Here is a 57,671-nt window from a genome sequence, read left to right as displayed (position 1 = left end):
GAATAACGAAAAGCAGTACGGCAAAGAAATCCGTGAGAAATATGGGAATGAAACAGTGGATGCATCCAATGCTAAGCTTATGAACATGACGGAGCAACAATATCAAGCGATGCAACAGCTAGAACAGCAAATGTTTGAACGTTTAGCAGAGGCAATGAAACTTGGAGATACAACAAGTGACATTGCGATGGAAGTTGCAGAGTTGCATAAACGCTGGCTCAACTTTACGTGGAAAGAGTATTCCAAAGAGGCACATGCAGGGCTGGCACAAATGTATATTGCTGATGAACGCTTTACAGCTTATTATGATGAGCGTGGTGAAACAGGAGCAGCGCAATTTTTGCATGACGCCATTATAGCTTATACAAGTAAGTAAATAGGTCTTCCTTATGCTGACATGTTTTAGAAATCGTAAAACAGGAAAAAATGAAAGCATGAGGAGGAGATTATTGTGGATCAACAGGTAATGCAACAATTAAAAAGACAACTAGAGCAAGAATTACAAGAAATAGAACAACGAATAGAAGAATCAGAGCGACCTCAAGCGACAGAATTATCGAATTATGATAATCATCCAGCTGATAATGCAAGTGATTTAACGGATCAGCTTACAGAAATGGCTATTGATGAGCATCGTGGTGATAATGCTGAAGAAATAAAAGAAGCTCTTCAAGCAATGGCAGACGGTACATATGGCAATTGTACAGTCTGTGGTAAAGAAATTCCGATTGGTCGCTTAAAGGCAATGCCGCAAGCTCTGACATGTGTGGAACATGCAGAAAAGAAAGAAGACAATTTACGACCAGTGGAAGAAGATGTTCTTTCTTCGACACCAAAATCAGATGATTTTATTGAGCTGGAGGAATTCGGCTCTTCTGATACACCACAGGATAAAATTTAGTAAGTTTTTCCTCGCAGAAGCAGTATAATAACTGTAGAGGTGAGGATATGAAGATTATTGATTTACATTGTGATGCGCTTTTAAAGTTAACTACTCTTGAAACGGCCAATTTTGCTGAGGATGTACGAATACATGCTAATCAAAAAAGATTGCAATTAGGGCAAGTAGAGGCGCAAGTGTTCGCTATCTTTATTGACCCAAAAATCCCACAAAGTTTACAATTTCTTGAGGTCATGCGCCAAATCGAAGCATTCCATACTCACGTATTACAAACAGAGGGCATGGTGCATATTACAGATTGGGCACAGTTAGATCAATTAGCTTCCCACGAAATTGGAGCCATTTTAAGCTTAGAGGGCTGTAGTGCCATTGGCGAAGATTTAACAAAACTGACAGCTGTACTGGATGCAGGGGTGAAGTTGGTAGGTTTAACATGGAATGAAGGAAATGCTGTGGCCCATGGTGCTGAACAGGATGCAACTCTTGGTTTAAAGCCATTTGGTAAAGAAGTTATACAATTATTAAATGAACGCGATATTATTATTGATGTGTCCCATCTAAATGAGCAAAGCTTTTGGGATGTCTTGCCGCTTGCAAAGCATATTATTGCAAGCCATAGTAATGCACGTGCACTATGTGATCACCCGCGTAACTTAACTGATGCCCAGGCAAAGGCACTTGTTGAGGCGGGAGGACATATCCATGTAGTTTATTTCCCACTCTTTATAGGCAAAGGTGCAACACTAGACCATTTAGTGGGGCATGTGGAGCATTTAGCTAAACTGGTAGGTGTGGAGCATATTGGATTAGGCTCCGATTTTGATGGGATTGATAGGACTGTCAGTGGCTTAGCCCATGCAGGAGAGGCACAAAATTTACTAGAGGCATTACGTACACGCTTTTCAGATGAAGAAGTGTATGGTATTGCAAGCCAAAATTTCCGACGCTATGTAAAAAAAGCAGCAACCCGTTAAGGCTGCCGCATCTTAATAAAAGAAATAATGAATTAATAAACCGATTCCTAATAGGAAGCCGAAGAATGTATTTGTTTGCGCTGTATATTTCATCGCAGGCATTACCTCTTTGGCTTCTTTTTTGTCTCGGAAAATTTGAATGGCACGTAATGGTTTTGGAATACTTAGGAAGATGATTAATGCCCAAAAAGTAATACCATCAACTGCTACAAGAGCAATCACCCATAAATAAGAGACGATAAAAAAGCCTGATAACACGGAAATTGCATTATCACGTCCTACCAAAATAGCTAAGGTTTTTCGTCCGCCTTCTGTATCGCCAACAATATCACGTATATTGTTCGATAGCATAATGGCACCGACTAAAATCATGCTTGGTACAGAGAGCAAGACAGCATCTAGTGTTACTGTAAGCGCTTGAATATAGAAGGCAATTAATACAATGCCCATCCCCATTACTGCGCCAGAAACAATTTCACCAAATGGCGAATAGGCGATTGGGTATGGTCCACCTGTATATAAAAAGCCAATAAGCATACAAACAAGTCCGACAACAGCTAACCACCAAGATGTTGAGGCACATATGTAAATGCCAAGAAGCATGGCAATAGCATAAAAGCTTAATGCAATCATCATAATTGTTTTTGGCTGTACACCATGACGGACAATCGTTCCGCCAATCCCGACGGAATGCTCGTTATCTAATCCTAATTTGTAATCATAATATTCATTGAACATATTCGTTGCTGCTTGTATAAGCATACTTGCAATGAGCATAGCAAAAAATAGTCCAAAATCAATTGTTTCTTTTTCAATTGCTAAGGCAATTGCTGTTCCTAGGAATACAGGAACAAATGAAGCGGTTAAAGTATGTGGACGTGTTAAATGCCACCACACTTTAAAACCCCTATCAGCTTCAATGACTTTGGTCATAAGGTCTTTCTCTCCTTCAAATGTTGTCGACTCTTCTTATTTTAAACGAAGATTGAGAAAATGGGTAGGTTCACAGCTTATTACATACTGTTTAATGAAAAAAAGTGATACAATAGAACATGCATTTATGAACTGAAAATAAAAAAGAACAATTAGCAACAGTACGAATAACGTGTTGCCAACTAAAATATGATGTGTTATTTAACCATCATTCATTATGTACATTGCAACAACGGAGGTAATTTTCATGCAACAGAAGTGGTACCAAGCCACAGAAGTAGAAGTGGACTCTTTGGGCCAAAGCCTTCATTTTTATATGGAAACAATTGAAGTAAGTCGTCTATCTGCACTGGCGTTCTATGCAGCTGGCGAGGAATGTTATAAAGGTGAACGATTTTATTGGCAAAATAGAGAAAAAACAATGACATTAGTTGGGCTAGGACATGCTCATACTATTCAAAACAACGCTAAAGAAAACCGCTTTGATGCAGTTGAAGCGGAATGGAAAAACATAACGAAAAACTGTCCAAAAGGTCAACAAGCGTTACAACCAATTTTGTTTGGCGGTTTTACATTTGATCCTCAAAATAATGTAGACGGGGAATGGACGGATTTCCCAGAGGCTTATTTTGCATTAGCAACGTTTCAACTGGTGATACGCGATGATAAAGCATACGTAAGTATTCACCTTTTGACACAAGACCAACAGGCTGAGGATCAGTTCGAAGCGCTAAGAAAAGAGCGCGATCATTTAATCCATGCAGCTCAGGTTAAAGAAGTGAAAACGTATACAAAACCTGAAATCATAAGTTATTTTGAACCATATAAAGAGCCTTATTTAGCCTCAATCGATCAAGTGACAGCATTAATTAAACAGAAAAAGGCAGATAAAGTGGTCATTGCACGATCACTTGCTTTGCAATTTAAAGAGTATGTATCCGCACCACAAGTACTTTCTCAAATTATTCATGAACAACCAGAAAGCTATTTATTTGGTTTAGAGCATAGACATTTATTATTTTTCGGAGCATCACCTGAACGACTTGTGAAGGTAGAAGATGGTCGAGCATTTTCTTCTTGTGTTGCTGGCTCAATTAAACGAGGTAAGACTGCAGAGGAAGATGAGGCTTTTGGACAAAGTTTATTAAATGACCCTAAAAATGGCGGAGAACATCAGTATGTTGTGGATATGATTGCGGAAACATTCCGTAAAAATTGTGTGGACATGACGGTGCCAGATAGACCACGCTTGTTAAAAATACGAGATATTCAACATCTGTATACGCCTGTTGAAGGTCAGTTAAATCAGGATGCAACAATCTTACAATTGACTAAATCATTACATCCAACACCCGCTTTAGGTGGTGTACCACGCAAAGAAGCATTGGCAGCCATCCGTAAATATGAGCCGATGAATCGGGGACTGTATGCTGCGCCAATAGGCTGGCTAGATGCAGAGGGTAACGGTGAGTTTGCAGTTGCCATACGTTCAGCAGCCTTACTAAATGATAAAGCTTATTTATATGCAGGCGGTGGAATCGTCGCAGATTCAGAGCCGCAATCTGAATATGAAGAAACATTAGTAAAATTCCGTCCAATGCTTCGTGCGCTAGGGGGACAATTACATGAGTGAACGAAAAATACTAACAGATTATGTTTATAAAATGGTCGCATCGCTAGTGCAAGCTGGTGTAGAGAATGTTGTCGTTAGTCCAGGCTCACGTTCAACACCGCTTGCTTATGCGGTTGCTTCTACTAAACAAGTAAAAATGTATCGGCAGGTAGACGAGCGCTCAGCAGCATTCTTTGCGCTAGGGCTTGCTAAGGCAACTACTAAGCCTGTGGTTCTTTTATGTACATCTGGTACAGCAGCAGCTAACTATTTTCCTGCGATTGTGGAGGCAAGCTATGCACGTGTACCATTAATCATTATAACAGCTGATCGCCCACATGAATTACGTGAGGTAGGCGCCCCACAGGCTATCAACCAACCCAATTTATATGGTTCACATGTAAAGTGGAGTGTTGATTTTCCGTTAGCAGATGGTGCTGAACCAACATTGCCTTTTATTGAGCGTCATCTTGCTCGTGCGGTAGCCATTGCCACGAGCGCACCTTTTGGACCAGTCCATATTAATGTACCTTTCCGTGAACCACTATTAATTGATTTACAGCAGGAGCTACCAGCAGTGACGTTTAAGCACAGCAGTATGGGACAATTAACCCCAACACGCGGGGATCAACAGGAACTATCCTCTATTATACAATCAACTAAAAGAGGTTTTATGATCATTGGTGAGTTAGCTCTTGGTACAGAATTATCCATAGTTTGGGAATTTGTACGTCAGCTGAAGTGGCCTGTCATTGTTGAAAGTTTATCGAATATGCGTACATCCGTACCAGAGGATTGTTTACCATTTATCGTGACAACCTATGATGCCATTATGAAGAGTGATGACTTCAAAGCACTGGTACAACCAGATACAGTAATCCGAATAGGGGCACAACCAGTTTCGAAGTTTATAATGCAATTTATTACAAAGTCACGCCCAAATGCGTATGTGATTATCGATGAAGACCCTATGTTTAGAGATGCTACAGGCGTATCTACGCATTTTATTCATGCGAATGTCAATCAGTGGCTAACAGAATTAGCTATCACTGAAACGGCTATCGAGGAAACATACTTAGCCGAATGGCAAAAAGCAAATCAGCTTGCTTCTATGTTTATTGAACAATACGCAGAGGTAGAAAAAGATGAAGGGGCTATAGTCAGTCGTTTACTCAAAATGATTCCTGACGGTAGTGATATTTTCGTTAGCAGTAGTATGCCAGTACGGGATATTGATACATTTTTATTGGCTACACCGAAAGATTTACGTGTTTTTGCCAATCGAGGAACGAACGGGATTGATGGTGTCGTATCAACAGCAATCGGTTTCAGTCAGGGAAATAATCGAGAAAGTTATTTACTGATTGGTGATTTAGCCTTTTTACATGATGTGAATGGACTCATTGCTTCCAGATATCAGGAATGTAACTTAACGATTATTGTGATGAATAATGATGGCGGTGGTATTTTTTCCTATTTACCACAGTCAACTGTTGAAGATCACTATGAGGATTTATTTGGCACACCAACAGCCCTTGAATTCCGTGACATTGCACATATGTATGATATGGACTATGTACGTGTGGAAACAATTTCTGAGCTTTCTGAGAAATTTTCAACATGTAAAAACCATTCTTTACGATTAGTTGAAATATTTACAGATAGAACCGAGAATGTGAATGCACATCGAGGTTTATGGAATCGAATTAATGCGGAGTTAAAAGCATGACAAAGTGGATGATTCGTGGTCTTGAAACCCATGTAGATATATGGAATGAAAACGGTGAATATACAGTCGTTGCCTTACATGGATTTACTGGTAGCTCAGCAACATGGCATAATCTAGCACAAGCTCTACCTTATGTGCGTGTTATTGCCGTTGATTTAATCGGACATGGTCAAACAGCTATTCCACAGCACGTACAGCGTTTTTCTATGGAGGAGCAATTACAGGATTTAGAAGAACTATTTTGCCAGCTTCATTTAGAGAAATTTACGCTGTTGGGCTATTCAATGGGTGGAAGAATCGCTTTATCTTATGCCATTTCGTATCCAGCTCGTATACATCAGCTCATTTTAGAAAGTGCATCTCCTGGCTTGCGAACAATGGAAGAGCAAAATGAACGTTGTAAGCGAGATGAAGCACTAGCGCAAAAAATAATGACGAATGGTGTACTGTCCTTTGTCAATGCTTGGGAAAGCATACCGCTTTTTGCTTCACAGCAACGTCTACCTAAAACTGTAAGAGAAAATATTCGAGAAGAGCGACTATCACAGAAAGAAGAGGGACTTGCTGGTAGCTTGAGAGGTATCGGGACAGGCGTTCAACCTTCAAATTGGGATAGATTGTCGCAACTAGAAATACCTGTCCTGTTAATTACAGGTTCATTGGATGAGAAATTTTGTAAAATTGCACTAGAAATGAAAGCGCTATTAAATACTGTTAAGCATTTAACAGTAAATGACGCTGGACATGCAATTCATGTGGAAAATCCCGCTGAGTTTGCTACAATAGTAGAGGAGTATTTAACGTAATATACGATTACGTTAGCGCCTCGCTAGAAACGAGACGAATTTAATGATATAGGAGGCAATTCAATGACACGTCAATGGACAACATTACATACTTATGAAGATATTAAGTATGAGTTCTATAACGGTATCGCAAAAATTACGATTAACCGTCCAGAAGTGCGTAATGCATTCCGCCCAAAAACGGTAATGGAAATGATTGACGCATTCTCACGTGCACGCGATGATAAAAATATCGGTGTTATTATTCTAACTGGTGAAGGTGAACATGCTTTCTGCTCAGGCGGAGACCAAAAAGTTCGCGGTCACGGTGGCTACGTAGGAGAAGATGAAATTCCACGTCTAAACGTTCTTGATTTACAACGTTTAATCCGTGTAATTCCAAAACCTGTAGTAGCAATGGTAGCTGGCTACGCAATTGGTGGAGGTCACGTTTTACATGTTGTCTGTGACTTAACAATTGCAGCTGACAATGCTCGCTTTGGACAAACTGGACCAAAAGTAGGTTCATTCGATGCTGGTTATGGCTCAGGCTATCTTGCTCGTATTATTGGTCATAAAAAGGCACGCGAAATTTGGTACCTATGCCGTCAGTACGATGCACAACAAGCACTTGATATGGGCTTAGTCAATACAGTTGTGCCTTATGCGCAATTGGAAGATGAGACAGTTCAATGGTGTGAAGAAATGCTTCAAATGTCACCAACTGCACTACGCTTCTTAAAAGCAGCGATGAATGCAGATACAGATGGTTTAGCAGGTCTTCAACAAATGGCTGGAGATGCTACACTTCTTTACTACACAACTGATGAAGCAAAAGAAGGCCGCGATGCATTCAAAGAAAAACGTCAACCAGATTTCGGTCAATTCCCAAGATTCCCTTGATTAGTAGGGGGTTTAAAGCTCGTATCTTTTGGAGATACGAGCTTTTTATATGTCTTAAACAGATTGAAGATAAAAATAGGGGATAGAAGTGTCTAAGAGGTGGATAAAACTCAATAGGTGAAGGATAGAGGTATTCATTAAAAAGCTAGATACTACATGGATAATAGACAAACTATATGGGAAAGCGTTAAGATGTAGGGTGATTGGAGTGACAAAGATGTATCCTAACTGGATTTTACAAAGAGCTTATTTAACACCTTTCCGCAAGGCACTTACTTTTAAAAAGCAAAGCTGGACTTTTCAAGAATTGAATGATGAATCGATAAAACGTGCTCGACAATTAGTGACACTCGGTATTCAACAGGGTGATCGAATTGCTATTATGGGGCCAAGTAAGCCTGAGCTTGTAATCATGATGTATGCCTGCATGCATCTGCAATGTGAAATGGTGATGCTTAATCGTAGACTATCACAGGATGAGCTGGCTTATCAGCTAGAGGATTCAGAGGCTGTAGCGGTATTAGTTGCCGATGAGGATGTAGAAAAGCTACCATTTGAAACAACCTATCATTTATTTTCAGCAATTGAAAAGGGTGCAGAGGGTGCAGTAGATATTGTCAAGGAATGGCCTCTTCATCAAACAACAACTATTATGTATACGTCAGGTACAACGGGCTTCCCAAAAGGGGTTCGCCAAACAGTTGGAAATCATCAGGCTAGTGCCACTGCCTCCGTTTTAAATATTGGGCTACAGGCTCAGGACGTTTGGCTATGCGCGGTCCCTTTATTCCATATTAGTGGATTCTCCATTTTAGTGCGTTCACTGCTATATGGAAATCAAATCTTTTTATATGAGCAATTTGATGTGGAATCTATCGCACAAAATATTATGGATGGGGATGTCACCCATATGTCTGTTGTAGCGGTGACCTTGGAACGAATTCTACATACGCTAGAGCAACGCAATGCGAAAGCGTCATCTTATTTTAAGTTAATGTTAGCTGGAGGTGGACCTGTTCCCGTGGATTATTTAGCGAGAGCACATGCGTTAAATTTAGCTGTCGCACAAACGTATGGGATGACAGAAACCTCCTCACAAACAGCCACATTGGCAAGTGAAGATGCTATGAGGAAAATTGGTTCTGCTGGAAAGCCTTTATTTTTTAATCAAATAATGATTGCTGAGCCAAATGCTAAAGGTGAAGGGGAAATTTGCATACGAGGTCCTCATGTCACACCTGGCTATATTGGACGTTTTGCACAAAAAAATGCAACGAAGGCTGGCTGGCTTCATACAGGTGATATTGGTTATGTGGATGAAGAGGGTTATTTATACGTCATTGATCGAAGGGCAGATTTAATCATTTCAGGGGGAGAAAATATTTATCCTGCAGAAATAGAAAATGTACTACTCACACACCCAGCTGTCAAAGAGGCGGGTGTATGCGGTATGCCTGATGAACAATGGGGTCAGGTACCCATTGCCTTTATCGTGTTAAATGAGCAGGTATCTGTTGAGCAACTAAAGGCCTTTTGTTTACAGAAACTTGCTAAATATAAAGTGCCTAAAGAAATGATTATTACAGACAGTCTTCCGCGCAATGGTGCGGATAAATTGTTGAGACGGAAATTATTACAATAAAAACTTCGTAAAAGAAGTCTTCTAAAAAGGAAGGCTTCTTTTTTATTTGAAACTTTTAGCATGAAATTAATCATTTATTAACATAATAAAAAAAGAGAGGCATAAACTATTTAGTAAAGGAGAATGACTCATATGAGGAAATATATATATAATGTTGTCATTATATTATTTGTTCTACAAATGAGTCATGTGCAAGTATTTGCAAACTATGAAAAAGAAGATGTAGCAACAGCTCATTCAATTGAAACACTACAATCTCTCATTAATAAAGAAGTTATGCATCTATCATCCGAATTCTCGATTCGTTATACTGGTGACTTAGCCGAGATAAAAGATGAACTAACAGAAATTACTAAAAATGCAATTGAAAACTCTTATATTTATACTAATATTTCAAGTTTCCAATGGAAGTACGAAGGTTATAGCAATAATATTGTCATTGCCTTTGCATTTACGTACCATCTATCACAAACAGAGGCGTTATTTGTCGAGCAAACTTTGGAAAATATTATTGCACCTATGCATGGATTAAGTGACATAGAAAAACTACAGGCTGCACATGATTTTATTGTATTGTCCGCGGAATACTCTAAGGAAACAGAAGGAAGTCAATATTCTCCATATACATTATTAACGGAGAATAAGGGCGTCTGTCAGGCATATGCTTTAGTGCTATATCGAATGTTAGAAATGCTGGGTTTTGAGGTACAATATGTACCAGGAAAAGTAGGAGAACAGCTACATGCCTGGGTATTAGTGAAACTTGATCATGCTTGGTATCATATTGATGTGACATGGGATGACCCTTTGCCTGATCGTAAAGGAGAAGTTCGCTATCAATATTTTTTAGTGTCGGATCGCCAATTAGCACAAGATCATACATGGGATTATGCAAGTTTCCCTGCTGCAACAAGCGAAAAATATATAGATTTACAGGAAGAAACAAAAAGACAAAGTTTAGCGTCACCTATACAACATCAATTGAATGAAATTATGGGGTTATCAATCATCGGAGAAAATCGGTTAGCCGTACAACCATTAGTGGAGCAGCCGATGAAGCTTGTTACTCAAAAAACAAATAAACAAGACAATTTAGTTCAGTTTAACTTTACTGAGTGGCCACCGATGCTAGTAGAAAGTAGTATAATGGCTTTTGTTGTCCTTCAGCCAAAAGCTAAGCATGTGACTAAGCAAAAAACAATGAAGTGGCTAGGGTCTTTTTATCGAACGGAAAAACGGATGCCACAAGAAAAATACGTCATAATAAAGGAGGTGTCCCAATAGAGGGGCACCTCCTTACTCATATTATTGAACGCTTAAAGCTTTTTCTAATGTTTGAATATTTTTTTGCATCAATGTGAAATAGGTTTCCTTATTTTTTTCATCATCAGCTGTTAATACGCTTAAATTATGCAAGACAAGAGATTCTGCACCAACTTCTTTTTGAATAATCTCTGCTAATTTGGAAGAGACATTTTGTTCAAATAAAATATAGTGAATGTGCAATTCATTTGCTTTGTCTACAATCTTTGTTAATTCCTTTTGAGATGGCTCATTTTGTGAATTCAAGCCAGCAATCGGCACTTGAGTTAAGCCGTATTGACCAGCAATATAGCCAAATGCAGCATGGGATACAAAGAATGTTTTATTTTGTGCTTTGTCAGTCATTGCTTCGAAATCTTGATCTAAATCCTGTAATTCTTTTACTAATGCATCATAATTTGTGTTAAAAGTTGCCTCCTGAGCTGGCATTTTTTCAACTAGTGTGTTTTTGATAGCCAGTGCTAAGTCTTGACTAATTGTAGGAGATAACCAAACATGCGGATCGATATCGCCATGCTCATGCTCATCATGTCCATGTTCTTCACCTTCATGTTCATGCTCTTCCTCGGTTGTACCGTGCTCATGCTCATCATGAGCGTCTGCTTCATGTTCTTCCTCTTCTGCATGAACATGTCCTGTGCTTACAGCTAATTTATCATCTGAAACGTCATCAGCAGTTGCCACCATTGTGACATCTTCGTTCGCTAGAGTTTTTTTAGCGTTTTCTACAAAGCCTTCAAGTCCTAAGCCAATATAGAAAAAGATATCAGCATCTGCTAATTTCATCATATCTTTTTGAGTTGGCTCGAAGGTGTGTTCATTCGCACCAGCTGGGTAAATTGAAGCTACTTCAACATAATCTCCACCAATGCGCTGTGCAAAATAGCTTAATGGATAAACCGTTGTATAAATACTTAATTTATCTTTTTCCTCAGTCTTTTGGGATGTGGACGATTTGTCTCCACAAGCGGCAGTAAATAAAGCAAGAACTGCGACTAACAATAATACAGATAGTTTTTTCATATAAGTAAGATACCTCTCTTAAATAGTAATCATTACGATTTGTTTTTTAGAACAGTTATTATGATAACGCACAACTTAAAAAAGTACAAGAAAAAAATGCCCTCCGAAATTAATTCTTTTTCGAAGGCCATTTTTCAGGCACAGGATCAAAGCCACCAGGATGAAATGGATGGCATTTGGATATACGTGTAATGGTTAAGAGGAAGCCTTTGAATGCACCGTGCTTTTGAAAAGCTTCGAGCCCATAAGAAGAACAGGTAGGATGAAAACGACAAGTAGGTGGCGTCATAGGTGAAATAAACTTTCTATAAAACTGGATGAGCCAAATAAAGGGGTATTTCATCGTTGCTCTTCCTTTTGCTGAGACGTATGTTGTTCAGGCTTTGGATCAATTGTTTGTGTAAAAATATTATTTTTTTTCTTCATAATGATAATGACAGAAACACCAAACATTAGCATCATCATCGCAATCATAATGATAATTGGTAAAGGTACGCCCATTTCTTTCACTCCAAATTCAGTAATGGTATTTAATTTTCCTCTTGATGATAGTTTTGCTTCGGTTTTTCATCAACAGTATGTTTAAAGGCATAGGCACGGTTTACACTGATAATTGTCGCAATGGTGATTAAAATAACGATGATAACTGCGACTATTAAGAGCGTAGTTAAACTCATAGTATTCACTCCGTTCTTTATTCATCATACCTATTATAAATTATCTGGTCCTATTAATTGTGAAGGAAGTTTGACATAAAAGCGAATAAAACCCCACCTATCACTCCATACTATGGAAAAAGGAGTGAATCGTAAAGATGGATCGTCAGCGCGTATATTTTTCACTTGCCAATAGAACGTATTATACCAACCCCTATGCAGGACCATGGAATTTCGAACTCAATGTAGATCGACAGGCATTAGATGTATTTGAGAGAATCTTTCAGCAAATGCAACTGTTAGAAATTTCGAATGCATGGCGTGCACAGTTACCGTATATACAGTATCACCAAGACAGAGAAAATGATGAAATAGATAAAAGATTAATGAAAATCTATGCACTTGTTCATGAATATGGAGATGATGATACGAAGGCATTCGTTGAGCAGCTTCCTTATTTCAACAAACGTGTCTAGCGAATAGGGGAAAAGGTCACTGAATCAGAAGTGACCTTTTCTTCTATTAACAAATGGCTTTTAAAATTGTAAAAACCGCTTCTCGAGGGACGATGATGGGGATAGTGAGTTGATCTTTAATCATGTTTTTCATTGTTGTGGAATAGCCCATACAATCAAGAATAAGCAAATCGGCTCCTTGCTCTTCTAATTGTTGTGCTTTTGACAATAAATGTTGGTTATCAAAGTGGTATGGGGAGCTTGCTGAAAAAGTTACATCGAACTGTGCTTTTTGCCATTTCTCTGCAACCGTTCGATGTTGTTCGGGTTCGGGGCCTATTAAACCAATGGCTAATTCTGTATGTAAGCCCTTCACTAAATTAGTCATCATACGATCAGGTAGTAAAAGATTTTTATAGGATAATTTATTCGTAAAATCTCCTGTACACATAAGTAGTATCCAAGTGAATTCATGTAGATCATCAATGCAGCTTTGAATATAAGGCATGAGCTTTTGTTTACTGAGCTTTACTTGTCGACCATTGGTAAGAAGTGTCACTAAAACATCTGAGTCCTCAAGAGAAGGCGAAAGTGTAGCAATTTCCTCTGAGGATAGTGAATCAAGTACACCGAATTCATGAACATGTAAACCTGCTTCTCTTAATTGCTGTATATCCTCAGCCATATCTTTACGAGGTGCCTGACCAATTGTTACAACGGCAATTTTCGAATGTTGCATTGCGCTCACTCCGCTTCGTAATATTTTTGTCCATTTACATAAGTTTGTAAAACCTTTGCTTCTGTTTCAAAAATAGGGTGCGACCAAACAACAAAATCAGCATCTTTGCCTTCCTCAAGGCTGCCAATGCGGTGATCAAGCTGTACAAGCTTAGCTGCATTGATCGTAATACTTTTGAGGGCTGTGTCTTCATCTAAACCATAACGAATCGCTTCTGTGGCACAATACTTTAAGTATTGAATTGGTACAAATGGATGATCTGTCATGATAGCAAATGGAATATTATGTTCTTTAAAAACGGCAGCAATTGCTGGTGTAGAATGACGCGTTTCGTATTTAGATGGCGTTAACATATAGGGCCCAAGCGTTGCATGGAATCCACTTTCTTTAACGGCATCCACAATGAGATAGCCTTCTGTGCAGTGCTCTAAATGAAGCTTCACATTAAATTCTTTGGCAATTCTAATTGCTGTCATAATGTCATCTGCTCTATGGCAGTGAAGGCGAAGTGGCATGTCGCCTCGAAGTACTTCAATAAACGGGCGTAACTCAGCATTTTCTTTAATTTGCTCAGTTTGTTGTTGTTCATTGAGTTGACTTGCACGTTGGAAACCATCTCGTAAAAGCTGTGCAATGGCCATACGAGTCATCGGCTTGCGCTTATACTGATTGCCAAAGACGTTTTTCGGATTTTCCCCTAGGGCCCCCTTTAAACCGCTCCGCTCTAATAAAACACGAGAGGAAAGGGTAGGTCCTGCTGTTTTAAGAATGCTCCAAATACCACCTATGACATTGGCACTACCTGGCCCAGTTTGCACAGTGGTTACGCCCCCTTCTAACGCATGTTGAAAGGAAAAGTGTCGGATATCTACACTGTCTAAAGCGTGCATAAGAGGTGTAAAGGGTTCGCTATATTCATTGGCATCATTAATGTCTTCAGTGACTTCAGCCCATGTTCCGACATGTGCATGAATATCAATTAATCCTGGTGTAACATAAGCTCCCTGTAGATCAACTAGCTCTGCTTGTGGGGGAAATTCTTTGGCTGGTCCAATATAGACAATACGCCCATCTTCGATCCATAACTGTTCACAAGTATCGTTCTGCTCATTGACTGTATGAAACTTTGCATGATGATAAATAATCATTGTGTAAACCCTTCTTCCCGTGCATAAACTTTTGTTCCTTTAATATAGGTTGCGACAACCTGGGCATCTAAATTTAATGGATGCTTATCCCAAATAACAAAATCAGCAAGAAGACCATCACGAATAGCACCTGTTTTATGGGCAATCCCTAGAAAATTTGCAGCCCCGGTTGTCAGAGCATATAGCACGTCCTGGCGTGCCATACCTTCTCTTACAGCTAAGCATCCTTCTAATGTTAGATGCGAGGTGCTACTAACAGGATGATCCGTACAAAAAACGAATGGAATATTGTTCTTATACAGTTGATGATACAGTTTGGGTGATAGTGCCATCATCTCATTGTGCTCAATATATCGAAATGTAGGACCAGCTATAACCGTATTAAAGGATGTTTCATGAAGGAATGTAATTTCAGTGCCATGGATAATATGAAAATCAAAAATTGACCCAAATTCTTGTTGAAGGCGGCTAATGAATTCAAGATCAACGGCTTTGTGCGCTCGAATAACGATTTTCGTAATGGACGGCTCCTGTTGCTGAATTTGTTGTAATGTTTCTCTTAAAATTTTGGCGATGCCCATACGAGTGAGTGGTTTTTTCTTTTCAGCGAAAAAAGTACTTTTTGCCTGATGTCCAATAGAGAAGGAATAAGCCACATCTTTTGAAATAACCATTTCATCAACCGTTGTATGTGTATGGTGAATAATAGCCGTTTTTGCACCTATCAAGCTTTTAGGAGAGGGAACAATATGAGATGCAGTCACCCCATGAGAAACAGCTTTTTGAAAAGCAGTATCAAATGGGTATATGCCATCAACTACAGAGTATTGCAAATGTGAGTCAAATTCATAGCTATCATCACCTTCCCAACGAATCCCTATTTCAGCTAGACCGATTTGTGAGCAGCTATCGATAAAACCTGGTGTAATATAGTAGCCATCTAAATCCAACTCTGTTTCAGGTGAATGAGTAGCGGGTTCAAAGTATTGCCCTTGCACTTGAAAAGATTGCTTATTAAAGCTACGAGTCTCAGAATTAAAAACAAGTCCATTTATATAGCGTGTCATCGGGTCAAATCTCTCCTTATGAAGAGAAAAGCGGAGACTGGTATCTCCACTTTTCAAGTTTAATTATTTAGTAATGGATACGTTTGTACCATTTGGATGCACAATTTGTACGGAGTTATCAGCAGAAACCTCAAAGCCCTGTACTTTTTTGTTTACACCTGCAACCGTTTGTGTTGCCTCTAATTCAATACGAGGAACATCCGCTAAAATCAGCTTTAATGCTTCTTGGTATAATTTTGCACGTTCTTCTTGCACTACTGTTTCTGATACGGCGCGTTCTAATAATTTATCCACTTCTGGATTGCTGTAGCCTTTACCATTTCCTAACGCACCAATTTGATTTGTGTGGAATAATTGATAAAGGAAGAAATAAGGATCTGGGTACCAAGTCCAGCCACCAATATTCATTGGCGCATTACCCTTTGCCACAGTATCACTGTAAGTACCCCATTCAAGCACTTTTATTTCCACATCAATATTTAAGTTCTTCTTTAACTGACTTTGGAAAATCGTTGCGTAAGGAACACGTGCTTCTGATACGAAAATCTCTGTCTTGAAGCCATCAGCGTAACCAGCCTCTGCTAGTAATTTTTTTGCTTCTTCTGGATTATATTTTGGTACCATATCAACTAACGATTTATCATATCCCCATGAACCAGGTGGTAATGGTAAATAAGAAACATCGCCGCCACCCCATTGGTTAACGCCAGAAATAATTTCCTCTACATTTGTTGCCATATAAATCGCTTCACGAACGCGTTTGTCAGCAGTTGGACCTACTTTGTTATTAAGATCAAGATAAACAATCGATAGACCTGGATTTGTTAAAAGCTCAAGGTTACTATCTTGGTTGATGATTTCTCGGTTTTGACCTTTAACGTCCATGGCAATATCAATATCACCAGAACGTAATGCGTTTGTCATCATATTTTGATCGGAGATAAACTTCATTGTTAAGTTATCGACATTTGGCTTATCGCCCCAGTAATTATCGTGACGAACTAATTTTACTTCTTGGTCTTTTTTCCATTCTGTTAGTTGGAATGGACCTGTACCAACAAAGTGTTCAGAAAAATTATCGCCCCATCCTTCAACTTCTTCTTTTGGAATAATAATATTCCCTGCATCCGTTAGCATAGCAAGTAGGGCAGCATTTGGTGTAGCTAAGTGAATCTCTACTTCATATTCCGATAACACTTTCACTTCTGTTACACCACTTAAACGATTCATAGCAGATTCTTTAGCAGAGCGTTCTAAAGAGTATTTCACATCTTCAGCTGTCATTTCACGGCCATCCTGATACTGACCTTTTTGGAATTTAACACCTTCGCGTAATTTGAATGTGTAGACTAACATATCCTCTGATACATTCCATTCAGTTGCTAACGAAGGGATGATATCAGATAGATCTTTGTTATAAACAACTAACGTATCACCCATTTGGCGCATCACCTGTGATTCATAAACCCCTGTATATTTGATAGGATCAAATGTTTTTGCATTGGCTGACAAACCAATATTTAATGTGCCTCCAGAAGTAGCTTCTCCCTCTTTTTCATCCGTTGTAGTACTTTTCTCAGTGTTTCCACCACAAGCAGCTAAAACACCAATTAGTAAAGTTAAAAAGAGTAGTAGTAAAGACTTTCTTACGTTTAATTTCTTCATATGCACTAGCCTCCTTAGTTTTTGTTTCACAATATGAACCGTTGATTCAAAAATGGTAGGTTCGAGATTAAAATTAGCACACTTGTAAATAGAAAGTAAATATAAAATTACAAAGATTCAGAAAAAAATATATTTACAAACAATTATTAAGTGGTGTACTATGTGTTTATTCACAATATGAACCACTGATTCTAATAATGAAAAGGAGGTCTTGCTAAGATGGGCTCATTTATTTTAAAAAGATTAGTTAACCTCATCCCGACACTGCTAGTAGTAGGAATTATCGTCTTTATTATTACGCGAATGATTCCTGGTGACCCGGCTTCAGTCATGCTTGGACCACAAGCGAGTGTAGAAGATGTAGAGAATTTAAGAGAAGAGCTAGGATTAAATAAATCCATGCCTTCGCAATTTATTTCATATGTAGGAGATCTAGCACAGTTAAATTTAGGATATTCCTATTCTTATAGTGAGTCTGTCATCGGACTTATTCTCGAAAGGTTCCCTAATACAGTGATATTGGCATTGGCAGCGCTGTTAATAGCAGTCGTGATTGGCATCCCAGCAGGAATATTTGCAGCGAGAAAGCAAAATACCATCATTGATTATGTTGTAATGCTTGTGTCATTAGTTGGTGTATCTATGCCAATTTTCTGGTTGGGCATCATGCTTGTCTTATTCTTTAGTGTTAACCTTGGTTGGTTCCCAGCAACTGGGATGGGGAATATCAGCGATGGCCTGTGGACCTATTTGAAGCATTTAATTTTGCCAGCATTTGCTTTAGCAACGATTCCAATGGCGACATTTGCACGGATTACCCGTTCAAGTATGTTAGAGGTTATTTCGCAAGATTATATTAAAACAGCTCGTTCTAAAGGTATTAAAGAATATTTAGTAATTGGTAAACATGCATTTAAGAATGCGCTAACACCGATTTTAACCGTGTTAGGAATGCAAATTTCTAATTTACTGGGCGGAGCGGTTTTAACAGAAACAATTTTTAGTTGGCCTGGGATGGGTCGATTAATTGTAGATGCCATTGATAAACGTGACTTTGTAGTCGTCCAAGGTACTGTTATTTTCATTGCGTTTATCTTTGTGCTTGTTAACTTAGTAGTCGATGTACTTTATAAAGTGGTTAATCCTAAGGTCAATTTAGAATCGGATGGGGGTAAAAAATAACAATGACTCAAGCAATCGTCCAAGAAACGAAAAAAAGAAATACGTTATTGCGCAAGTTGCTAAAAAATAAATTAGCGACAATTGGGTTAATCATTGTCACTTTAATGGGTATTGTTGCTATTTTTGCCCCATTAATTGCTACCCATCCACCGAATGAAATGATTGTCGGTAAATCGTTTTTACCGATGAATACAGAAGGACATTTATTAGGAACAGATAACTATGGCCGTGATCTGTTTAGTCGCTTAGTTTACGGTACACGAATCTCAATGATTGTTGGAATTGCGGCGGTGCTATTTGGTGCTGTTTTTGGCACACTGCTAGGCTTAGTGGCAGGGTATTTTGGTGGACGCATTGATTCCATTATTATGCGCACAATGGATGGTCTTTTCGCATTCCCATTTATATTACTAGCTATTACATTAATGACGGTATTAGGGCAAGGACTTGTCAATGTTATTGTTGCGATTGGTATTGCTAATATTCCAGGTTTCGCACGACTTGTTCGAGGACAGGTGTTAAGTGTAAAAGAGGAAGAATTCGTTGAAGTAACGCATTCTTTAGGTGCTACACATACGAGGATCATTTTTAGCCATATATTACCGAACTGTTTAGCCCCTTTAATTGTCTATGGAACGATGAGTACAGCTGGCGCTATTATTTCAGAAGCTGCCCTTAGCTTTTTAGGATTAGGCGTTCAACCACCGACAGCTTCATGGGGCAGTATTTTAAAAGATGGCAAAGACTTTTTAGTATTAAATCCCCAAATGGCAACATTTTCAGGCATTTGTATTTTATTAACAGTTCTTGGAATTAACCTATTAGGGGATGGATTACGAGATGCATTAGATCCGAAAATGAAAGTTTAATGGAAGGGGGTGGAGTCATGACTGAACGTTTACTAGATGTAGAAAACTTAACAGTAGAATTTAAAAGTGGCGGCTCTACAATGAAAGCTGTTAATGGAGTAAATTTACAATTAAATAAGAAGGAAACACTAGGTATTGTGGGAGAGTCAGGATCAGGAAAAAGTGTTACAGCCACTGCTCTCATGCGTTTAATTCCATCTCCGCCAGGAAAAATAACGAATGGAAAAATTCTATTTAATGGCCGCGATTTAATCGAAATTTCTGAAAAGGAAATGCGCAATGTGCGAGGCAATGACATCTCAATGATTTTCCAAGATCCAATTACAAGTTTGAATCCTGTCTTAACAGTGGGCAATCAAATTATTGAAGTCATCCAAGCACATGAAACAATATCGAAGAAAGATGCCGCTATCAAAGCCGTCGATATGTTAAAAATGGTTGGGATTCCTGAGCCAGAGAAACGATTAAAAATGTATCCTCACGAATTTTCAGGTGGAATGCGTCAGCGTGTCATGATTGCTATTGCCCTAGCTTGTAACCCGAAACTACTCATTGCTGATGAGCCAACAACTGCACTAGATGTAACTGTACAAGCTCAAATTCTTGATTTAATGAAAAAATTACAACAAGAACATGATACAGCCATCATTATGATTACGCACGATTTAGGTGTAGTTTGGGAGCTATGTGACAAAGTAAATGTTATGTATGCAGGTCGTACAGTAGAGTCTACTACAACAAGACAGCTCTATGAAAAACCTTTACATCCCTATACGTGGGGATTATTAGAGTCTCAAATTACAATGGGGACTCAAGAGCAACAAAGGCTGCCGGCTATTCCTGGTAGTCCACCAGATTTAACAATGCCACATAGTGGCTGTCACTTCTCAGCACGATGTCCTTTAGCGACAGATATTTGTCGTAGTACTGTGCCTGATTTAGTGGAAGTACAGGATAACCATTTTGTAGCCTGCCATTTACAAGCAAAAGATCAAATTGTCCCTAGGAAGGAGGGAATTTTTAATGCAACAGTACAATGAACTTGTCTTAAAGGTAAGTAATTTAAAAAAGCATTTTCCCATTAAAAGTTCAATTCCTTTTAAAAAACCAACACAATTTGTGAAGGCGGTAGATGGTGTAAGTTTTGAGTTATATAAAGGTGAGACACTGGGGATTGTGGGAGAGTCGGGGTGTGGTAAATCAACGGTTGCCCGTTTAATCAACCAGCTAATTTCACCAACAGAGGGAGTAGTTGAATTTAAGGGAACGGATTTAGCAAGCTTAAATTCAAAAGATATCCGCTCTGCTCGAAAATCCATCCAAATGGTTTTCCAAAATCCTTATGCATCACTCGATCCTCGTAAAACGATTGAATATCTTATTGCTGAGCCATTAGTGATCCATGGGATTGGTGATGAGGCATCCCGTAAAAAGCGAGTGGTTGAATTACTTGAAACAGTCGGATTAAGTGCATACCATGCAAAACGCCATCCACATGAATTTTCTGGTGGACAAAGACAACGTATAAATATTGCTCGGGCTCTTGCACTGAATCCAGATATTGTGGTGTGTGATGAACCTGTTTCAGCATTAGATGTCTCTGTACAGGCTCAGGTTATCAATCTATTAAAAGATTTACAGAAAGAATTCGGTTTAACCTATATTTTTATTTCACATGATTTGAATGTGGTGAACTACATGTGTGATCGTATTGCTGTCATGTATTTAGGGAAAATAGTGGAAATTGGCACATACAAGGAAATTTATAAGAACCCTCAGCATCCTTACACACAAGCCTTGTTATCGGCCATACCTAAGGAAAATCCTTTTGATAAAAAGGACCGTATTATTTTATCTGGCGATGTTCCAAGCCCGGTTAATCCCCCGAGTGGCTGTGCATTCCATAAGCGTTGTCGTTTTGCTACAGAAAAATGTGCAGAGGTCCAACCGACACTTGATACAGTATCAGCTACACATCAAGTATCGTGTCATTTATATAAGTCGATACAGCAAGAAGTATCATCAATTTAACGAAAGATAAAATTTATTGAAGCAGAAAAAGGAGCGGACTGATTATGTCATTGAAGCATGTTATTGAATTATACGAGGTAATGGATAGTATTTATGTAAACGGAGACACGATTAAGAAGTATTTACACAATATTGATTCCACAGCAGATGTCAAGGTAAAAACTATTCAAGGCGAAAGCGGCTCAACAGATTTTGTTCGCGTCCTCGTGAAAGGAAAGAATGGCAAATCCTCTGGCGGAAATGCACCTACATTAGGAATTATTGGACGATTAGGTGGTATCGGAGCACGCCCTGAAATGACAGGCTTTGTATCAGATGGAGACGGCGCACTGGCATGTCTGGCAGGAGCAGCAAAAGCTATTGATATGGCCTTAAAGGGTGATCAATTAGAGGGTGACGTTATATTCTCCACACATATTTGTCCAACAGCTCCAACCTTACCACATGAGCCAGTGCCATTTATGAACTCGCCAGTGGATATTAGTGTCATGAACGAAAATGAAGTAGAAGATACAATGGATGCTATTCTATCAATTGATACAACAAAAGGCAATCAAGTATGTAACCATAAAGGATTTGCGATAACGCCAACTGTCAAAGAAGGTTACATATTAAAAATTAGTGATGATTTATTGCACGTATATACACAATCTGCTGGCATTTCTCCAGTTGTCCTGCCAATCACGATGCAAGACATTACACCCTATGGTAATGGTTTATTCCATATCAATAGTATTTTACAACCAGCAGTTGCAACATCTAGCCCTGTTGTAGGTGTAGCGATTACAACTGAATCTGTTGTGGCAGGCTGTGCAACAGGTGCAACCCATGTCACAGATGTAGAAAATGTTGTGCGATTTGTGTTAGAGGTAGCAAAAACTTACGGTGCTAATAAATGCTCTTTCTTTGATGAAACACAATTTACACATATGAAAGGCTTATATGGTAGCATGAGTCATTTACAAACGAAAGGAAACGAGGTACACACACATGAATGATTTACAAGCACTTAAAGCTCAATTAGTAGAGGCAGTTGAAAATCATCAAGATGAATTGATAGCGTTTTGTTCAAAGCTCATTCAAATCCCAAGTGTCAATCCTCCAGGGGATACGACTGAAATAACAGCTTTTATCGAAAACTATTTAAATGATGTAGGCATTACTTATCAAAAATATGAAGCTGCTGATAAAATGTTTAATTTAGTAGCTTCTATTGGAAATGGGGAAGGAAAAGAACTCGTTTATTGTGGCCATACCGATGTTGTTCCTGTCGGTGATCTATCAAAATGGGATTTTGATCCATTTTCAGGAGAAGTGAAGGATGGCTGGATGCTTGGACGTGGGGCGAGTGATATGAAAGCCGGTTTAGCAGGTATTATTTTTGCAACAAAGTTATTAAAGAAACTGAACATTGAACTACCAGGGAAATTAACTTTGGCGATCGTACCAGATGAAGAAACTGGCGGTGAATTTGGTGTTCCTTGGCTGTTAGAGCGAGGCTATGTGCAGGGAGATGGTTGTTTAATCGCTGAGCCCTCTTCACCTTTAAACCCAACTATTGGACAAAAGGGCTCTTACTGGTTTGAATTAGAGGTGCGTGGGGAACCTGGTCATGGAAGCCTATCACCATTGGCTGGACGAAATGCCATTGTTGATGCAATCCGAGCTATACAAGAGATTCGTACACTATGGGATGTAGAAATCACAATTCCTGAAGAGGTACAGCCACTTATCGAGGTATCAAAAAAATACATGCGTGAAGTGGAGAAAGATCGCTTGAAATATCAAGAAGTTTTAGAGAAAATTACTGTAAATATTGGTACAATTGAGGGAGGTACGAAGTCAAACGTAATCCCAGATTACTGTAAGGTTCAGGTCGATTGTCGTTTACCATTTGGTATTACACAAGAAGAAGTAACAGAAATCTTGACAACTAAACTAGATGGCTTGGCTATTGATTATTCAATCCAACGTTTTGGCTTTAAAAGCGTAGCCAATTATACGCCTGCTGAAAATCCTGTATGCCAATCGATAGTGGAAAATATATCATATGTTACAGGGCAAGAGGCATATGGTGTCATGCAATGGGCAAGCAGTGACGCTCGTCATTTCAGACAATATGATATTCCTGTATTGCAATACGGCCCAGCTTATTTACCAAGTATTCATGGTTATAATGAAAAAGTGCGTGTTGAGGATATCGTACGCTGTGCAAAAGTTTATATAACTGCTGCTGTTGATTTCCTATATCAAAAGTAAGAGATTAGCTACTCTCTTACTTTTGATAAAGTGATATCAGGTGCTGACGGCTGCTAAATCTGTCGATTATTTCCCCCTTAAGAGAGAGATTTGCAGCCGTTTGTACAGATAAATAGTTCAGAAGGATGAGAGATATGCTAAAGACATTAAATTTATCAATTGCGGTTTTAAAAATGTTTACAAAGGAAAAGCCCACATGGGGTGGTCGAGAGTTAGCACTGGCGATGAACATGAATCATACAAATTTATATCGCATTCTTGAAACCTTCGAAAATAATGGGTTTATAACAAAAGATCCTATAACAAAAAAATATTCTCTTGGTATTGCATTATGGGAAATAGGTATGAATATGTATGATTCATTAAACATAGATCAGCTATGTATGCCAGTTCTTGAGAAATTAAAGGATGTCACTGGTGAAACAGCTATTTTTACCGTACTGAATGGACTGGAAGCGTTAACATTACTGAAAGCAGAGCCTGTAAATAAGGTGAAGTTTACAGTTTCAAGAGGAAGTAGATCGCCACTGTATGTAGGAGCATCTTACCGTTCAATGCTTGCTTTTTTAAATGAAGAGCAAATTGCAAAGGTCATAGATGAACCATTAACAGCTTATACAAATAATACGATGACAGATGCCACAGAAATAAGGGCAGAGCTAGAAAAAATTAGAACATGTGGCTATGCACTTAGTAACAGTGAGTATTCGGTCGATGTATTGGCGCTAGCAATGCCTATATTTAATAGTGAGGAACAGGTCGTAGCGTCTATTACCGTTTCTGGACCAATTTATCGTTTTACAGAGCAACGTGTTCCTGATTTTTTGGGACCTTTAACGGAAGCTAGAAATGAAATAGAAGGAATTATTCGTAGATATCATTTGAATTTTAATTAAGGAGCCCTATTATGCATCATTTACATGATATTGCACTAAATGTTTTAAAAGGCAATTTAAATGTTCAATCTTCTGAGTCACTATTAATTTTGACAGATAGCCACAAACAAGACATCGCGAAAATTTTTTATGAAGCTGGACTGTCAATTACTGCAAATACAATGTTCATGGTGATGCCCCTGTTAGAGAAATCTGGGCAGGAGCCAATCCATGCAGTTTCTGAGCTTATGGCAAATGCCGATGTTACACTGTGTATTACCTCCCACTCCCTAACACATACACTGGCTCGTAAACATGCCTGTGAAAAGGGTGGACGTGTAGCAACAATGCCAGGGGTAACATTGGAGATGCTGGAGCAAGGTGCCCTTCATGCAGATGCACAGGAGATCGAAGCTACGGTAGAAAAATATGTCCTTTTACTTAATACGACAAAAGATATTCGTATTGTCAAGGATGGTCATGAGCTGACGTTTAGTGTAGACGGCCGTTTCGGAATTCGGTCCACAGGGGTTATTCGTCAACCTGGTGAGTACGGGAATATTCCTTCAGGAGAATCGTATATTGCACCAATAGAAACATCTGCGAATGGAGAGATATTAGTAGATGGCTCTATTGCTAATATTGGTGTCTTAAAGGAGCCATTATTATTAAAAATAAAGAATGGTCGCTTAGAAGAAGCAATCGGTCCTGATGGTCCACGACTACTGGCATTACTTGGTGAAGGCAATGGTAGAGTCATTGCAGAGTTTGGCATCGGAGCCAATAAAAGTGCTATCCTATGTGGCAATGTATTAGAGGATGAGAAGGTGTATGGGACCATCCATATCGCTTTTGGCAGTAATGCGCCATTTGGTGGAGCCAATGCGTCAGATGTTCATATTGATTGTGTTGTGAAAAGTCCTATCGTCTATTTTGACGGTCAGCAAGTAATCTAAAGAAAAGCGTGTCTTCCTATGAAGCACGCTTTTTTTCATGCTTTACAAGACTGTAGCTTAGGGTTGCTTGTCATTGTAGGTTTACAATATAGTTAATATAGATAGGAATAGGAATGATGATTAAATTCCGTCCATAAAATAGAAGTAATGATAAAGAAAGTAACTTTTGTTTTGCAACAAGAAAGAACGTGAGGTTGAAGAGATGTTAACATTTACAGATTTACATGGCCTACAAGTAGATTTGAGTTTTACAAGAGGCGAATTTAAAGTAGAACCTAAACACGTCCTTGTCCTTTTAAAGCATGAAAATAAATGGTTATGTACTGTCCATAAACGACGTGGTGTAGAAGTGCCAGGAGGGAAATTAGAAGAAGGGGAAACCTTAGAGGAGGCGGCGATTCGAGAAGTTTTTGAAGAGACGGGTGTTCATGTGAAAAATCTTCAATGGTTTGCAGAGTATGCAGTGTATGATGAAATCGTTTTTTGTAAATCCGTTTTCACTGCACAATTTTTGGCGCAAGAGGATATAGAATTTGATTTAGAAACGTCAGGCATGCTTTGGTTAACTGATGAAGAATTTGCTCAGCATCCTAACTTGAGTTTTCACATGAAGGATGAGGGGATGAAGAAAATGCTGGAGGAGCTGAAACATCGTGACACACAATGGTGATATTATCGAAAAACGCCCCTATCCTTCACCAAATCCAGCTATCCGTTTAACGGAAATAACCTATCTTTCACAGGGCTTACGTATAAAAGGACTATTAGCAGAGCCAAAGACTGAAGGTACATATGATGGCTTTTTATATTTAAGAGGCGGCATGCAAAGCATAGGGATGGTAAGACCCTCTCGTATTGCACAATTTGCGGCGCAGGGCTTTATCGTATTTGCCCCATATTATCGTGGGAATCGTGGGGGAGAGGGGCGTGACGAGTTTGCAGGGGCAGACCGTTACGATGCGGTCTATGCCGTAGATGTACTCAAACAATTCTGCAATGACAATATCCATGTTTTTGGTTTTTCACGAGGTGGTATTATGGCTCTGTGGACAGCTATTTTAAGAAGGGATATTACTTCTGTTGTAACATGGGCAGGTGTTTCTGATGCAACGGCCACTTATTGGGAACGTACAGATATGCGCAGAATGATGAAGCGCGTTATTGGAGGAACACCTAATCGTGTGCCAGAAGCGTATGATGCAAGAACACCTCTTTTTGAGATAGAGCGTATAACAGCTCCCGTTCTTATCATTCATGGCTATCGTGATGAAAATGTGGATATTGAACATGCCAGACAATTGGCATTTTTTTTAGAGGAAGCAAATAAATCATTCGAAACTTGGTATGATCTTAACTATGCACATCAATATCCACCAGCAAAAAATCGTGAAACTGTCCGTGCTCTTTGCAAGTGGATGAAACAACAATAAAGCATAGAGAAAACAAAAAGACAAAGGGAACAATTTATTCGTTCCCTTTGTCTTTTATATAGACGTTATTTTAATGGACCACCAAGTGTAGTGATGGCTTCAGAAACGTTTGAGAATTTCTTGAAGTTTTCGTTGAATAAGCCTGCAAGCTCAGCAGCTTTTGCATCGTATGCAGCTTTATCTGCCCATGCTTCACGAGGGTTTAATACTTCTGAAGGTACACCTTCAACCGCTGTTGGAATGTGTAAACCAAACACAGCATCTTGTGTTGTTTCAACATCTGCTAATTTACCATCGATTGCTGCACGGACCATTGTACGTGTGTAAGATAGTTTCATACGGCTACCTGTGCCATATTCGCCACCAGTCCAACCAGTGTTTACTAAGTATACCTGTGCACCGTGCTCGTCAATTTTTTGTCCTAACATTTCTGCGTATACTGTTGCAGGAAGTGGAAGGAATGGAGACCCGAAGCAAGTAGAGAATACTGGTTCTGGCTCAGTCACACCACGTTCAGTTCCAGCAAGTTTAGAAGTGAACCCGCTTAGGAAGTGATACATCGCTTGTTCTTTTGTTAATTTACTGATTGGAGGTAACACGCCAAATGCATCAGCTGTTAGGAAGATGATTGTTTTTGGATGACCTGCAACAGAAGGATCAACGATATTTTCGATGTATTGGATTGGATAAGCTACACGTGTATTTTCTGTTAGTGAACCATCATCATAGTCACAAATACGAGTTTCTGGATCAACAGCTACGTTTTCTAATACAGAGCCGAAGCGGATTGCATTGTAGATTTCTGGTTCTTTTTCAGCAGAAAGGTTGATTGTTTTTGCATAGCAGCCACCCTCAATATTGAATACACCATTATCAGACCAACCGTGTTCATCGTCACCGATTAGCTTACGATCAGGATCAGCTGATAACGTCGTTTTACCAGTACCAGATAGACCGAAGAATAACGCTACATCGCCAGCTTCACCAACGTTTGCTGAGCAGTGCATTGAAAGAATACCTTGTTGTGGTAATAAGTAGTTCATGATACCAAAGATAGATTTTTTCATTTCACCAGCATATTCTGTACCACCAATTAAAATAATTTTCTTTTCAAGTGATACGATGATGAATGTTTCAGAAGCAGTACCATCAACCGCAGGATCTGCTTTAAAGTTAGGAGCTGAGATGACAGTGAAGTCAGCAACATGAGAAGCTAATTCATCTGCTGTTGGACGGATAAATAATTGATGAGCAAAAAGATTGTGCCATGCGTATTCATTGATAACTTGAATGCTTAATTGTGAGTCTTTGTCAGCACCTGCAAAGCCTTTGAATACGAATAACTCGTCACGTTCTTTTAAATATTTTATTACTTTTACATATAGGTTATCGAACACTTCAGAAGAAATCGGTTGGTTGACTTTACCCCAGTCAATTTGATCTTTTGTGCTTTCTTCTTCTACCGTATATTTATCTTTAGGTGAACGACCAGTGTATTTGCCAGTTTCTGCACGAACTGCGCCATCTACTGTTAACATTGCTTCACCACGAGATGTAGCTTTTTCTGCTAATTGTGGTACTGAAAGTTGAACATTAATGTTACCGCCGTTTAATAATTCCTTCAGTTCGTTTGCAATTTCTACTGAATTCATCGATTAAATACCATCCTTTTTTATAGTATTCCCTTGATTTAGAGGGATTTTTTCTTAATTTCAAAAATAGTATAACACAATTGCTTAAATAATCTATACTAATTAAGAAATTATTTTAGAGTTTTTACCACTTTTCAATAAACTGACAAAAAATAATGTTTTTCGAGTAGAATACCATCAATCCTACTGTAATTAGGCACGAAAATTGAGCCACACATATGTTACCACAAGTAGCTAGGTATGTTGTAGGGATTAATTTGCTTCTATTTACATCATCATCCAAGTATGAAAAGTTTTTGTGTAATAAGTTCTTTCCTTTCTATACAGTAATACATAAGAAAATATTTGACAACGTTCGACCTTTTCAGTAACATGAGATTGAACGGATACTCTTATCCCGAGCTGGTGGAGGGTCAGGCCCTGTGAAACCCGGCAACCTGCATGAACTATTTCACGACATGCGTTGGTGCCAACCTGATGCAAGGGAACATCCCTTGAACGATAAGAGTGAAAGGTTACGCAGTCATTATTCCTTTCCTCATGTAAAGTAACGTGAGAAAAGGATTTTTTTATTGCTAAAAATCAATGTAAAGGTAAGTATATGTAGTTCTTTCCTTATTATAATGACGGATCTTTCGAAATCCTCGTGTTAAAAGCAGCAGTAACGGCTTGAGAGTTCAATCCTTAGGAGCGGACTTGACATGGGTAATGAGTACCGTATTCATACACAACTACTTATTGTAAGAGTATTTAGGAGGAAAACCAAATGACAAACCGTCGACTGTTTACATCAGAGAGTGTAACAGAAGGACATCCAGATAAGATTTGTGACCAAATCTCGGATGCCATTTTAGATGCTATTTTAGCAGAAGATCCAAATGCACGTGTAGCGTGTGAAACAACTGTAACAACAGGATTAGTATTAGTAGCAGGAGAAATTACTACTTCTACTTATGTGGATATTAAAGGTATTGTTCGTGACACTGTAGCTGAAATTGGCTATACACGAGGTAAATATGGCTTTGATGCTGAGAACTTAGCGGTGCTTGTGGCAATTGGCGAACAATCACCTGATATTGCTCAAGGTGTTGATCAGGCATTAGAGGCACGTGAAGGCTCTATGACAGATGCTGATATAGAAGCGATTGGTGCTGGTGACCAAGGCTTAATGTTTGGCTATGCATGTAATGAAACACCAGAGCTAATGCCATTACCAATTAGCTTGGCACACAAATTAGCACGCCGTTTAACAGAAGTACGTAAATCAGGTGAACTTGCCTATTTACGTCCTGATGGTAAAACGCAAGTAACGATTGAATATGATGACAATAATGTACCGGTTCGCGTGGATACAATTGTTATTTCAACACAGCATGATGAAGAAGCAACACTTGAACAAATTCAAGCAGATTTAAAAGAATTTGTTATTGCACCAGTTGTACCGAGTGAATTATTAGATGCTAATACGAAATACTTCATCAATCCAACTGGCCGTTTTGTAATTGGTGGGCCAAAAGGTGATGCTGGATTAACAGGACGTAAAATCATTGTTGATACATACGGTGGTTATGCACGTCACGGTGGTGGTGCCTTCTCAGGTAAGGATGCAACCAAGGTAGACCGTTCGGCGGCATATGCAGCACGTTATGTAGCGAAAAACATTGTAGCAGCTGGATTAGCAGAGCGTGCTGAAGTGCAACTTGCCTATGCGATTGGCGTTGCTCAGCCTGTTTCCATTGCTGTCGATACATTTGGCACAGGTAGAGTGAAAGAAAGCGAGATCGTTGAATGGGTACGCGAGCTATTCGATTTACGCCCAGCAGGTATCATTAAAATGCTTGATCTTCGTCGTCCAATTTATAAACAAACTGCTGCGTATGGACATTTTGGTCGTACAGATTTAAATGTACCATGGGAGCAAATTGATAAAGCAGACGCGCTACGAGAAAAAGCACGTTTATAAACTATTGAACTAAAGTAATGAAGTCATTAGAAAATTATTCTGATGTATTAATAAGCAAAGGGGCAACATTGCTCCTTTTGTTTTTTTTACAAAAATACCTCGCTAGGATTCGTGAACATATTCGGTACACGAAAACGCGAGGGATTTTTTCGTTAGTATTGATTTTTTGTGTAGGTTATTTATTTCTGAAGTGATTTATAATATTGACCTTTTTCTGCGTATTCTCGTACGATGCGTTCCATATCCTCTTTATCTTCAGCATTTAATTCTCGGACAACTTTTGCTGGACGACCTAATGCTAAACTATTTGGAGGAATGACTTTACCAGGAGGTACTAGGCTTCCAGCTCCAATAAATGCACCTTCTCCAATCTCAGCTCCGTCTAAAATAATGGATCCCATACCGATTAAGGCATTTTTGCGAATTGTACAACTATGTAAAGTGACTTGGTGTCCAACTGTTACCTCATCTTCAATAATGAGCGGATATTTTGGGCTTTGGTGTAAACAGCAAAGATCCTGGATACTGACACGTTTACCAATAATCGTTGGGGAAACATCACCACGAATAACCGTATTAAACCAAATGGTTGTTTCGGCGCCAATTGTTACGTCGCCCGTAACAGTTGCGTAATCAGCAATGAAAACAGACGGATCGATCTTTGGCGTTTTATCTTTAAATGGATAAATCATGAAAATCGCCTCTTTTCTTTCTATAATGTAGTATTATCGTATCAAATACGCAACTTTATGGAAATATAAAATTAAAATGTGCTATTTATTTCGATATAATCAAAGTGTAATTATTTTTTAGGAGGACTATGTAATGTGGAAATGGGAAGCTGATGGACAAGCAAAAGCTGTGATTGCTATTCTTCATGGTGCTTATGAAAATCACCGTTGGTATGCATGGCTGATAGAGAAATTAAGATTAGAAGGCTTCCACATAGTCATGGGAGATTTACCGAATCATGGGGGTAATGCAAGGTTTGCTCGAGTCCATGATGAAGACTTCAAATTGTACAATAAGTATACAAGAAACCTGATTGAAAATGCTTTTTCATATAATTTACCAACCTTTGTAATAGGGCATGGACTAGGTGCAACATTAATCCTCCATACACTGCAAAAGAGACAATATGAATGTGCAGGCATTATTTTAACATCACCTTGGTTGCAACTAAAGCTATTACCAGGTAAATTAACAAATGCTTTAACAAGTCTAAGTGCGTTAACGGCCAATGTTAAATTGACACATGATATTACATTAGAGAAATTAACGCGTAGTGTTGAAGGCAGAGAAGAAATGAAAGATGATGTACCGCTCATGTCTGTAGTTTCTGTGAAATGGTATCGAGAACTTCAGCAGATGATGAAAAATTTAGTGATGCTGCCTAAAGGTGAAATGCCTAATATGCCTATGCTAATTATGACAGCTGAGAAGGATAAAATTACGGACACTCGCCAAACTCGAAATTGGCTTCATCAACAGGAATTCACGGAATTTCAGTTTAAAGAATGGGCAAATTGTTATCATAATTTATTTCATGAGGGAGAGCGCGAAGAGATTTTTATGTATATACGAGATTTTATTAATAATGCTCTTCGAAGAATTGGTTATATAATTAAATAGGTTTATACCCTTCCATTTACTAGGTTACTTACTTAAATATTGTTACTTAAAAATAATATTGTAATTTTCAGAAAAGTGTAATACTATAATGACTTAAAGTAAGGTAATTCAAATTGGAGGGGTAAAATGGATGTAATTGTAGAGAAGTTGAATGGTATTTTATGGGGACCATGGTTTATTTATGGCATCTTATTAATTGGGTTATTTTTCTCAATTATTACAAGGTTCCTACAAGTAAGGCACATTAAAGATATGTTTGTTTTAATGTTTAAAGGGGAGAAGTCAGAAAAGGGAATATCTTCATTCCAAGCAATGTCTATCGCATTATCAGGACGTGTAGGTACAGGTAATATTGCTGGTACTGCGACAGCGATTGGAATGGGAGGACCTGGTGCTGTCTTTTGGATGTGGGCAATCGCTTTCATAGGTGCGGCTACCGCGTATGTAGAGTCAACATTAGCTCAAATCTATAAAGAAGAGAAAGATACAGAATATCGTGGTGGACCGGCCTTTTACATAGAAAAAGGAATGGGCCAAAAATGGTTTGCAGTTATTTTTGCTGTGGCGGCTTTAATAGCAATGTTAATTTTGATGCCTGGTGTGCAGTCGAATGCCATCGCAGGTGCTGTTGAAAACGCTTTCGGTTTGGAAACATGGATCACAGGACTTATTATTGTTGTTTTATTAGGTGCTATTATCATCGGGGGTGTTAAATCAATCGCAAATGCTGCCCAGATTATTGTACCGTTTATGGCATTAGCCTATATCATTATGGCCATTATCATTATTTTTATGAATATTTCACAAGTACCAACGGTTATCGGATTAATTTTTTCTAGTGCATTTGGGGCTCAAGAAATTTTTGGAGGCATTATTGGTTCAGCGATTGCTTGGGGTGTTAAACGTGGAATTTACTCTAATGAGGCTGGTCAAGGAACTGGTGCTCACCCTGCGGCAGCTGCGGAAGTATCACATCCTGCTAAGCAAGGAATTGTACAAGCGGCGTCTGTTTATATTGATACATTATTAATTTGTTCTGCTACGGCATTTATGATTTTATTTACAGGTATGTACAATGTACAAGATGAAAAGGCAGCTGAGGGAGCAGATCCATTTATCCATATTGGAGAATTTAATAGTGGTGGATTAGCAGGCGATGAGCAAATGACTTTTGCTAAAAGTATTGAAGCAGGTGCAGCCTACACACAATATGCAGTTGACTCATCATTACCTGGCTTTGGTGCTCCATTTGTAGCCATTGCGTTATTCTTCTTTGCCTTTACAACAATCATGGCTTACTACTATATTGCAGAGACAAATGTCGCTTACTTATTTAGAGGTAGCACAGAAAAGGTATTCATTTGGATTGCGAAAATTGCCATTTTAGTTGCAGCCTTTTATGGTACAATCCGTACGTCTGGTCTAGCATGGGCAATGGGAGATGTAGGTCTTGGTTTGATGGTTTGGATTAACGTTATAGCTATTTTAATTATCATGAAACCAGCTATTGTCGCATTAAAAGATTACGAGAAACAGAAAAAAGAAGGAAAAGACCCAGTCTTTGATCCTCGTAAACTAGGAATTAAAGGTGCAGATTTCTGGGTTGACTATAATGAAAAACGCAATAACAAGTAGATAACGAGCAAGGCGATCAGCTAGTTTGATAGAAACTAGCTGATCGCCTTTTAGCATGTAATCATTGAATAGGATGTTCTTTCATTTTCTCTAATGCAATGACGAAGGGTGGATCATTTTGTTGATTCAGAAATGCATATTTTAAGACATGAACATATTTTTGTGGCAGTTGGCTTACATAATCAATGACCTTATCACGCTCTTCTTTTCCACCTGGATGACCATGATAAATAACAAGAACAATCAAACCGCCCACTTTTAAGAGCTTTAATATATTCTCAATGGCTTGGATTGTTGTATTAGGTCTTGTAATAATATCATGGTTGCTACCAGGTAAATAGCCGAGATTGAAGATTGCCGCAGTTACTGGCTTGTGTACAAACTGTGTAACTTCTTCATGCCCTTTATTTAAAACGAGTGCTCGATGTTCTAAACCATGATCTAAAAGTCGGAGGAGTGTCGCGTCAACCGCCTCTTTTTGGACATCAAAGGCATAAACTTGCCCTTCATCCCCAACAAGCTGTGCCAGAAACAATGTGTCATGGCCGTTTCCAGCAGTTGCATCAACAACTGTATCTCCCTCTTTTATATTATCTTTTAATAACTGCTGGGCATATTGTAAAACGCGTTGTAGTATCATTTCATAACCTCTGCCTTATACAACTTCCCTTGCCAACTACCACGACGTTCAAGCTCAGCATCAATGCCATTCAGTACTTCCCATTTATTTACACTCCACATGGGTCCAATCATTAAATCAATCGGTCCATCACCTGTAATACGATGAATGACCATCTCTGGTGGTAAAATTTCTAATTGGTCTGCTACTAGTTTTGTATATACATCTTGATCTAAAAATTCTAGCATACCTTTTTCATATTGCTTCACCATAGGCGTTCCTTTTAATAGATGAAGTAAGTGGATTTTAATGCCTTGGACATCTAATTGTGCAACTGCTCGTGCCGTTTCCATCATCATGTCATAGTCTTCGAGAGGCAATCCGTTAATGATATGTGAGCAAACACGAATGCCATGCTTACGCAATTTTTCAACGCCTTCCACATACGTTGCATAATCATGGGCACGATTAATAAGATTAGCCGTTTTCTCATGCACCGTTTGTAGACCGAGCTCAATCCATAAATACGTCCGCTCATTTAGCTCTGCTAAATATTCGACAACATCATCGGGTAAACAGTCAGGACGAGTAGCAATAGAAAGACCTACTACACCTTCTTGCGCTAAAGCTGCTTCAAATTTTTCTTTTAAAACTGGCAAAGGGGCATGTGTATTTGTGTAGGCTTGGAAATAGGCCATGTATTTGCCATCCTTCCATTTCTGGTGCATTTTGTCTCGGATTTCAGCAAATTGAACATCAATTGGATCTACCTTATTACCAGCAAAATCACCAGAACCTGCAGCACTGCAAAATGTACAGCCACCGAAAGCAACTGTGCCGTCGCGGTTAGGGCAATCAAATCCTGCATCTAATGCCACTTTAAATACTTTATGACCAAATTGGTCACGTAAATAGCGATTCCATGTATAGTATCTTTTCCCCTCTGAAGGAAAAGGAAAATTCGTCTCTGTCATTTATTTCACTCCTCTAACGCTCTATTCTATCATGTGCATTTCGTTCCGTCATGGGGTAAGGGTAATATCATGATTTGGATAAAGAAAAATGGAAAGGAACAAAACTAAATACGATTGAAAATAGGATAGAAGTCTTGTAAAAAAGGTAAAATTATTTTCCTTGTACTTTTAAGTATTTCAGCATACACTAACTATTTAGAGAAGCGAAATAATGGAGGTCATCCTATGCCAAAACGTGTTTGGTTTTTAATTATCGGAATGCTTGTGAACACAACAGGCAACTCTTTTTTATGGCCTTTGAATGCCATTTATATGCATGATTATTTAGGCAAATCTTTAGCTATGGCTGGTTTTGTCTTAATGCTGAATTCTGCTGCTGGAGTATTAGGTAATCTATTAGGTGGTTACTTATTTGATAGAATTGGTGGCTATAAAGCTATTATGCTTGGTATCCTTTTAACGATTGCTTCATTAATTGGCTTAACAATTTGGCATGGTTGGCCACATTATGTGTGGTTTTTAACGATACTAGGCTTTAGTGGGGGCATTGTTTTCCCAGGTATGTTTGCCTTAGCTGGGGCTGCCTGGCCAGAAGGTGGACGTAAGGCTTTTAATACTATCTATTTAGCACAAAATGTCGGTGTTGCCGTAGGTCCTGCCCTTGCCGGTATAGTGGCAGATTATCAATTTGACTATGTGTTTAAAGTGAATTTAGGTATGTATATTTTATTCTTTTTCATTGCCTTATTTACATTTAAGCGTTTGGAGGCGGGCAGTATTGCACCTAAAAATGTCTTGAGCGAAAGTAAGCGAATCGTAAACAAGGCACCTTTCTATGCTTTGTTAATAATTAGTGCATCCTCCGTTTTATGCTGGCTAGCATATTCTCAATGGAGTGCAACCATTTCATCTTATACACAAGATTTAGGATTGGGATTAAAGCAATATAGCTTACTTTGGACAATCAACGGTCTTCTAATTGTCATTGGGCAACCACTCATTGCACCGCTCGTAAAGCGGTGGGAACACAATTTAAAGCGTCAGTTAGTATTTGGTGTAACGCTGATTGCACTTTCCTTTGGTATTATTGCCTTTGCAAACGATTTTAAAATGTTTGGAGCAGCGATGCTTGTCTTAACATTTGGTGAAATGTTTTATACGCCTGCATTACCAACGATTGCTAATCAACTGGCACCAAAAGGTCGTCAAGGATTCTATCAAGGGATTATCAATAGTGCTGCTACTGGAGGACGGATGATTGGTCCACTATTTGGTGGTATTATGGTAGATCAATTTGGCATGATTCCTCTCGTTTTAACATTGGTGGTCATCGTACTATTGGCGATTATTCCATGTTTAACATACGATTATCCTTTAAAGAAGAACAAAATAGTAGCAGATTAATAATGTCGCACTGAAAAGAGCAAAAACGAGTGTTAAGCACTTGTTTTTGTTCTTTTTTTAATAGTAGATATTGAAAAAATGTTGTAACAGGATTACAATCATACATATTCAAATATTTGAATATGTAGTTATATGGAGGGATTTTTTATGGACGAGGGCTTACAACAGTTTAAAGCGGATTTTTTCAAAGCATTAGCACATCCGTTACGCATCAGAATACTTGAACTCCTTGTAGATGGACAGAAAAGTGTCAATGAGATTCAAGATTGCTTAGAGAAAGAGGGTTCTGCCGTTTCTCAGCAATTAAGTGTATTGCGTGCTAAAAATATTGTTTATGGCGTGAAGGAAGGAAAAAAAGTTTATTATTCTTTAAGTGACCCAATGATTGGTGCATTACTTGGGGTGGCAAAGGATATTTTTAATAACCATTTGGTTAATACCATTTCGAGATTAGAGGAAATGACAAGTAATGAAGGTGACGAAGAGAATAAGTAAATCAATGATGATGAAAAATTGGGCTTTGCTTATTATTTCGAAGGGAAGATTTATCTATGAAGTCACTGTTTACAGGACGCTTTGAAGGGTATTCAGTTCAACATGTAAAGAAGGATTTATTGTCAGGGGTTATTGTGGGAATCGTTGCTATTCCACTTGCCATGTCCTTTGCCATAGCATCGGGTGTGAAACCTGAATATGGGATTTATACGGCTTGCATTGCAGGTATTCTTATTTCTCTCTTTGGAGGTTCTAAATATCAAATAGGTGGGCCTACGGGGGCGTTTGTGCCAATTCTATTGGGGATTGTTCTTACCTATGGCTATGAAGATTTATTACTTGCGGGTTTAATGGCAGGGGTATTGCTTTGTGTCATGGGCTTTTTTAAGTTAGGGACTTTAATTAAGTTTATTCCACGTCCTGTAACAGTTGGTTTTACAGCAGGGATAGCAGTGATTATTTTTACAGGTCAAATCGCTAACTTTCTAGGGCTCACAAATGTTAAAAGGCATGAATATTTTATCGCCAACATACAGGAAATCATTAAGCAGCTTGGTACGACAAATACGTATAGTATTCTTACTGCTGTCGTATGCTTGGCGACAATAATGATAACTCCAAAGTTTTTTCCAAAGGTTCCAGGAGCATTAGCGGGTATCGTTGTTTCTACACTTATGGCAACTTTCTTCTTTTCAGGACAAGTTGCTACCATTGCAACGGCTTATGGTCAAATTCCTAATACATTACCTCATTTCGCCTTACCGAACATCACGCTCGAACGATTACAACAACTTATTGGCCCAGCGTTTGTCATTGCAATGCTAGGTGGTATTGAGTCTCTATTATCGGCAGTTGTGGCGGATGGGATGACAAATAGTAAGCATAACAGTAATCGTGAGTTAATCGGTCAGGGGATTGCTAATATTGTGACGCCTTTATTCGGTGGTATTCCAGCAACAGGCGCCATTGCACGTACAGCGACCAATATCAAAACAGGCGCAGTATCTCCTATGTCTGGTATCATTCATGGTGTGTTTGTTTTAATCACATTATTGTTATTAGCTCCATATGCATCTCATATTCCGTTAGCAAGCATGGCTCCGGTATTGATGGTCGTAGCTTGGAATATGAGTGAACGACATCATTTTTCACATATCGCAAAATTAAAATCAGGCGACTCACTGGTATTATTGATTACCTTTTTATTAACGGTATTCACTAGTCTTACATTAGCAGTTGAGGTAGGGCTTGTGCTGGCTGTGCTATTATTTGCAAAACGCATGAGTGAAAAGCTTGTTGTTACAAAAGTACTTCCAGATCATTCAAATAAAAGTGAAAAGGTACAGCCACATGTAGTGCATCAGCAGCATGATTGCCCGCAAATTAGTATGTACACAATTGAAGGGCCGTTGTTTTTTGGTGCTGCACAAATGTTTGAACAAACGATTGAAAGTACTTTGCATCAGCAACCAAGAGTTTTGATATTACGGATGGGGAAAGTGCCCTTTATGGATTCTACTGGAGAAGCATATTTTAGTAATATCATTGAAAATTATACAGCACAGGGCGGTACTATTTTGGTAACGGGTGTGCAAGGAGATTTAAAGGATGCTCTTCAGCACAATGGACTTTACGATAAAATAGGCGCGCAGCATTTTTTTCAGCATACTGGAGAAGCGATTACAAAAGCTTTCCATTATTTAAACGTCAATCAATGTATTGGTTGTCAGCACTTTGCTTTTCATGAATGTCAGGATTTATCAAAGTCTAAGGAAGAAAAGGATTTAATTGTTCAGTAATGGGTAAGCTGTAAACAAAGGCTTGTGCTTTTCAATACTTTCCATTAGAATAAATGCAATATCATGTAAAGACTGTGATGAGGAATAGTAGATTTGTGGTTCTTTTTAGAGAGCTAGCGGTTGGTGGGAGCTAGTAAGAATGCAAGTTGAACTCGCCTTCTGAGTCTGCCCGCGTGAAACAGCGTGTGTCGTTTCTTCCGCGTTAAGGAAGCTTGAGCCGAGTGTAATCACTAATTTGGGTGGTACCGCGGGAGTACAAATTCTCTCGTCCCTTCTATAAGAAAGGGGCGAGTTTTTTTATTTTTTAAATATTTTGTCAATTATGATGGAGAGCAGCACGATCAATCGAAGGAGGAAAAAAAATGAGTTTTAATCATGAACAAATTGAAAAAAAGTGGCAGCAATATTGGGCTGATAACAAAACATTTAAAACTGAAAATGAAACAGCGAAGCCTAAATTCTTTGCTTTAGATATGTTCCCTTATCCATCTGGCGCAGGACTACATGTAGGCCATCCAGAGGGATATACGGCAACTGATATTCTATCACGCTTTAAACGTATGCAAGGCTATAATGTACTTCATCCAATGGGCTGGGATGCTTTTGGTTTACCAGCTGAGCAATATGCACTTGATACAGGGAATGATCCAGCTGAATTTACAGCTAAAAATATTGCGACATTTAAACGTCAAATTCAAGAGCTAGGCTTCAGCTATGATTGGGATCGCGAAATTAACACAACTGATCCAGAGTATTATAAATGGACACAATGGATTTTTATCCAGCTTTATAAGAAAGGTTTAGCTTATGTGGATGAAGTAGCTGTTAACTGGTGTCCAGCACTTGGCACGGTATTAGCTAACGAAGAAGTAATTGATGGGAAATCAGAGCGTGGTGGTCATCCAGTAGAACGCAGACCAATGAAGCAGTGGATGCTTAAAATTACAGCCTATGCTGATCGTTTAATCGATGACTTAGAAGAAGTTGATTGGCCTGAATCTATTAAAGATATGCAACGCAATTGGATTGGCCGTTCAGAAGGGGCAGAAGTGACATTTGCCATTGACGGTTCTGATCAAAACTTCACAGTTTTCACAACACGTCCTGATACATTGTTTGGTGCTACATACTGTGTGCTTGCACCAGAGCATAAATTAGTGGAACAAATTACAACAGCTGACCAACGCCAAGCTGTTGAGGCTTATTTAGAGAAAGTTAAAATGAAATCCGACCTAGAGCGTACAGATTTAGCGAAAGAAAAAACAGGTGTATTTACAGGTGCTTATGCAGTGAATCCGATTAACGGTAAAAAAGTGCCGATTTGGATTGCTGACTATGTGTTAGTGTCTTATGGTACAGGTGCTATTATGGCGGTGCCAGCACATGATGAACGTGACTATGAATTCGCAACTGAATTTGGCTTAGACATCGTTCCTGTACTTGAAGGTGGAGACATTAGCAAAGAAGCATTTACAGGTGATGGTCAACATATTAACTCTGAATTCCTGAATGGCTTAAATAAAGCAGATGGCATTGCGAAAGCCATTGAATGGTTAGCGGAAAAAGGTGTAGGGGAGAAGAAAATTTCTTATCGTCTACGTGACTGGTTATTCTCCCGTCAGCGTTATTGGGGTGAACCAATTCCAATGATTCATTGGGAAGATGGCACGATTACGCCAGTTCCAGAATCAGAATTACCTTTAATGCTACCAAAAACAGATAATATCCGTCCATCAGGTACTGGTGAATCACCATTAGCAAATATTGAAGAATGGGTAAATGTTGTCGATCCAGAGACAGGTAAAAAAGGACGTCGTGAAACAAATACAATGCCGCAGTGGGCAGGTTCGAGCTGGTACTTCCTACGCTATATCGACCCTACAAATACAGAGGCGATTGCAGACCCAGAGTTACTAAAACGTTGGTTACCTGTTGATATTTATATTGGTGGTGCGGAGCATGCTGTATTACATTTACTATACGCTCGCTTCTGGCATAAAGTTCTCTATGATTTAGGTGTTGTTCATACAAAAGAGCCATTCCAAAAATTATTTAACCAGGGAATGATTCTAGGTGAAGGTAACGAGAAAATGTCTAAATCTAAGGGCAATGTTGTCAACCCGGATGAAATCATTACGTCACATGGTGCCGATACATTACGTTTATATGAAATGTTCATGGGCCCACTAGAGGCTTCTGTTGCATGGTCTACAAATGGTTTAGATGGAGCACGTCGCTTCTTAGACCGTATCTGGCGTCTATTTGTCAGTGAAGAAGATGGCGCAATTTCAGCAAAAATTCAAGTGTCTAACGAGCAATCACTTGAAAAATCATACCACCAAACAGTGAAAAAAGTGACAGAGGATTATGAAGGCATCCGCTTTAACACAGCTATTTCACAAATGATGGTCTTTATTAATGATTGCTATAAAGCTGATGTGATTCCAACGACTTATGCTGAAGGCTTTGTGAAAATGCTAGCTCCAATCGCTCCACATATTGCAGAAGAACTATGGCAACTATTAGGACACGATTCAACTCTTTCATATGAGCAATGGCCAACATATGATGAAGCAAAGCTTGTGGATGATGAAGTAGAAATTGCTGTACAAGTTGCTGGTAAAGTTCGTGCTAAGATCGTCGTAGCAAAAGATGCTTCAAAAGAGGATATTGAAAAAGTAGCACTTGCCGATGAAAAGGTTCAAGAATACATGGCAGGAAAGAGCTTAGTGAAAATCATCGTTATTCCAGGCAAACTTGTCAATATTGTCGTAAAATAAAGAGATAAAGTAAAAATGTACATTACTAAATTCAATTTTAGTAATGTACATTTTTTAATTTAGAGCTTAAGCAGTAAAATAAGGACTGCATCCATCTAACTGAGTGCAATTCAATAAATAGCTCCTGATACAATTAAATAATCAATCCCACAATAATAGCTGTTAGGATACTTACGAGTGTAGCACCGTACAACAACTTTAGTCCAAATCGAGCAACGACATTCCCTTGCCTTTCATTCAAACCTTTTACAGCTCCCGAAATAATCCCGATCGATGAAAAGTTGGCAAAAGATACGAGGAATACAGAAATAATACCTAATGTACGTTCACTCATGGACTCAGCAACATCGCCAAGGTTAATCATAGCAACAAATTCGTTTGTTACTAATTTGGTTGCCATAATACCGCCAGCAGCCACAGCATCTGCCCATGGGATACCCATTAGGAAAGCGATTGGCGCAAAGATATAGCCTAATATTTCTTGGAAAGATATACCGATAATCATATCGAATAATGAATTGATTAAATCCATTAATGCTACGAAACCAATAAGCATTGCCCCAACAATGATGGCTACTTTAAAGCCATCCATAATATATTCGCCAATCATTTGAAAGAACGCTTGCTTCTGTTCATCTTCAATTGTTAAGATATCTTCTTTTTCATCCACAGTATATGGATTAATGATGGAAACAATAATAAATCCACCAAACAGGTTTAATACAATGGCCGTAACAACATACTTTGGCTCAATCATCGTCATATAAGCTCCAACTACTGACATCGAAACAGTCGACATAGCAGAAGCGCATAATGTATACATACGTTGTGGTGCAATCTTATCTAATTGCTTTTTAACAGTTATGAACACTTCGGATTGACCTACCATAGCGGAAGCAACAGCATTATAGGATTCCAATTTCCCCATGCCACTTACTTTACTTAAAAATAAACCTACCCATTTCATCAGAAAAGGAAGAATTTTAAAATGCTGCAAGATCCCAATCAGAACAGATATAAAGACGATCGGTAATAAAACTGTTAAAAAGAAGGGTGATTCGCCTTCATTTGCTAAGCCACCAAAAACAAAGGATATACCTGCATTTGCATAGGACAATAAGTGATCAAACACTTTGGTGATTCCTTTGATTAGCACATAGCCGACCGTTGTATTAAGTAGTAAAGCTGCCAATAAAAATTGGATGATCAACATAATCACTATATATTTATATTTTATTTCTTTTTTGTTTTTACTCATTAATAAAGCTAAGGCAAAAACTAGTAACAATCCACAAAAGGATATTAAGTATCTCATAAGTTCCTCCATAAGTATCTGTGATATTTTGTCCTGATGTTCCAATTTCAGAAGAACAGCTAAAGATCTTAATTAGTCAGACGTCAGACAAACAATCTCACTATAACAGTTTTTTTGCTAGTTATTCAATAGATAAAAGAAAAAAAGTATGCAACATGGCATACAAATAAATTCACTCTTAAAAATGTAGGTTATTTCTTTAGGAGTTACTATTCATAAAAAATACCCTCTTATTGTGTGAGGATTTTTTCTTTTTATGACCTTCATGTTAACGAAACTTTTCGATTTTTTTTGAAACCAACCAAGTTCGGATTACGACTATAGGGTGAATGTTTGTAGGAGGTGTTTGGATGAGTGAGCATTTAGTGGCCATTATGGAAGAACACGGAGAATATTGCTTACGAGTGGCTTATCTTTATGTAAAGGATTGGGCGATGGCAGAAGAAATAGTCCAGGATGTCTTTTTTTCTTATTATCTGCAGCAGGATCGCTTTGAACAAAGAGCATCTCTAAAGACCTATTTAGTTAAAATAACTGTACATAAAAGTCATGATTATTTGCGAAGCTGGAAAAATAAACGCCATCAACTGTTGGAAAAATTGCATATTGGTGCAAGTAAACGAACACCAGAAACGATGCTATTAGCACAGGATGAACGGACAACATTAACAAATGCTTTATTTGAGTTACCTATTACTTATAGAGAAGTCGTCATCCTTTATTATTATCAGGAATTAAAGGTTAGAGAAATTGCAGATATTCTTACATGTGCAGAAAATACAGTTAAAACCAGATTGCATCGAGCAAGAAAAATGTTACAGGAAAAATTAGCGAATAGTAAGTGGGAGGTGTTAATGAATGACAACTTTTAAAGAGAAATTGGATCAAGAACTTGGCGAAGCACCACGATTTACGAAATCCTTACAGGAGGATATTTTACGGCAAGTGCGGCAAACAAAAAAGACAAGACGCTGGTCATATCCTTTGATTATCATAGGCGCGATAGTTATGTTTCTATTGATAATAGAAATCGGTCCATTAGGGCAGATAGAGCAAACGCAACATGCTTCAATTGTTCAATTAGCACAGCAGCAATCAATAAAGAAATATACAATAATTTACAATTCGGATGAGGAGATCTTTAAGGCTGGAAGACCTGGGTGGGTCATTGGACAACGAGTAATGGAGCAAAGTTCAGAAAAAGTGTTATTACAACAACTATTACAGCAAGCTACAGTGACTCAAATGAATGAGCGTACTTTTTTTAGATTACAACGTGATGTCTGGGTAGAATTTGAAAAAGGTCAGGTTATGAAGCTGAAAATGTTCATAAACGACGAGGATATCGGAATTGTTGATTATGACAACAATTCATTTTATAAAGTAGAAAATAAAGATTTGGCCAAGGCTTATTTAGATCTTATTCTCAATGATGATGCTAAATTTGGAATGTCAGGTTTAATCGTTATGCTAGTTATTTTTCTAGCTATCCAAATGCTTGGCGATAAACTAATGAGGAAAATGTTTAATATACCAAAGGAGTATGTCAATAGTCATCATAGACGTGCTGTTTGGGCTATTAAAATTTTGAATACCATGATGCTCATGGTGATCATAATTAAAGGGTGGATTTTATTTACTGTTATCATTGGAGGATATTTAGTTGTCAGCCTTTTCAGCTCTAATTTCATTGACTATTACTATGGTCGAGAGGAAAAAAGACATTATCTTTCCATTAGTTCGGCCATTGTTGGCTTGCTATCACTAATCCTATTTTTATTTTATATCAGTTAAATAACTTATAAACCTGAACCCGAATAATCTCGAGTTCAGGTATTTTTTTCCATCGTTTCAGTCTGAAGCATTAATTGATAAATACTCGAGATCATAAAGCTGGTAGCTAATCCGTAAAGCGTATTAAAGCTTAAACCAACACCAATTCCAATGATGATGGATAGCAGGATGACAAGCCAGCTATGCTTATGAATATGGCGATTCGTAAATAAAAGGATTAACACAAACGGTAGCATGGTAATGTGCAGAAAGGCAAAAGAATAAATAACACCTAAAATCGTTAAATCGATAGATAAGAAACAGGTGAATAAAATAATCATCAGGCCAATCAAATAGAAATAATAGGGTCTTTTCGTCACAAAAAAACGTTTCGTTGCCCGCATGTCTACAAGCAAGGTTGTGACAATGGCTAATAGGACAATGACGAGAAAAGCAAATGTCAGAAAGCCTGGTTGTACTTCATATAAAAACGTAAAAATCAGTACTTGGAATTGGCCAAATGATCCGCTATATAGAGCAATCATTAAAATTGCCGTAAATGATAGCGTTAATAACGCTAAAATTACACCAGAGGAAAACAGACTGCTACGTACTTTTTTAGGTTTTATAAAGGCAATTAAATACCATGTTGATTTATCAAAAAATACTTGTCCTAAAACAGCAAGTTGAATAATGACATAGAACAGCAGAATTTCGCTATTTTTAAAATAAAATAAATAAGGGTGATATAAGCGAATACCCTCATATACGGTGCTTGCCCCATTTAGTACAAAGTAATAAATAGGGATAAAAATAAGTAATGAAAAAAGAGCAATAATAAATAAAATTTCCAACCATAGTATACTTTTCACTGACATGATGCGGTCAAGAAGTAAGATGCCGATTAAAAAGAAAAAAAGTGTAATAGGGACTGGAATATTTAACATAATTTCAGACAATACACTAATGCTTATTAATTGAATAAGCCAAAGTTCAATACCTGTTAACAAGTAAAATAGACGTATAACCTTTAAATTCATTCCAGACAATTTACGCTGTATGGTAAAGAGCAAAAAGCTTTGTGTATGCTGATTTTGTGTGTAATCGCTCTTATTCAGCAATGAACCAAGTATGATAAATGAAATAGCTGTTGCTAGTGTATAACAAATGCCCGCCATAAAACCAAAAGAAATAAGGGCTGAGGGAGAGGACAATAATAAATTACCATTAATCCATCTCGCTAAAAGAATAATGACTCCTGCTGCTGTGCTTAAACTTGCAAATGGAACAAGCAATGAAAACTTCCTTAGCATATTATGAAAGACCTTTACTCATTTTAGAGGATTTATATTGACGTGGTGATTGATTATATTTTTTCTTAAACGCAACACTAAAATAGTGCTGACTATTAAAACCACAGCTCTCAGCAATTGCAGACATACTTGTGTCTAGATTTTCATTGATTTTCTTTACAGCCATTTCTAGGCGATAATTATTAATATATTCATTAATGCCAATAGACTGCTCCTCCAAAAATTTACGACTTAAATAGCTTGGATTCAAATGAATTTTTTCAGCAATAATATTGAGACTCAGTTTTTCATAATAGTTTTCATGAATATAGGAAAGTGCGCTTTGTATCGCATCATGGTTAGAACTCCACACCTTATATTTCTCCACAATAGCATCTAATTCACTTGCAATGACTGGTTTTGTAAGATAATCCTTTACCCCGATACGCAATGCTTGTTGGGCATATTCAAAGGTTTGATAAGCTGTTACCATGATGATGTCTACCTCATAAAGCGCTTTTAATTCCTTGCTCAACGTGATTCCATCTTTCCCAGGCATTTGAATATCCAAAAAGGCGATAGTCATACGGTGCTTCTTAGCTAATTGCAGAGCTTGTGAGGCATCTTGGGCAGTATGGAAGGTCCAATTCGGAAAATGTGGCTTTAATAAATAAATCATTTGCTCAAGCTCTAATGGCTCATCATCTGCGATTAAAATATTCATGGCGAGATACTCCTTTCTCCTTCCAGTTGATAGAATGCCTAAGCGGGAACATGGATGGTAACAGTGTAATGCTGTTCATTGTTTTGAATCGAGAATAAAATATTTTCGAGCCCATAAATGAGCTCAAGCCGTTTTCTAATATTTTCGAGCCCATAACCTTGCTGCAGTTCGTCTACTACCTGTTCAGTAGTCATTTCTATTTTTTCTAAAGGCTGTGTATTTTTAATTTCAATTAATAAGCTATTATCCATTTTTTTGATTGTAATGGATAGCTCTGCCTGTCCTATATGTTTTTCAAAGCTATGTTTATAGGCATTTTCAATAATAGTCTGCAGAATAAAAGGTGGTATTTGGACGGATAGTGCTTCATCATCAACATATTTATTTACAGTCAAACGATGGCCAAATCGCAATTGTTGAATATTTAAATAACTATCGACAAATTGTATCTCGTTCTTTAACGCAATTAACACCTCATGATTATTGTATTTAAATTTAAAAAATGTTGCCAAAGCCTCAATGCCCGCAACCAAATCTTCCTTACGATTGATGCGAGCTAGGCTTAATAATGAATTTAATGCATTAAAAAAGAAATGTGGCTGTATTTGCTGATTCAACTGGAGAATATTTGCTCTTTGTAAATCCTGCTCAAGCTCTAAATTTCTTTTTTCCTCCTCAAGGCTATCGATTTGCTTTTCGAAAATAAATATAAAAGTAAGCAGAAAAGCTCCAATAATTGGAGCAATTACACATAGGAGAATATATATGTTGAAGGTTTCTGGTTGTAACATAATGACCTCTCCGTTTATTTTGTAAGTGTAAGATACATTAAACTAAATTTTCTGCGAAATGGCAAGCTACCTTATGTGTTGCAGTGATCGCTCGTAGTGCTGGCACTTCTGCTTTACATTTATCCGTTGCGAATGGGCAACGTGTGTGAAAGCTACAGCCAGTAGGGGGACTAAGAGGTGATGGTAAGTCACCTTTTAAAATAATGCGCTCCTTACGATACTGCTTATCAATAACAGGTATAGAAGAAAACAGTGCTTTTGTATAAGGATGATGTGGCTGAGTAAAAAGGGAATGCTTATCAGCAATTTCTACGACCTTTCCAAGATACATCACCATAATACGGTCTGAAATATGTCGAACAACACTTAAATCGTGTGAGATAAATAAAAAGGTTAAATCTAAATCTCTTTGTAGTTGTTTTAGTAAATTTAGTATTTGAGCTTGAATGGAAACATCTAGGGCAGAAACAGACTCATCACAAATAATAATTTTAGGATTAACAGCAAGGGCTCTGGCAATACCAATCCGCTGACGCTGACCACCCGAAAATTCATGTGGATAACGCTCTAAGTATTCAGGACGTAACCCGACAAGAGACATTAATTCAATCATGCGTGCTTCTTGATGCTCAGGTGGTACAATTTTTTGAATAGACATGGCCTCTGTTAACATTTTACGAATGGTTCTTCGTGGGTTAAGGGACGCATAGGGATCTTGGAAAATAATTTGAATGTCCTTGCGTGCAGCACGAAGCTCTTTTTTGTTCATATTCACTAGATTTTTACCGAATAATAATACCTCTCCAGCAGTAGGCTCATCTAATCTTAAAATAGAACGACCAGTTGTTGATTTTCCGCAGCCAGATTCTCCTACAATACTGAGCGTCTCACCAGGCATGATGTCGAAAGACACCCCATCCACAGCTTTTACAACCTGCTGTGGACCGAAGAGCTTTTCTTTTTTTAAGAAAAAATGCTGCTTTAAATCATTTACTTGTAATAGTGGTTGTGTATGTTGCGCTGTTGTCATACTGTCAGCTCCTTCATAAGTGTTTCTCCTTGCCATTCATTACTGTACATCCAGCATCTTACCTTTTTTCCTTGCTCTACAGTCAAAAGCTCAGGCTGTTGTTCACGACATAAATCTGTAGCAAATGGGCAACGTTCTGCATAACGGCAGCCAATTGGATAATTATAGGGACTTGGGACAGTTCCGTGAATAGTAGATAATTCTTCTTGGTCTTCATATAGCTTTGGTAATGATTGAATTAATCCATTTGTATAAGGGTGTAGCGGTTTTTCAAAAAGACTTTCTGTTGTGCCTTCTTCTACAACCTGTCCCGCATACATAACAGCAATCTTATCGCAGATTTCTGCTACAACACCAAGGTCATGGGTAATGAAGATAATGCTCATGCCTAGTTGTTTTTGCAGGTTTTGAATAATATCAATAATTTGAGCTTGAATAGTTACATCAAGGGCAGTTGTCGGTTCGTCAGCAATTAACACATCTGGTGTACACGCTAGTGCCATGGCAATCATAATGCGCTGTCGCATCCCACCACTTAACTGATAAGGCTCCTGCTTCGCTCTTTTTTCGGGTGCAGGAATCCCAACTAGGCGAATCATATCGACAGCCTTTTGCCATGCTTCTTTACGTGATAAGCCTTGGTGCAATCGAATGGATTCAGCAATTTGCTCTCCAACGGATAATACAGGATTTAAGCTTGTCATAGGCTCTTGAAAAATCATCGATATTTTATTGCCCCGAATTTTACGTAGCTCTTCATCTGAGAGCTTCAAAATGTCTGTATTATTTAATAAAATTTCGCCATTGATGATTTTACCAGGAGGCGATGGTACTAAACGAAGTAATGACAGGGAAGTCATGGATTTTCCACAACCAGATTCACCAACAATGCCCAGTGTTTCTCCTTTTTGAAGAGTAAAGGATACCCCATCGACAGCTTTGGCAACCCCTTCACTCGAATAAAAATAGGTTTGTAAATTTTTTACTTCCAACACGGTTTCTTGTTTCATCCGTTTTTCCCCTCCTTAGTTTAAATCCATTCGTTTATTAAAGAATCGGTACAATATGTCTACAAAAAGATTAATGAAAACAAATATTAACGAGGCAACAAGAACGCCACCTTGTACGACTGGTATATCACGTGTTCGAATGGCATCTACAATCATTCGTCCTAATCCGTTTACAGCGAAAACCGATTCAACTAAAACTGTTCCGCCAAGTAAACTACCAAACTGTAAGCCTACTACTGTAATAACTGGAATCAAGGCATTGCGTAATGCGTGCTTTAAAATGATGATGTATCCTTTTAAGCCTTTTGCTTTCGCTGTTCGTATATAGTCTTGGTTTACAACCTCTAACATACTAGAGCGAGTCATACGAGCGACGATGGCAGCTCCACCAGCACCAAGTGTGACAGCTGGTAGAATAATATGTTTGGCACTATCCCAGCCTGCTACAGGAAGCCAGTGTAACTGTACAGAGAATACATACATTAATAAAATTCCTAACCAGAAGCTTGGAAGGGAAATCCCTAATAAAGCGACAACCATTAATCCTACATCCATCAAAGAATAAGGACGGATAGCGGAGATAATACCCGCAATAAGCCCCAGAACAATGGTGATTAAAATACTATAAAAGGCTAGCTCTATGGTAATCGGTAATCGGGAGGTAATTTCCTCGAATACTGGTTGATTATTTTTTAAAGAGTTACCCATATCTCCTTGTAGAAGATTTTTAATATAGTCTGTATATTGAACTGCTAATGGTTTATTGAGCCCTAAATTTTCACGTAATTCTGCAACCGTTTCTTGAGAAGCTCCTTCTCCTGCTAAAATAATCGCTGGGTCTCCGGGAATCATCTGCATAATTAGAAAAACAACAAGCGTTACACCAAGTGTTACAGGAATAATTTGAGCTAGTCGTTTTAAGATAAATAATGTCATGTGTCTTCTCTCCTTTAATTTTTCATTCTTGGGTCTAGCGCATCGCGTAAACCGTCACCAAATAAGTTAAAGCCTAATACAAGTATAGAAATCATAATACCTGGGAATAGCGCCATATAAGGAGCGGTAAATAGAAAATCTCGTCCGTTAGAAAGCATGGCACCCCATTCAGGAGATGGTGGCTGAGCACCTAAACCTAAGAATGATAGTCCTGCTGCAGATAGAATAGCGGTTGCTAAGCGCATTGATGCTTGTACAATAATAGGTGATAAAATATTTGGAAAAATATGCTTAATTAAAATCGTCATATCATTTGCTCCAAGTGTTTTGACAGCATCGATATATTCTAATTTTTTAACCTCCATTGTTGAGCCACGTACAATACGAGCAAACATAGGAATAGAGAAAAAACCAACAGCAATTGTGACATTGATAAGGCTCGGCCCCAATGCACTAACAATCGCTAAAGCTAGCAAAATACCTGGGAACGCAAGCATGATATCTAAAATTCTACTAATAATAGAATCAACCCATCTGCCATAATAGCCAGCAATAAGACCTAAGAAAGTGCCGATTGTACCACCGAATAAAACAGCTGAAATACCAACACCAATTGATAAACGTGATCCATATAAAATTCGACTTAAAATATCTCGCCCTTTGTCATCCGTTCCCATTAGATGTTCAACGCTTGGTCCTTGTAATTTTTGATCTAATTGTACGTCGTAGGGATCGTAAGGGGCTAAAATGGGCCCGATAAGAAACATCAATATATATAGAAGAATGATGATGCCTCCTACGACAGCTGCTTTATTCTTTTTGATTTTGTTTAGGAAAGAAACAAGATTCTTTTTTCTAGATGCCTTGCGTGCATTCACTAAAACAGAATGATCAATAGTAGTTGTTACTTTATTCATATCGAATACTCCTTTTCTATTTGATTTGATTTCAATTTAGTGAAAAGCGTAAAGAATGTAAATATTTTATGGCTTATTAGTCAGAAAATTTAAAAAACACGTAAAAATTTTAAAAAACAAGTGAATTTTATTTCTTTATAATTCGAAATGTAAGGAACAAATCACACAAGGAGGAAATGTTGATGAAGAAAATGAAGTTGTTTTTATTCATGGCACTAATAACTGTACTTATTCTGCAAGCCTGCTCTACTGCTAGCAATAATAGTACAGAAGGTTCCAAAGAGGGATCAAAAAGCGTAGGAGGAGAATTAGTTGTTCTAAGAGCAGCAGATGCGACAAGTCTTGATCCTCACTTTATTACAGATATTCCATCAGCAAATATTATTCATGGCAAGGTATATGAAACACTTGTCGCTTTTGATAGAGATCGTAAAATTGTTCCATTACTTGCAAAAGAGTGGGAGCAAAAAGATGAAGTCACTTGGACATTTACATTAAATGAAGGCATTAAATTCCATGATGGAGCAGATTTTAATGCAGAGGCTGTAAAAGCGACATTTGACCGAATTCTAGATCCTGCAACTGGATCACCACAGCGTGATAAATTATCTATGATTAGTGAAGTAGTGGTAGATGATGAATATGTTGTAACGTTGAAATTAAAAGAACCATATGCTCCGCTTCTATCTATTTTAGCCAGTCAAGAGGGTAGCATGATGAGCCCGAAAGCGATTGCTGAAGCAGCGGACGAATTAGCAACTCATCCAGTAGGGACAGGCCCATTTGTATTTGAAACTTGGAAATCTGGTCAAGAAATCACTTTAATTTCGAATAAAGATTATTGGGGGACTGTACCGAAAGTAGATAAAGTAACATTTAAAGTTGTACCAGAGGATTCTACTCGTCTAGCAATGATTGAAAGTGGAGAAGCACATATTGCTGAACAAGTACCTGTAACAGAGATTGATCGTATTGAAAATTCTTCAACGATGAATTTATTCCGTGCAGAAGGACTAGCAGTAGAATTTATCGGATTCAACGTGAAAGATACGTTATTATCTGATGTAAAAGTACGTCAAGCTATTAGCTATGCTGTTGACCGTGAAGCAATTATTAGCGGTATTTATGATAATGTAGGAACACTTGCAAATTCTGCAATGAGTCCAAAAATTATTGGATATTCTAGTGAAACGAAACCGTATGACTATGATGTAGTGAAGGCTAAAGAATTGTTAAAAGAAGCTGGCGTTCAAGAGGGAACAAAAGTTAAATTACTGACAAGTGACCGTAAAGAGCGTATCAACATGGCGGAGGTTATTCAATCTCAATTAAAAGGAATCGGATTAGATGTTGATATTCAAGTAATGGAGTATGGTGCATTTATTTCTGAAATTACGAAAGAACAGCATCAAATCTTTATTAGTGGTTGGGGTAATGCAACGGGTGATGCTGATTATAACCAATACAATCTATTCCACACTGCATCTATGGGGCCTCCAGGAAACCATTTCTACTATTCAAATCCAGAAGTAGACAAGCTAATTGAGCAAGGGCGTTCTGAAGCAAACCAAGAGGCACGTAATGAAATCTACAAAAAAGCAATGCAAATCGAGTTAGACGAAGCTGTGTATATTCCAGTGCGTAACTATGAGCATTTAGCAGTTTACAGCAATGCTGTAAAAGGTTTCTGGTTAGATGCATCTAACTACACGATGATCAGTGGCGTTGAAATTGTAGAGTAATCAAATTTGGTGATAGACGAAAAAATACCAATTGGGAGGAAACTATGAGTAAACTATTGCTGAAAAATGTGAGATTAGAAGAAGCATATGAGCGCGAAAATGAACACATTGTTGCTACTCGTACAGGTATTTATGATGTTCTAATCGAAGATGGACATGTTCAACAAGTAGATAAGGATATAGTGGCTGATGAAGATGTAGAAGTAATAGATGCACAACAGCAACTATTAGTCCCTTCATTCCGAGAAATGCATATTCATATTGATAAAACGTATTTCGGCGGAGAATGGCAGGCACCAAGACCCATTACTAAAGGGATTTTAACACGCATTGAAGAAGAAAGAACACTACTACCTAAACAATTGCCGACAGCTGCTTATCGAGCTGAGGAAATGGTGAAGTGGCTCATTTCCCAAGGACACACACATATTCGTTCACATTGTAATGTTGACCCACAAATTGGGACAAAGCATATTGAAATTACAAAACAGGTTTTAGCAAACTATCAAGATCAAATCACCTATGATATTGTAGCCTTTCCACAGCATGGCTTATTACGCTCCAATGTAGAGGGACTAATCCGTGAGGCAATGGCGATGGGAGCAACGCTTGTTGGAGGCGTTGACCCATCCATTGTAGATCGCAATATCGAAAAGTCATTGCAAACAACGATGGGTATTGCACAAGACTATAATGCAGGGATCGATATTCATATTCACACAGCGAACACACTAGGCGAATTTGAATTTTATAAACTGATTGAGTTAACGAAACAGGCGAAAAAAGAAGGTCAAGTCACAATTAGCCATGCGATGGCACTTGCTGATTTAGAACAGTCACGGTTAGAAAATTTAGTTCAAGCCATGGCTGAGGTACAAATGGATGTAACAACAACTGTACCAATCGATTTGAACCGTTCGACAATACCAATTCCTTATCTTTATAACAATGGTGTAAAGGTATCTGTGGGACATGATAGCTTAACAGATCATTGGTCACCATATGGTACTGGTAATACGATTATGAAATTAAATGTCATGGCGGAGAGATTCCGTTTTATTGATGAATATTCATTAAGTCGAGCTTGGAAATACGCCTCTGGTGGTATCACACCATTGAATGATGTAGGAGAACGTGTTTGGCCACAAGTTGGTGATAAAGCGAATATGCTGTTAGTGGATGGCGTGAGCACTGCACATGTGATAGCAAGAAGATGCCCAATTACTACGGTCATTTCACAAGGCAAAATGATTCACCAACAGGATGTAGGAGAGTTGAAAGGAGAATTCAGATGAAGCACTGGCTTACAAATGTTCTACTTGAAACAGGAGAATATCTAAAGGAAAATGATACAGTTGGAACGAAAGTGGAGCTTTTTCACCTTGAAATTACAGATGGCTTCATTTCGCAAATTGTACCCGCAACAGACGCAATCGATTCTCAAAACGAAGTCACAGATATGAAAGGGAAGCTGCTATTACCTGCCTTTAAGGAAATGCATAATCATTTAGATAAAACATACTTATCTTTACCGTGGAAGGCTTGTGTGCCCGTAAAGAATTTAAAGGAACGACTTGATCGTGAAGCACAAGAGTTATCCGTTCTTGCTACAACAGGTAAACAACGTGCGGCTGCAATGATTGAAAAAATCCTTAAGAATGGTGCGAATCATATTCGTACACATGTCAATATCGATCCATACATTGGATTAAAAAATTTAGAAGGTGTACTAGCGGCATTGGACGATTATAAAGATGTCGTGACATCCGAAGTCATTGCCTTTCCACAGCATGGTCTACTAAGAGATGATGTCCCTAAATTATTGCGTGAAGCTTTACGCAATGGAGCGACGATGATTGGCGGCCTAGATCCAGCTGGCATCGATAACTCGATCGAGCCTTCTCTTTATGAAGTGATGGATATTGCACAGGAATTTAATGTTGATGTCGATATTCATTTACATGATGGTGGACATGTTGGGTATTATACAATCGATAAATGGATAGACATCGTGGAGGATGCCAAATATCAGGGGAGAACGGCAATAAGTCATGCCTTTTCACTTGGTGATGTATCAATCATGGAGCAACATAAAATTGCAGATCGTTTAGCACAACAACAAGTAAAAATAATGTCAACGGTGCCATTTGATTTGCGACGATTAATTCCACCGATTGAATTACTAACAGAGCACGGCGTGGATGTCCATTTTGGTTGTGACGGCTTTTATGATTCTTGGAGTCCTAATGGCTCAGGAGATATTTTAGAAAAAGCGACTACTTTTGCAGATATTTCTCGTAAACTTGACGAACGCTCTATTCGACAAACATTAAAATATATTACAAGTGGTGTCACGCCATTAGATGCAAATGGTCAGAAGGTTTGGCCGAATGTGAAGGACGAAGCAAGTTTTGTATTCTTTGACGCAGTATCAAGCGCGGAAGTTATTGCACGTAAACCATCCAACCGAGTGGTTATGTCTAAAGGAAAGTTTATCAATTAAGCATAAATCTAAATCCCCCTTATTTAGATAACATAGCAAACTAGAAATTTTCTAGTTTGCTATACTTATGTTTTAATAGGAAAGATGAATAAAGGAAAGGGAAGTAGATTTGCCATTACTTATGTAGAAATCTCTTTATTTGCGGGTGCGATAAAATATGAAACAACTACCAATCTATATGATTTTATTTAGCTGTGTATTTTTTTGGGCCAGTAACTTCATTATTGGCTCTATTTTAATTGAACATTGGGATCCTTTAACGGTTGCCATTTTTAGATTGATTGTCATTGTTCTCTTTTTAGGAGGGATTAGTTGGAAAGCAATCTACCGAACAACATTTACAAGAAATGATTTATTGTTATTGATCCTTGCAGGAATACTGGGCGTTTCCATTAATCACTATAGCTTTTATGCTAGTCTCCAGCACACTTCTCCTATCACTGCGGCTTTAATATTAGCCTGTGCACCGATTGTCACATCTCTGCTGAATAAAATGATCTATCATGAATCACGTAACGGCATATTTTGGCTAGGTGCAATACTATCATTTGTTGGTGTTGGCCTCATCATTACAAAAGGGGCACTTATCACCATTTCAATCGGTAAGGGTGAGGTGCTGAGCTTAATTACAATGCTAAGCTTTGCTTTGTTCCTCATTATTGTCAATCATCTTAGTCTGAAAATGTCAGCCCAGTCGATTACGTTCTATACAAATTTAATAGGTTTACTGGTGCTTGTGCCGTTTTCATTTACTATTTTGCCGCAGACGAATTGGCAAGTTGCAGTACCCTACTGGTTTTTGCTCATCTTATCAGCGATTATTATTCATGGGGTAAGCAATTTAATGTGGAATCAAAAAATGAAGGAGGTCGGCTCAACAAATGCGTCGTTGTTGTTAAACTTTGAGCCAGCTATAGCCATGCTATTGAGTGCTGTATTTTTAAAACAATTCCCTACAAGTGTTCAAATATATGGCTCTTTATTAATTTTAGTAGGAATTTTGTTGTGTATTTATTATAAAGAAATTAAAATTTTGCTCTTGCTAAAAAGAAAAATAAATTAAAAAAAGCACTTTTCTGTACAGTATGTTAGAAATGATTTCTGGCATGCTGTTTTTTTGTAGATTGTATGTATTGTTTTTGTGCAAAAATAATATTACTTCAAAAAAATCTCCTTTTAGAATGTTTCCATCATGTAGAAGCAATTGATACTGAGTTAATAGAATTTTATCTCTTATTCTTTGTAGAGAAAATATATATTTGGATAATAAAAATCTTTAGGTATTGAAAGCATTTTATAAAATATGCATTCACTGTATTGTAAAAAAATTATTTTTTTATTAATTTAAGTAAACATAAATCAGTTTATAAAAAATGCTAGGTATTTATAAATATAAAAATTTTGTCTATTACATTTATAAAATGCTCTTTTGTTCTATAAATTTCTACATACTATTGATTTGGTGTGCTTCTTTTTATGAGAGATACTCATAATGATTCTGCTGGTAAAATAAGACGTATACATTTAG

54 protein-coding genes, 1 riboswitch and 1 other annotated feature (1 of these 56 running past the window's edge) are annotated in these 57,671 nt (G+C 38.1%); of the genes, 33 read left to right on the top strand and 21 right to left on the bottom strand.

Annotated elements, in window-relative coordinates; translation table 11 throughout:
• The 3 genes from C7B89_RS19300 to C7B89_RS19290 form a co-directional block, all read left to right on the top strand.
• Positions 1 to 376, top strand: partial view of a MerR family transcriptional regulator gene (locus tag C7B89_RS19300; RefSeq protein ID WP_048391040.1) — the 3' portion only. It extends 386 nt beyond the left edge of the window; the window shows 376 of its 762 coding nt (coding positions 387-762); the start codon falls outside the window, past its left edge; its stop codon occupies positions 374 to 376.
• Between the two features lie 75 nt (positions 377 to 451).
• On the top strand, positions 452 to 901 hold the full coding sequence (locus C7B89_RS19295) for a TraR/DksA C4-type zinc finger protein (protein WP_066038115.1): 450 nt from the start codon (positions 452 to 454) through the stop codon (positions 899 to 901).
• Positions 902 to 948: 47 nt separating this feature from the next.
• Positions 949 to 1,875, top strand: a complete 927-nt coding sequence (locus C7B89_RS19290) for a dipeptidase (RefSeq protein WP_115674334.1) — start codon at positions 949 to 951, stop codon at positions 1,873 to 1,875.
• 12 nt (positions 1,876 to 1,887) lie between these two features.
• Here C7B89_RS19290 and C7B89_RS19285 read toward each other — a convergent pair whose 3' ends face one another.
• Positions 1,888 to 2,808, bottom strand: coding sequence for a 1,4-dihydroxy-2-naphthoate polyprenyltransferase (locus tag C7B89_RS19285; RefSeq protein WP_016992515.1), 921 nt, complete (start codon positions 2,806 to 2,808; stop codon positions 1,888 to 1,890).
• A 247-nt stretch (positions 2,809 to 3,055) separates the two neighbouring features.
• On the opposite strand from C7B89_RS19285, the gene C7B89_RS19280 reads away from it, so the two are divergent.
• The 6 genes from C7B89_RS19280 (at position 3,056) to C7B89_RS19255 (ending at position 10,763) form a co-directional block, all read left to right on the top strand.
• Positions 3,056 to 4,441, top strand: coding sequence for an isochorismate synthase (locus tag C7B89_RS19280; protein ID WP_066038112.1), 1,386 nt, complete (start codon positions 3,056 to 3,058; stop codon positions 4,439 to 4,441).
• Positions 4,434 to 6,149 carry a 2-succinyl-5-enolpyruvyl-6-hydroxy-3-cyclohexene-1-carboxylic-acid synthase gene (gene menD, locus C7B89_RS19275; protein WP_066038111.1) on the top strand — a complete coding sequence of 572 codons (1,716 nt, stop codon included), beginning with the start codon at positions 4,434 to 4,436 and terminating at the stop codon, positions 6,147 to 6,149. Before C7B89_RS19280 ends, menD begins: the two co-directional genes overlap by 8 nt.
• Positions 6,146 to 6,955, top strand: coding sequence for a 2-succinyl-6-hydroxy-2,4-cyclohexadiene-1-carboxylate synthase (gene menH / locus C7B89_RS19270; RefSeq protein WP_115674333.1), 810 nt, complete (start codon positions 6,146 to 6,148; stop codon positions 6,953 to 6,955). Before menD ends, menH begins: the two co-directional genes overlap by 4 nt.
• Positions 6,956 to 7,018: 63 nt before the next feature.
• Entirely contained in the window at positions 7,019 to 7,837 is an 819-nt protein-coding gene (gene menB / locus C7B89_RS19265) for a 1,4-dihydroxy-2-naphthoyl-CoA synthase (protein WP_004225917.1), read from the top strand.
• Between the two features lie 217 nt (positions 7,838 to 8,054).
• The gene (locus C7B89_RS19260; RefSeq protein WP_115674332.1) at positions 8,055 to 9,479 is read left to right on the top strand and encodes an o-succinylbenzoate--CoA ligase; all 1,425 of its coding nucleotides are present in this window, start codon (positions 8,055 to 8,057) and stop codon (positions 9,477 to 9,479) included.
• Positions 9,480 to 9,611: 132 nt separating this feature from the next.
• Positions 9,612 to 10,763 carry a transglutaminase domain-containing protein gene (locus tag C7B89_RS19255; RefSeq protein WP_048391056.1) on the top strand — a complete coding sequence of 384 codons (1,152 nt, stop codon included), beginning with the start codon at positions 9,612 to 9,614 and terminating at the stop codon, positions 10,761 to 10,763.
• Between the two features lie 21 nt (positions 10,764 to 10,784).
• Here C7B89_RS19255 and C7B89_RS19250 read toward each other — a convergent pair whose 3' ends face one another.
• The 4 genes from C7B89_RS19250 to ytzI all read right to left on the bottom strand — a co-directional run bounded on the left by C7B89_RS19250 (position 10,785) and on the right by ytzI (position 12,502).
• Positions 10,785 to 11,825, bottom strand: a complete 1,041-nt coding sequence (locus C7B89_RS19250) for a metal ABC transporter solute-binding protein, Zn/Mn family (RefSeq protein ID WP_103118691.1) — start codon at positions 11,823 to 11,825, stop codon at positions 10,785 to 10,787.
• A 109-nt stretch (positions 11,826 to 11,934) separates the two neighbouring features.
• Positions 11,935 to 12,168, bottom strand: coding sequence for a membrane protein insertion efficiency factor YidD (gene yidD / locus C7B89_RS19245; RefSeq protein ID WP_016992521.1), 234 nt, complete (start codon positions 12,166 to 12,168; stop codon positions 11,935 to 11,937).
• The gene (locus C7B89_RS23125; protein WP_004225927.1) at positions 12,165 to 12,326 is read right to left on the bottom strand and encodes a hypothetical protein; all 162 of its coding nucleotides are present in this window, start codon (positions 12,324 to 12,326) and stop codon (positions 12,165 to 12,167) included. The genes yidD and C7B89_RS23125 overlap by 4 nt, the downstream gene beginning before the upstream one ends.
• 29 nt (positions 12,327 to 12,355) lie before the next feature.
• A complete protein-coding gene (ytzI, locus tag C7B89_RS19240; RefSeq protein ID WP_004225932.1) occupies positions 12,356 to 12,502 on the bottom strand; it encodes a YtzI protein in 147 nt (48 codons plus the stop codon).
• 137 nt (positions 12,503 to 12,639) lie between these two features.
• On the opposite strand from ytzI, the gene C7B89_RS19235 reads away from it, so the two are divergent.
• Complete coding sequence (locus C7B89_RS19235) at positions 12,640 to 12,957, top strand: hypothetical protein (protein ID WP_009371464.1); 318 nt, start codon at positions 12,640 to 12,642, stop codon at positions 12,955 to 12,957.
• Positions 12,958 to 13,003: 46 nt separating this feature from the next.
• Here the strand turns inward: C7B89_RS19235 and C7B89_RS19230 are convergent, their stop codons facing one another.
• From C7B89_RS19230 to C7B89_RS19215, 4 genes are all read right to left on the bottom strand, one after another.
• Positions 13,004 to 13,675: an AroM family protein gene (locus tag C7B89_RS19230; protein WP_054549906.1), complete on the bottom strand. Its 672-nt coding sequence runs from the start codon at positions 13,673 to 13,675 to the stop codon at positions 13,004 to 13,006.
• 5 nt (positions 13,676 to 13,680) lie between these two features.
• Complete coding sequence (locus C7B89_RS19225) at positions 13,681 to 14,823, bottom strand: amidohydrolase (protein WP_054549907.1); 1,143 nt, start codon at positions 14,821 to 14,823, stop codon at positions 13,681 to 13,683.
• Positions 14,820 to 15,890, bottom strand: a complete 1,071-nt coding sequence (locus tag C7B89_RS19220; protein WP_009371458.1) for an amidohydrolase family protein — start codon at positions 15,888 to 15,890, stop codon at positions 14,820 to 14,822. The genes C7B89_RS19225 and C7B89_RS19220 overlap by 4 nt, the downstream gene beginning before the upstream one ends.
• 63 nt (positions 15,891 to 15,953) lie before the next feature.
• A complete protein-coding gene (locus C7B89_RS19215; protein WP_048391069.1) occupies positions 15,954 to 17,555 on the bottom strand; it encodes an ABC transporter substrate-binding protein in 1,602 nt (533 codons plus the stop codon).
• Positions 17,556 to 17,774: 219 nt separating this feature from the next.
• On the opposite strand from C7B89_RS19215, the gene C7B89_RS19210 reads away from it, so the two are divergent.
• From C7B89_RS19210 to C7B89_RS19165, 10 genes are all read left to right on the top strand, one after another.
• Positions 17,775 to 18,737: an ABC transporter permease gene (locus C7B89_RS19210; protein ID WP_004225947.1), complete on the top strand. Its 963-nt coding sequence runs from the start codon at positions 17,775 to 17,777 to the stop codon at positions 18,735 to 18,737.
• 2 nt (positions 18,738 to 18,739) lie between these two features.
• Positions 18,740 to 19,606 carry an ABC transporter permease gene (locus C7B89_RS19205; protein WP_004225950.1) on the top strand — a complete coding sequence of 289 codons (867 nt, stop codon included), beginning with the start codon at positions 18,740 to 18,742 and terminating at the stop codon, positions 19,604 to 19,606.
• A gap of 17 nt (positions 19,607 to 19,623) precedes the next feature.
• Entirely contained in the window at positions 19,624 to 20,646 is a 1,023-nt protein-coding gene (locus tag C7B89_RS19200; protein WP_016995144.1) for an ABC transporter ATP-binding protein, read from the top strand.
• On the top strand, positions 20,630 to 21,637 hold the full coding sequence (locus C7B89_RS19195) for an ABC transporter ATP-binding protein (protein WP_048391072.1): 1,008 nt from the start codon (positions 20,630 to 20,632) through the stop codon (positions 21,635 to 21,637). Before C7B89_RS19200 ends, C7B89_RS19195 begins: the two co-directional genes overlap by 17 nt.
• A gap of 44 nt (positions 21,638 to 21,681) precedes the next feature.
• Positions 21,682 to 22,635 carry a DUF1177 domain-containing protein gene (locus C7B89_RS19190; RefSeq protein WP_048391073.1) on the top strand — a complete coding sequence of 318 codons (954 nt, stop codon included), beginning with the start codon at positions 21,682 to 21,684 and terminating at the stop codon, positions 22,633 to 22,635.
• Entirely contained in the window at positions 22,628 to 23,896 is a 1,269-nt protein-coding gene (locus C7B89_RS19185; RefSeq protein ID WP_048391075.1) for a M20 family metallopeptidase, read from the top strand. The genes C7B89_RS19190 and C7B89_RS19185 overlap by 8 nt, the downstream gene beginning before the upstream one ends.
• 134 nt (positions 23,897 to 24,030) lie before the next feature.
• Positions 24,031 to 24,792 carry an IclR family transcriptional regulator gene (locus C7B89_RS19180; RefSeq protein WP_004225962.1) on the top strand — a complete coding sequence of 254 codons (762 nt, stop codon included), beginning with the start codon at positions 24,031 to 24,033 and terminating at the stop codon, positions 24,790 to 24,792.
• An 11-nt stretch (positions 24,793 to 24,803) separates the two neighbouring features.
• Entirely contained in the window at positions 24,804 to 25,727 is a 924-nt protein-coding gene (locus C7B89_RS19175; protein WP_048391078.1) for an aminopeptidase, read from the top strand.
• Between the two features lie 202 nt (positions 25,728 to 25,929).
• Complete coding sequence (locus C7B89_RS19170; protein ID WP_054549912.1) at positions 25,930 to 26,397, top strand: NUDIX domain-containing protein; 468 nt, start codon at positions 25,930 to 25,932, stop codon at positions 26,395 to 26,397.
• Positions 26,381 to 27,157 carry an alpha/beta hydrolase family protein gene (locus C7B89_RS19165; protein ID WP_048391082.1) on the top strand — a complete coding sequence of 259 codons (777 nt, stop codon included), beginning with the start codon at positions 26,381 to 26,383 and terminating at the stop codon, positions 27,155 to 27,157. Before C7B89_RS19170 ends, C7B89_RS19165 begins: the two co-directional genes overlap by 17 nt.
• A gap of 65 nt (positions 27,158 to 27,222) precedes the next feature.
• On the opposite strand, the gene pckA is transcribed toward C7B89_RS19165, so the two are convergent.
• Complete coding sequence (gene pckA / locus C7B89_RS19160) at positions 27,223 to 28,809, bottom strand: phosphoenolpyruvate carboxykinase (ATP) (protein WP_066038097.1); 1,587 nt, start codon at positions 28,807 to 28,809, stop codon at positions 27,223 to 27,225.
• Positions 28,810 to 29,198: 389 nt separating this feature from the next.
• Positions 29,199 to 29,317: riboswitch (SAM riboswitch) on the top strand.
• A 258-nt stretch (positions 29,318 to 29,575) separates the two neighbouring features.
• Here pckA and metK point away from each other — a divergent pair.
• A complete protein-coding gene (gene metK / locus C7B89_RS19155; protein WP_004225981.1) occupies positions 29,576 to 30,772 on the top strand; it encodes a methionine adenosyltransferase in 1,197 nt (398 codons plus the stop codon).
• Between the two features lie 179 nt (positions 30,773 to 30,951).
• Here the strand turns inward: metK and C7B89_RS19150 are convergent, their stop codons facing one another.
• A complete protein-coding gene (locus tag C7B89_RS19150) occupies positions 30,952 to 31,464 on the bottom strand; it encodes a gamma carbonic anhydrase (protein ID WP_016994472.1) in 513 nt (170 codons plus the stop codon).
• A 133-nt stretch (positions 31,465 to 31,597) separates the two neighbouring features.
• Here C7B89_RS19150 and C7B89_RS19145 point away from each other — a divergent pair, with 133 nt between their 5' ends.
• Together C7B89_RS19145 and C7B89_RS19140 are read left to right on the top strand one after the other, a co-directional pair.
• Positions 31,598 to 32,404: an alpha/beta hydrolase gene (locus C7B89_RS19145; protein ID WP_054549914.1), complete on the top strand. Its 807-nt coding sequence runs from the start codon at positions 31,598 to 31,600 to the stop codon at positions 32,402 to 32,404.
• Between the two features lie 126 nt (positions 32,405 to 32,530).
• Complete coding sequence (locus C7B89_RS19140) at positions 32,531 to 34,039, top strand: alanine/glycine:cation symporter family protein (protein ID WP_048391090.1); 1,509 nt, start codon at positions 32,531 to 32,533, stop codon at positions 34,037 to 34,039.
• Between the two features lie 61 nt (positions 34,040 to 34,100).
• Here C7B89_RS19140 and mnmM read toward each other — a convergent pair whose 3' ends face one another.
• Together mnmM and mnmL are read right to left on the bottom strand one after the other, a co-directional pair.
• Positions 34,101 to 34,679, bottom strand: a complete 579-nt coding sequence (mnmM, locus tag C7B89_RS19135; protein ID WP_048391092.1) for a tRNA 5-(aminomethyl)-2-thiouridylate-methyltransferase MnmM — start codon at positions 34,677 to 34,679, stop codon at positions 34,101 to 34,103.
• Positions 34,676 to 35,632, bottom strand: coding sequence for a tRNA modification radical SAM protein MnmL/YtqA (mnmL, locus tag C7B89_RS19130; RefSeq protein ID WP_048391094.1), 957 nt, complete (start codon positions 35,630 to 35,632; stop codon positions 34,676 to 34,678). Before mnmL ends, mnmM begins: the two co-directional genes overlap by 4 nt.
• A gap of 225 nt (positions 35,633 to 35,857) precedes the next feature.
• Here mnmL and C7B89_RS19125 point away from each other — a divergent pair, with 225 nt between their 5' ends.
• The 4 genes from C7B89_RS19125 to leuS all read left to right on the top strand — a co-directional run bounded on the left by C7B89_RS19125 (position 35,858) and on the right by leuS (position 42,110).
• A complete protein-coding gene (locus C7B89_RS19125) occupies positions 35,858 to 37,036 on the top strand; it encodes an MDR family MFS transporter (RefSeq protein ID WP_048391096.1) in 1,179 nt (392 codons plus the stop codon).
• A 147-nt stretch (positions 37,037 to 37,183) separates the two neighbouring features.
• Complete coding sequence (locus tag C7B89_RS19120) at positions 37,184 to 37,531, top strand: ArsR/SmtB family transcription factor (RefSeq protein ID WP_048391099.1); 348 nt, start codon at positions 37,184 to 37,186, stop codon at positions 37,529 to 37,531.
• Between the two features lie 56 nt (positions 37,532 to 37,587).
• The gene (locus C7B89_RS19115) at positions 37,588 to 39,330 is read left to right on the top strand and encodes a SulP family inorganic anion transporter (RefSeq protein ID WP_115674331.1); all 1,743 of its coding nucleotides are present in this window, start codon (positions 37,588 to 37,590) and stop codon (positions 39,328 to 39,330) included.
• 65 nt (positions 39,331 to 39,395) lie between these two features.
• Positions 39,396 to 39,606 (top strand) — a binding site (T-box leader).
• A gap of 86 nt (positions 39,607 to 39,692) precedes the next feature.
• Positions 39,693 to 42,110: a leucine--tRNA ligase gene (gene leuS, locus C7B89_RS19110; protein ID WP_115674330.1), complete on the top strand. Its 2,418-nt coding sequence runs from the start codon at positions 39,693 to 39,695 to the stop codon at positions 42,108 to 42,110.
• 133 nt (positions 42,111 to 42,243) lie between these two features.
• Here leuS and C7B89_RS19105 read toward each other — a convergent pair whose 3' ends face one another.
• Positions 42,244 to 43,425, bottom strand: coding sequence for a NupC/NupG family nucleoside CNT transporter (locus C7B89_RS19105; RefSeq protein WP_048391105.1), 1,182 nt, complete (start codon positions 43,423 to 43,425; stop codon positions 42,244 to 42,246).
• Between the two features lie 350 nt (positions 43,426 to 43,775).
• Between C7B89_RS19105 and C7B89_RS19100 the strand changes: the two genes are divergently transcribed.
• Both C7B89_RS19100 and C7B89_RS19095 read left to right on the top strand, forming a co-directional pair.
• On the top strand, positions 43,776 to 44,297 hold the full coding sequence (locus C7B89_RS19100) for a sigma-70 family RNA polymerase sigma factor (RefSeq protein WP_115674329.1): 522 nt from the start codon (positions 43,776 to 43,778) through the stop codon (positions 44,295 to 44,297).
• Positions 44,284 to 45,219 carry a DUF4181 domain-containing protein gene (locus C7B89_RS19095; RefSeq protein WP_115674328.1) on the top strand — a complete coding sequence of 312 codons (936 nt, stop codon included), beginning with the start codon at positions 44,284 to 44,286 and terminating at the stop codon, positions 45,217 to 45,219. Before C7B89_RS19100 ends, C7B89_RS19095 begins: the two co-directional genes overlap by 14 nt.
• A gap of 35 nt (positions 45,220 to 45,254) precedes the next feature.
• Here C7B89_RS19095 and C7B89_RS19090 read toward each other — a convergent pair whose 3' ends face one another.
• The 7 genes from C7B89_RS19090 to C7B89_RS19060 are packed head-to-tail and all read right to left on the bottom strand — an operon-like array spanning position 45,255 to position 51,898.
• Positions 45,255 to 46,493, bottom strand: a complete 1,239-nt coding sequence (locus C7B89_RS19090; protein ID WP_244205718.1) for a permease — start codon at positions 46,491 to 46,493, stop codon at positions 45,255 to 45,257.
• A gap of 19 nt (positions 46,494 to 46,512) precedes the next feature.
• A complete protein-coding gene (locus tag C7B89_RS19085) occupies positions 46,513 to 47,214 on the bottom strand; it encodes a response regulator transcription factor (protein WP_115674327.1) in 702 nt (233 codons plus the stop codon).
• Positions 47,215 to 47,252: 38 nt separating this feature from the next.
• A complete protein-coding gene (locus C7B89_RS19080) occupies positions 47,253 to 48,005 on the bottom strand; it encodes a sensor histidine kinase (RefSeq protein ID WP_115674326.1) in 753 nt (250 codons plus the stop codon).
• Between the two features lie 37 nt (positions 48,006 to 48,042).
• Complete coding sequence (locus tag C7B89_RS19075; protein WP_048391115.1) at positions 48,043 to 49,035, bottom strand: ABC transporter ATP-binding protein; 993 nt, start codon at positions 49,033 to 49,035, stop codon at positions 48,043 to 48,045.
• Positions 49,032 to 50,045, bottom strand: a complete 1,014-nt coding sequence (locus C7B89_RS19070) for an ABC transporter ATP-binding protein (RefSeq protein WP_054549920.1) — start codon at positions 50,043 to 50,045, stop codon at positions 49,032 to 49,034. The genes C7B89_RS19075 and C7B89_RS19070 overlap by 4 nt, the downstream gene beginning before the upstream one ends.
• Positions 50,046 to 50,060: 15 nt before the next feature.
• A complete protein-coding gene (gene nikB, locus C7B89_RS19065; protein WP_048391119.1) occupies positions 50,061 to 50,981 on the bottom strand; it encodes a nickel ABC transporter permease in 921 nt (306 codons plus the stop codon).
• Between the two features lie 14 nt (positions 50,982 to 50,995).
• Positions 50,996 to 51,898 (bottom strand): ABC transporter permease, encoded by a 903-nt coding sequence (locus C7B89_RS19060; protein WP_048391122.1) that lies wholly within the window; start codon positions 51,896 to 51,898, stop codon positions 50,996 to 50,998.
• Positions 51,899 to 52,080: 182 nt separating this feature from the next.
• On the opposite strand from C7B89_RS19060, the gene C7B89_RS19055 reads away from it, so the two are divergent.
• The 4 genes from C7B89_RS19055 (at position 52,081) to C7B89_RS19040 (ending at position 57,206) form a co-directional block, all read left to right on the top strand.
• The gene (locus C7B89_RS19055; RefSeq protein WP_048391124.1) at positions 52,081 to 53,640 is read left to right on the top strand and encodes a glutathione ABC transporter substrate-binding protein; all 1,560 of its coding nucleotides are present in this window, start codon (positions 52,081 to 52,083) and stop codon (positions 53,638 to 53,640) included.
• Positions 53,641 to 53,684: 44 nt separating this feature from the next.
• The gene (locus tag C7B89_RS19050) at positions 53,685 to 54,935 is read left to right on the top strand and encodes an amidohydrolase family protein (protein ID WP_066038087.1); all 1,251 of its coding nucleotides are present in this window, start codon (positions 53,685 to 53,687) and stop codon (positions 54,933 to 54,935) included.
• Entirely contained in the window at positions 54,932 to 56,143 is a 1,212-nt protein-coding gene (locus C7B89_RS19045) for an amidohydrolase (RefSeq protein ID WP_048391128.1), read from the top strand. The genes C7B89_RS19050 and C7B89_RS19045 overlap by 4 nt, the downstream gene beginning before the upstream one ends.
• Before the next feature lie 157 nt (positions 56,144 to 56,300).
• Complete coding sequence (locus tag C7B89_RS19040) at positions 56,301 to 57,206, top strand: DMT family transporter (RefSeq protein WP_115674325.1); 906 nt, start codon at positions 56,301 to 56,303, stop codon at positions 57,204 to 57,206.
• Positions 57,207 to 57,671: the final 465 nt, after the last annotated feature.

Source organism: Lysinibacillus capsici (assembly GCF_003367505.1).
GTDB classification, from domain to species: domain Bacteria; phylum Bacillota; class Bacilli; order Bacillales_A; family Planococcaceae; genus Lysinibacillus; species Lysinibacillus capsici.
Note: the sequence above shows the minus strand (reverse complement) of the source record. Positions and strands in the feature narration are given on the sequence as shown.

Bases quoted from the DNA above. Each gene is read 5' to 3' on its own strand.
- C7B89_RS19290 (WP_115674334.1), top strand. From the start codon at position 949: ATGAAGATTATTGATTTACATTGTGATGCGCTTTTAAAGTTAACTACT.
- C7B89_RS19285 (WP_016992515.1), bottom strand. From the start codon at position 2,808: ATGACCAAAGTCATTGAAGCTGATAGGGGTTTTAAAGTGTGGTGGCAT.
- C7B89_RS19280 (WP_066038112.1), top strand. From the start codon at position 3,056: ATGCAACAGAAGTGGTACCAAGCCACAGAAGTAGAAGTGGACTCTTTG.
- menD (WP_066038111.1), top strand. From the start codon at position 4,434: ATGAGTGAACGAAAAATACTAACAGATTATGTTTATAAAATGGTCGCA.
- menH (WP_115674333.1), top strand. From the start codon at position 6,146: ATGACAAAGTGGATGATTCGTGGTCTTGAAACCCATGTAGATATATGG.
- menB (WP_004225917.1), top strand. From the start codon at position 7,019: ATGACACGTCAATGGACAACATTACATACTTATGAAGATATTAAGTAT.
- C7B89_RS19260 (WP_115674332.1), top strand. From the start codon at position 8,055: ATGTATCCTAACTGGATTTTACAAAGAGCTTATTTAACACCTTTCCGC.
- C7B89_RS19255 (WP_048391056.1), top strand. From the start codon at position 9,612: ATGAGGAAATATATATATAATGTTGTCATTATATTATTTGTTCTACAA.
- C7B89_RS19250 (WP_103118691.1), bottom strand. From the start codon at position 11,825: ATGAAAAAACTATCTGTATTATTGTTAGTCGCAGTTCTTGCTTTATTT.
- yidD (WP_016992521.1), bottom strand. From the start codon at position 12,168: ATGAAATACCCCTTTATTTGGCTCATCCAGTTTTATAGAAAGTTTATT.
- C7B89_RS23125 (WP_004225927.1), bottom strand. From the start codon at position 12,326: ATGGGCGTACCTTTACCAATTATCATTATGATTGCGATGATGATGCTA.
- ytzI (WP_004225932.1), bottom strand. From the start codon at position 12,502: ATGAGTTTAACTACGCTCTTAATAGTCGCAGTTATCATCGTTATTTTA.
- C7B89_RS19235 (WP_009371464.1), top strand. From the start codon at position 12,640: ATGGATCGTCAGCGCGTATATTTTTCACTTGCCAATAGAACGTATTAT.
- C7B89_RS19230 (WP_054549906.1), bottom strand. From the start codon at position 13,675: ATGCAACATTCGAAAATTGCCGTTGTAACAATTGGTCAGGCACCTCGT.
- C7B89_RS19225 (WP_054549907.1), bottom strand. From the start codon at position 14,823: ATGATTATTTATCATCATGCAAAGTTTCATACAGTCAATGAGCAGAAC.
- C7B89_RS19220 (WP_009371458.1), bottom strand. From the start codon at position 15,890: ATGACACGCTATATAAATGGACTTGTTTTTAATTCTGAGACTCGTAGC.
- C7B89_RS19215 (WP_048391069.1), bottom strand. From the start codon at position 17,555: ATGAAGAAATTAAACGTAAGAAAGTCTTTACTACTACTCTTTTTAACT.
- C7B89_RS19210 (WP_004225947.1), top strand. From the start codon at position 17,775: ATGGGCTCATTTATTTTAAAAAGATTAGTTAACCTCATCCCGACACTG.
- C7B89_RS19205 (WP_004225950.1), top strand. From the start codon at position 18,740: ATGACTCAAGCAATCGTCCAAGAAACGAAAAAAAGAAATACGTTATTG.
- C7B89_RS19200 (WP_016995144.1), top strand. From the start codon at position 19,624: ATGACTGAACGTTTACTAGATGTAGAAAACTTAACAGTAGAATTTAAA.
- C7B89_RS19195 (WP_048391072.1), top strand. From the start codon at position 20,630: ATGCAACAGTACAATGAACTTGTCTTAAAGGTAAGTAATTTAAAAAAG.
- C7B89_RS19190 (WP_048391073.1), top strand. From the start codon at position 21,682: ATGTCATTGAAGCATGTTATTGAATTATACGAGGTAATGGATAGTATT.
- C7B89_RS19185 (WP_048391075.1), top strand. From the start codon at position 22,628: ATGAATGATTTACAAGCACTTAAAGCTCAATTAGTAGAGGCAGTTGAA.
- C7B89_RS19180 (WP_004225962.1), top strand. From the start codon at position 24,031: ATGCTAAAGACATTAAATTTATCAATTGCGGTTTTAAAAATGTTTACA.
- C7B89_RS19175 (WP_048391078.1), top strand. From the start codon at position 24,804: ATGCATCATTTACATGATATTGCACTAAATGTTTTAAAAGGCAATTTA.
- C7B89_RS19170 (WP_054549912.1), top strand. From the start codon at position 25,930: ATGTTAACATTTACAGATTTACATGGCCTACAAGTAGATTTGAGTTTT.
- pckA (WP_066038097.1), bottom strand. From the start codon at position 28,809: ATGAATTCAGTAGAAATTGCAAACGAACTGAAGGAATTATTAAACGGC.
- metK (WP_004225981.1), top strand. From the start codon at position 29,576: ATGACAAACCGTCGACTGTTTACATCAGAGAGTGTAACAGAAGGACAT.
- C7B89_RS19150 (WP_016994472.1), bottom strand. From the start codon at position 31,464: ATGATTTATCCATTTAAAGATAAAACGCCAAAGATCGATCCGTCTGTT.
- C7B89_RS19145 (WP_054549914.1), top strand. From the start codon at position 31,598: ATGTGGAAATGGGAAGCTGATGGACAAGCAAAAGCTGTGATTGCTATT.
- C7B89_RS19140 (WP_048391090.1), top strand. From the start codon at position 32,531: ATGGATGTAATTGTAGAGAAGTTGAATGGTATTTTATGGGGACCATGG.
- mnmM (WP_048391092.1), bottom strand. From the start codon at position 34,679: ATGATACTACAACGCGTTTTACAATATGCCCAGCAGTTATTAAAAGAT.
- mnmL (WP_048391094.1), bottom strand. From the start codon at position 35,632: ATGACAGAGACGAATTTTCCTTTTCCTTCAGAGGGGAAAAGATACTAT.
- C7B89_RS19125 (WP_048391096.1), top strand. From the start codon at position 35,858: ATGCCAAAACGTGTTTGGTTTTTAATTATCGGAATGCTTGTGAACACA.
- C7B89_RS19120 (WP_048391099.1), top strand. From the start codon at position 37,184: ATGGACGAGGGCTTACAACAGTTTAAAGCGGATTTTTTCAAAGCATTA.
- C7B89_RS19115 (WP_115674331.1), top strand. From the start codon at position 37,588: ATGAAGTCACTGTTTACAGGACGCTTTGAAGGGTATTCAGTTCAACAT.
- leuS (WP_115674330.1), top strand. From the start codon at position 39,693: ATGAGTTTTAATCATGAACAAATTGAAAAAAAGTGGCAGCAATATTGG.
- C7B89_RS19105 (WP_048391105.1), bottom strand. From the start codon at position 43,425: ATGAGATACTTAATATCCTTTTGTGGATTGTTACTAGTTTTTGCCTTA.
- C7B89_RS19100 (WP_115674329.1), top strand. From the start codon at position 43,776: ATGAGTGAGCATTTAGTGGCCATTATGGAAGAACACGGAGAATATTGC.
- C7B89_RS19095 (WP_115674328.1), top strand. From the start codon at position 44,284: ATGACAACTTTTAAAGAGAAATTGGATCAAGAACTTGGCGAAGCACCA.
- C7B89_RS19085 (WP_115674327.1), bottom strand. From the start codon at position 47,214: ATGAATATTTTAATCGCAGATGATGAGCCATTAGAGCTTGAGCAAATG.
- C7B89_RS19080 (WP_115674326.1), bottom strand. From the start codon at position 48,005: ATGTTACAACCAGAAACCTTCAACATATATATTCTCCTATGTGTAATT.
- C7B89_RS19075 (WP_048391115.1), bottom strand. From the start codon at position 49,035: ATGACAACAGCGCAACATACACAACCACTATTACAAGTAAATGATTTA.
- C7B89_RS19070 (WP_054549920.1), bottom strand. From the start codon at position 50,045: ATGAAACAAGAAACCGTGTTGGAAGTAAAAAATTTACAAACCTATTTT.
- nikB (WP_048391119.1), bottom strand. From the start codon at position 50,981: ATGACATTATTTATCTTAAAACGACTAGCTCAAATTATTCCTGTAACA.
- C7B89_RS19060 (WP_048391122.1), bottom strand. From the start codon at position 51,898: ATGAATAAAGTAACAACTACTATTGATCATTCTGTTTTAGTGAATGCA.
- C7B89_RS19055 (WP_048391124.1), top strand. From the start codon at position 52,081: ATGAAGAAAATGAAGTTGTTTTTATTCATGGCACTAATAACTGTACTT.
- C7B89_RS19050 (WP_066038087.1), top strand. From the start codon at position 53,685: ATGAGTAAACTATTGCTGAAAAATGTGAGATTAGAAGAAGCATATGAG.
- C7B89_RS19045 (WP_048391128.1), top strand. From the start codon at position 54,932: ATGAAGCACTGGCTTACAAATGTTCTACTTGAAACAGGAGAATATCTA.
- C7B89_RS19040 (WP_115674325.1), top strand. From the start codon at position 56,301: ATGAAACAACTACCAATCTATATGATTTTATTTAGCTGTGTATTTTTT.